The sequence below is a fragment of the Methylobacterium sp. GC_Met_2 genome, assembly GCF_026540795.1.
GTDB lineage: Bacteria > Pseudomonadota > Alphaproteobacteria > Rhizobiales > Beijerinckiaceae > Methylobacterium.
Genome location: NZ_JALNUM010000016.1, coordinates 1 through 57,671 on the forward strand (window position 1 = coordinate 1; position 57,671 = coordinate 57,671).

52 protein-coding genes and 3 pseudogenes (1 of these 55 running past the window's edge) are annotated in these 57,671 nt (G+C 62.4%); 26 read left to right on the forward strand and 29 right to left on the reverse strand.

Features of this window, described 5'->3' with window-relative positions; all coding sequences use genetic code 11:
- Positions 1-385: 385 nt before the first annotated feature.
- The gene (locus OXS49_RS08365) at positions 386-844 is read right to left on the reverse strand and encodes an acyltransferase (RefSeq protein WP_267423437.1); all 459 of its coding nucleotides are present in this window, start codon (positions 842-844) and stop codon (positions 386-388) included.
- A 480-nt stretch (positions 845-1,324) separates the two neighbouring features.
- Here OXS49_RS08365 and OXS49_RS08370 point away from each other — a divergent pair, with 480 nt between their 5' ends.
- Both OXS49_RS08370 and OXS49_RS08375 read left to right on the forward strand, forming a co-directional pair.
- Positions 1,325-1,873: a hypothetical protein gene (locus tag OXS49_RS08370; RefSeq protein ID WP_267423439.1), complete on the forward strand. Its 549-nt coding sequence runs from the start codon at positions 1,325-1,327 to the stop codon at positions 1,871-1,873.
- A gap of 243 nt (positions 1,874-2,116) precedes the next feature.
- Positions 2,117-2,494 carry a hypothetical protein gene (locus tag OXS49_RS08375; protein ID WP_267361498.1) on the forward strand — a complete coding sequence of 126 codons (378 nt, stop codon included), beginning with the start codon at positions 2,117-2,119 and terminating at the stop codon, positions 2,492-2,494.
- 31 nt (positions 2,495-2,525) lie between these two features.
- Here OXS49_RS08375 and OXS49_RS08380 read toward each other — a convergent pair whose 3' ends face one another.
- The gene (locus OXS49_RS08380; protein WP_267423441.1) at positions 2,526-3,977 is read right to left on the reverse strand and encodes a MaoC/PaaZ C-terminal domain-containing protein; all 1,452 of its coding nucleotides are present in this window, start codon (positions 3,975-3,977) and stop codon (positions 2,526-2,528) included.
- A gap of 197 nt (positions 3,978-4,174) precedes the next feature.
- On the opposite strand from OXS49_RS08380, the gene OXS49_RS08385 reads away from it, so the two are divergent.
- The 16 genes and pseudogenes from OXS49_RS08385 to OXS49_RS08460 all read left to right on the forward strand — a co-directional run.
- Positions 4,175-5,782 carry an HAD-IIIC family phosphatase gene (locus OXS49_RS08385; protein WP_267423443.1) on the forward strand — a complete coding sequence of 536 codons (1,608 nt, stop codon included), beginning with the start codon at positions 4,175-4,177 and terminating at the stop codon, positions 5,780-5,782.
- Entirely contained in the window at positions 5,748-6,059 is a 312-nt protein-coding gene (locus OXS49_RS08390; protein ID WP_267423445.1) for a hypothetical protein, read from the forward strand. The genes OXS49_RS08385 and OXS49_RS08390 overlap by 35 nt, the downstream gene beginning before the upstream one ends.
- Positions 6,052-7,089, forward strand: coding sequence for a ketoacyl-ACP synthase III (locus OXS49_RS08395; RefSeq protein ID WP_267423447.1), 1,038 nt, complete (start codon positions 6,052-6,054; stop codon positions 7,087-7,089). The genes OXS49_RS08390 and OXS49_RS08395 overlap by 8 nt, the downstream gene beginning before the upstream one ends.
- Positions 7,089-7,316: a hypothetical protein gene (locus tag OXS49_RS08400; RefSeq protein ID WP_267423449.1), complete on the forward strand. Its 228-nt coding sequence runs from the start codon at positions 7,089-7,091 to the stop codon at positions 7,314-7,316. The genes OXS49_RS08395 and OXS49_RS08400 overlap by 1 nt, the downstream gene beginning before the upstream one ends.
- Positions 7,317-7,325: 9 nt before the next feature.
- Entirely contained in the window at positions 7,326-8,048 is a 723-nt protein-coding gene (locus tag OXS49_RS08405) for an SDR family oxidoreductase (protein ID WP_267423451.1), read from the forward strand.
- Between the two features lie 13 nt (positions 8,049-8,061).
- Positions 8,062-8,709 (forward strand): acetyltransferase, encoded by a 648-nt coding sequence (locus OXS49_RS08410; RefSeq protein ID WP_267423453.1) that lies wholly within the window; start codon positions 8,062-8,064, stop codon positions 8,707-8,709.
- A gap of 677 nt (positions 8,710-9,386) precedes the next feature.
- On the forward strand, positions 9,387-9,977 hold the full coding sequence (locus OXS49_RS08415) for a hypothetical protein (protein ID WP_267423455.1): 591 nt from the start codon (positions 9,387-9,389) through the stop codon (positions 9,975-9,977).
- Entirely contained in the window at positions 9,970-10,347 is a 378-nt protein-coding gene (locus OXS49_RS08420) for a DUF5681 domain-containing protein (protein ID WP_267423457.1), read from the forward strand. Before OXS49_RS08415 ends, OXS49_RS08420 begins: the two co-directional genes overlap by 8 nt.
- Before the next feature lie 2 nt (positions 10,348-10,349).
- Positions 10,350-11,441 carry a hypothetical protein gene (locus OXS49_RS08425; protein ID WP_267423459.1) on the forward strand — a complete coding sequence of 364 codons (1,092 nt, stop codon included), beginning with the start codon at positions 10,350-10,352 and terminating at the stop codon, positions 11,439-11,441.
- A 96-nt stretch (positions 11,442-11,537) separates the two neighbouring features.
- The gene (locus OXS49_RS08430; protein WP_267423548.1) at positions 11,538-12,956 is read left to right on the forward strand and encodes a DNA methyltransferase; all 1,419 of its coding nucleotides are present in this window, start codon (positions 11,538-11,540) and stop codon (positions 12,954-12,956) included.
- Between the two features lie 706 nt (positions 12,957-13,662).
- A complete protein-coding gene (locus tag OXS49_RS08435) occupies positions 13,663-14,106 on the forward strand; it encodes a hypothetical protein (RefSeq protein WP_267423461.1) in 444 nt (147 codons plus the stop codon).
- Complete coding sequence (locus OXS49_RS08440) at positions 14,106-14,486, forward strand: HNH endonuclease signature motif containing protein (RefSeq protein ID WP_267423463.1); 381 nt, start codon at positions 14,106-14,108, stop codon at positions 14,484-14,486. Before OXS49_RS08435 ends, OXS49_RS08440 begins: the two co-directional genes overlap by 1 nt.
- Before the next feature lie 198 nt (positions 14,487-14,684).
- Positions 14,685-15,048, forward strand: a pseudogene (locus OXS49_RS08445) (transposase); the annotation flags it as partial.
- Positions 15,049-15,308: 260 nt separating this feature from the next.
- The gene (locus OXS49_RS08450; protein ID WP_267423465.1) at positions 15,309-16,526 is read left to right on the forward strand and encodes a hypothetical protein; all 1,218 of its coding nucleotides are present in this window, start codon (positions 15,309-15,311) and stop codon (positions 16,524-16,526) included.
- 343 nt (positions 16,527-16,869) lie between these two features.
- Positions 16,870-17,520: a hypothetical protein gene (locus OXS49_RS08455; protein ID WP_267423466.1), complete on the forward strand. Its 651-nt coding sequence runs from the start codon at positions 16,870-16,872 to the stop codon at positions 17,518-17,520.
- Positions 17,521-17,638: 118 nt separating this feature from the next.
- Positions 17,639-18,835, forward strand: a pseudogene (locus tag OXS49_RS08460) (IS66 family transposase); the annotation flags it as partial.
- A 24-nt stretch (positions 18,836-18,859) separates the two neighbouring features.
- Here the strand turns inward: OXS49_RS08460 and OXS49_RS08465 are convergent.
- Positions 18,860-19,056 (reverse strand): annotated as a pseudogene (locus tag OXS49_RS08465) (DUF6429 family protein).
- Here OXS49_RS08465 and OXS49_RS33600 point away from each other — a divergent pair.
- Positions 18,973-19,224, forward strand: a complete 252-nt coding sequence (locus OXS49_RS33600; RefSeq protein ID WP_267423551.1) for a hypothetical protein — start codon at positions 18,973-18,975, stop codon at positions 19,222-19,224. The pseudogene OXS49_RS08465 and the gene OXS49_RS33600 sit on opposite strands and share 84 nt — an antisense overlap.
- Before the next feature lie 12 nt (positions 19,225-19,236).
- Here the strand turns inward: OXS49_RS33600 and OXS49_RS08475 are convergent.
- Positions 19,237-20,198 (reverse strand): IS630 family transposase gene (locus tag OXS49_RS08475; protein WP_267423467.1). Its coding sequence is split into 2 segments (ribosomal slippage): positions 19,237-19,850 and positions 19,850-20,198, totalling 963 coding nucleotides; the frame shifts between segments, so codons are not numbered across the junction.
- A gap of 146 nt (positions 20,199-20,344) precedes the next feature.
- Here OXS49_RS08475 and OXS49_RS08480 point away from each other — a divergent pair.
- On the forward strand, positions 20,345-20,494 hold the full coding sequence (locus OXS49_RS08480) for a hypothetical protein (protein ID WP_267423469.1): 150 nt from the start codon (positions 20,345-20,347) through the stop codon (positions 20,492-20,494).
- Between the two features lie 140 nt (positions 20,495-20,634).
- Here the strand turns inward: OXS49_RS08480 and OXS49_RS08485 are convergent, their stop codons facing one another.
- From OXS49_RS08485 to OXS49_RS08555, 15 genes are all read right to left on the reverse strand, one after another.
- Entirely contained in the window at positions 20,635-21,591 is a 957-nt protein-coding gene (locus OXS49_RS08485) for a glycosyltransferase family A protein (RefSeq protein WP_267423471.1), read from the reverse strand.
- A gap of 90 nt (positions 21,592-21,681) precedes the next feature.
- A complete protein-coding gene (locus OXS49_RS08490; protein WP_267423473.1) occupies positions 21,682-22,797 on the reverse strand; it encodes a putative sugar O-methyltransferase in 1,116 nt (371 codons plus the stop codon).
- Positions 22,798-23,397: 600 nt separating this feature from the next.
- Complete coding sequence (locus OXS49_RS08495) at positions 23,398-23,589, reverse strand: hypothetical protein (protein WP_267423475.1); 192 nt, start codon at positions 23,587-23,589, stop codon at positions 23,398-23,400.
- A 335-nt stretch (positions 23,590-23,924) separates the two neighbouring features.
- Positions 23,925-24,545 carry an NUDIX hydrolase gene (locus OXS49_RS08500; protein ID WP_267423477.1) on the reverse strand — a complete coding sequence of 207 codons (621 nt, stop codon included), beginning with the start codon at positions 24,543-24,545 and terminating at the stop codon, positions 23,925-23,927.
- 78 nt (positions 24,546-24,623) lie between these two features.
- The gene (locus OXS49_RS08505; protein ID WP_267423479.1) at positions 24,624-24,842 is read right to left on the reverse strand and encodes a hypothetical protein; all 219 of its coding nucleotides are present in this window, start codon (positions 24,840-24,842) and stop codon (positions 24,624-24,626) included.
- A gap of 227 nt (positions 24,843-25,069) precedes the next feature.
- Entirely contained in the window at positions 25,070-26,056 is a 987-nt protein-coding gene (locus OXS49_RS08510; protein ID WP_267423481.1) for a GDP-L-fucose synthase, read from the reverse strand.
- A gap of 208 nt (positions 26,057-26,264) precedes the next feature.
- Complete coding sequence (locus OXS49_RS33605; protein ID WP_346016937.1) at positions 26,265-27,368, reverse strand: HAD family hydrolase; 1,104 nt, start codon at positions 27,366-27,368, stop codon at positions 26,265-26,267.
- Positions 27,365-28,468: an S-methyl-5-thioribose-1-phosphate isomerase gene (mtnA, locus tag OXS49_RS08520; RefSeq protein ID WP_267423483.1), complete on the reverse strand. Its 1,104-nt coding sequence runs from the start codon at positions 28,466-28,468 to the stop codon at positions 27,365-27,367. Before mtnA ends, OXS49_RS33605 begins: the two co-directional genes overlap by 4 nt.
- Positions 28,469-28,546: 78 nt before the next feature.
- Complete coding sequence (locus OXS49_RS08525) at positions 28,547-29,245, reverse strand: methyltransferase domain-containing protein (protein ID WP_267423485.1); 699 nt, start codon at positions 29,243-29,245, stop codon at positions 28,547-28,549.
- A gap of 121 nt (positions 29,246-29,366) precedes the next feature.
- Positions 29,367-30,242, reverse strand: a complete 876-nt coding sequence (locus OXS49_RS08530) for an S-methyl-5'-thioadenosine phosphorylase (protein WP_267423488.1) — start codon at positions 30,240-30,242, stop codon at positions 29,367-29,369.
- A gap of 93 nt (positions 30,243-30,335) precedes the next feature.
- Positions 30,336-31,274: an NAD-dependent epimerase/dehydratase gene (locus tag OXS49_RS08535; RefSeq protein WP_267423490.1), complete on the reverse strand. Its 939-nt coding sequence runs from the start codon at positions 31,272-31,274 to the stop codon at positions 30,336-30,338.
- 130 nt (positions 31,275-31,404) lie between these two features.
- On the reverse strand, positions 31,405-32,574 hold the full coding sequence (locus OXS49_RS08540) for a DegT/DnrJ/EryC1/StrS aminotransferase family protein (RefSeq protein WP_267423492.1): 1,170 nt from the start codon (positions 32,572-32,574) through the stop codon (positions 31,405-31,407).
- The gene (locus OXS49_RS08545; protein ID WP_267423494.1) at positions 32,571-33,539 is read right to left on the reverse strand and encodes a transketolase C-terminal domain-containing protein; all 969 of its coding nucleotides are present in this window, start codon (positions 33,537-33,539) and stop codon (positions 32,571-32,573) included. The genes OXS49_RS08540 and OXS49_RS08545 overlap by 4 nt, the downstream gene beginning before the upstream one ends.
- Positions 33,536-34,354: a 1-deoxy-D-xylulose-5-phosphate synthase N-terminal domain-containing protein gene (locus OXS49_RS08550; protein ID WP_267423496.1), complete on the reverse strand. Its 819-nt coding sequence runs from the start codon at positions 34,352-34,354 to the stop codon at positions 33,536-33,538. The genes OXS49_RS08545 and OXS49_RS08550 overlap by 4 nt, the downstream gene beginning before the upstream one ends.
- Positions 34,355-34,515: 161 nt before the next feature.
- A complete protein-coding gene (locus tag OXS49_RS08555; RefSeq protein ID WP_267423498.1) occupies positions 34,516-36,183 on the reverse strand; it encodes a radical SAM protein in 1,668 nt (555 codons plus the stop codon).
- A 291-nt stretch (positions 36,184-36,474) separates the two neighbouring features.
- Here OXS49_RS08555 and OXS49_RS08560 point away from each other — a divergent pair, with 291 nt between their 5' ends.
- The 3 genes from OXS49_RS08560 to OXS49_RS08570 all read left to right on the forward strand — a co-directional run bounded on the left by OXS49_RS08560 (position 36,475) and on the right by OXS49_RS08570 (position 40,285).
- Complete coding sequence (locus OXS49_RS08560) at positions 36,475-37,020, forward strand: adenine phosphoribosyltransferase (protein ID WP_267423500.1); 546 nt, start codon at positions 36,475-36,477, stop codon at positions 37,018-37,020.
- A gap of 113 nt (positions 37,021-37,133) precedes the next feature.
- Positions 37,134-39,305, forward strand: coding sequence for a hypothetical protein (locus OXS49_RS08565; RefSeq protein WP_267423502.1), 2,172 nt, complete (start codon positions 37,134-37,136; stop codon positions 39,303-39,305).
- A gap of 26 nt (positions 39,306-39,331) precedes the next feature.
- Positions 39,332-40,285: a hypothetical protein gene (locus OXS49_RS08570; protein ID WP_267423504.1), complete on the forward strand. Its 954-nt coding sequence runs from the start codon at positions 39,332-39,334 to the stop codon at positions 40,283-40,285.
- 207 nt (positions 40,286-40,492) lie between these two features.
- Here the strand turns inward: OXS49_RS08570 and OXS49_RS08575 are convergent, their stop codons facing one another.
- From OXS49_RS08575 to OXS49_RS08585, 3 genes are all read right to left on the reverse strand, one after another.
- Positions 40,493-41,041, reverse strand: a complete 549-nt coding sequence (locus tag OXS49_RS08575) for an SIS domain-containing protein (protein WP_267423550.1) — start codon at positions 41,039-41,041, stop codon at positions 40,493-40,495.
- A 172-nt stretch (positions 41,042-41,213) separates the two neighbouring features.
- On the reverse strand, positions 41,214-42,239 hold the full coding sequence (locus OXS49_RS08580) for a hypothetical protein (RefSeq protein WP_267423506.1): 1,026 nt from the start codon (positions 42,237-42,239) through the stop codon (positions 41,214-41,216).
- Between the two features lie 30 nt (positions 42,240-42,269).
- Entirely contained in the window at positions 42,270-42,974 is a 705-nt protein-coding gene (locus tag OXS49_RS08585) for a sugar phosphate nucleotidyltransferase (protein ID WP_267423508.1), read from the reverse strand.
- Between the two features lie 690 nt (positions 42,975-43,664).
- On the opposite strand from OXS49_RS08585, the gene OXS49_RS08590 reads away from it, so the two are divergent.
- Together OXS49_RS08590 and OXS49_RS08595 are read left to right on the forward strand one after the other, a co-directional pair.
- A complete protein-coding gene (locus OXS49_RS08590) occupies positions 43,665-44,042 on the forward strand; it encodes a hypothetical protein (protein WP_267423510.1) in 378 nt (125 codons plus the stop codon).
- A 44-nt stretch (positions 44,043-44,086) separates the two neighbouring features.
- Entirely contained in the window at positions 44,087-44,710 is a 624-nt protein-coding gene (locus OXS49_RS08595; protein WP_267423512.1) for a hypothetical protein, read from the forward strand.
- A 521-nt stretch (positions 44,711-45,231) separates the two neighbouring features.
- On the opposite strand, the gene OXS49_RS08600 is transcribed toward OXS49_RS08595, so the two are convergent.
- From OXS49_RS08600 to OXS49_RS08610, 3 genes are all read right to left on the reverse strand, one after another.
- The gene (locus OXS49_RS08600; protein WP_267423514.1) at positions 45,232-46,437 is read right to left on the reverse strand and encodes a hypothetical protein; all 1,206 of its coding nucleotides are present in this window, start codon (positions 46,435-46,437) and stop codon (positions 45,232-45,234) included.
- 249 nt (positions 46,438-46,686) lie between these two features.
- On the reverse strand, positions 46,687-47,448 hold the full coding sequence (locus OXS49_RS08605; protein WP_267423516.1) for a glycosyltransferase family A protein: 762 nt from the start codon (positions 47,446-47,448) through the stop codon (positions 46,687-46,689).
- 15 nt (positions 47,449-47,463) lie between these two features.
- The gene (locus OXS49_RS08610) at positions 47,464-48,900 is read right to left on the reverse strand and encodes a hypothetical protein (protein WP_267423518.1); all 1,437 of its coding nucleotides are present in this window, start codon (positions 48,898-48,900) and stop codon (positions 47,464-47,466) included.
- A 343-nt stretch (positions 48,901-49,243) separates the two neighbouring features.
- Between OXS49_RS08610 and OXS49_RS08615 the strand changes: the two genes are divergently transcribed.
- Positions 49,244-52,783, forward strand: a complete 3,540-nt coding sequence (locus OXS49_RS08615) for a rhamnan synthesis F family protein (protein WP_267423520.1) — start codon at positions 49,244-49,246, stop codon at positions 52,781-52,783.
- Positions 52,784-52,804: 21 nt separating this feature from the next.
- On the opposite strand, the gene OXS49_RS08620 is transcribed toward OXS49_RS08615, so the two are convergent.
- The 4 genes from OXS49_RS08620 to OXS49_RS08635 form a co-directional block, all read right to left on the reverse strand.
- Entirely contained in the window at positions 52,805-54,586 is a 1,782-nt protein-coding gene (locus tag OXS49_RS08620; RefSeq protein ID WP_267423522.1) for a glycosyltransferase family 61 protein, read from the reverse strand.
- 19 nt (positions 54,587-54,605) lie between these two features.
- Positions 54,606-56,378 carry a glycosyltransferase family 61 protein gene (locus OXS49_RS08625; RefSeq protein ID WP_267423524.1) on the reverse strand — a complete coding sequence of 591 codons (1,773 nt, stop codon included), beginning with the start codon at positions 56,376-56,378 and terminating at the stop codon, positions 54,606-54,608.
- 50 nt (positions 56,379-56,428) lie between these two features.
- Entirely contained in the window at positions 56,429-57,538 is a 1,110-nt protein-coding gene (locus tag OXS49_RS08630; RefSeq protein ID WP_267423526.1) for a DegT/DnrJ/EryC1/StrS family aminotransferase, read from the reverse strand.
- Positions 57,539-57,648: 110 nt separating this feature from the next.
- A protein-coding gene (locus tag OXS49_RS08635; RefSeq protein ID WP_267423528.1) for an acetyltransferase crosses the window boundary here: on the reverse strand, positions 57,649-57,671 show its 3' portion. The gene runs 649 nt beyond the window's last position; the window shows 23 of its 672 coding nt (coding positions 650-672); its start codon lies beyond the right edge, outside the window — the gene reads right to left on this strand; its stop codon occupies positions 57,649-57,651.

Here is a 57,671-nt window from a genome sequence, read left to right on the forward strand (position 1 = left end):
CCGAGACCGATCCGCTCTGGTACCAAGCTTTCAGCCGCGTCACAGCACCGGTCCCGCCGCGTGCGACGTCTCAGGTTCGGGATCCCTATGCGCGACTGCAGCGGCCCACTTCGCGCGGGGGCCAGGTCCGGCATCCGATGCGCTCAGCGACGCGGGGGACGCTGGCTCGGCGCAGGGGCGTACGCCGCATTCGTCGAGACTGAGAGCTCGGGTGAGCATGAGGTGGTGCAGGCTGGGTCGAAGGCGGGGCGTCGCGTCGGCGGGCCACCGCCCTATCGGAACGCGCGCGTGGGGTAAACCATCCCGGACGACCGACGCCCGTCCGTGAAGCGCCACGCTCGAAAGCAGCCGATTGCTGCGCACGACCACGGTACCGGTCCGGCGCTCAGATCAGGTCCGCGCGCCACGTCACGTTGTCCCGCACGATGCGCGCCGGGTTGCCGGCGGCCACGCAATGGGCCGGCACCGTCCCGGTAACGACCGCATGTGCGCCGATGATCGCGTTGTCGCCGATCAACGAACCCTTGAGGAGGGAGGCCTGATTGGCGATCCAGACATGATTGCCGACGCGGACCGGCTTGGCCGCGTTCAGCCGAGCCCCGGTTTCCAGACTGATGATCGAGTGGAAATCGCTCGTCGTCATCCAGACGCCCGATGCGATCGAGCAGTCCGTGCCGATCTCGATGGCCTTGGCCTCGATCAGGTTGAGATGGACCAAGCCGGTGAAACCCGTCCTGTCGCCGATGCGGAGCACCGAACTCGGACCGACATAGATGTTGGCCATCGCGAGCCGCACATCCTCGCCGATGTCGAACCGGCAATTCGACTCGATGACGATGTGCATGTCCTTATCCGACACGCACCCGCGCCCTATCCGAACATAATTATTGTCGCCTTTAATATATATTTTCCCCGCATGATTTTGCTGATCACGGGAGTCAATATCGATAACATTATTCTCTCCCGTATCAAATATGTTCAGTTTCATTCTATGCTCTGCGGCGTCCGTTGCATGCTTGGCTGCTCATGCGGCCGGCGGAGCCGCTGCGCGCCGAGCCCGTGACCGGGCGTCCGTGGTCTCTCATGGCAGCTGCGGCATCGGCATGGCCGGATTCACGGGTGCGGAGGGGGCGGATGGCCTGGAATTCGGCCGACAACTGCCGCGATGTTTTTAGGACATAGAGCGCGGGCCTTACAACCGAACTGCCGTTCCACAAGCATCACTTTATTCGCGGCGCGCGTCCGCCTGTGCCCTGTTGACGCCGCGAAAGGCCTGTGACGTATGGCCTGCATCGAGAGCGACAACAGACTATGAGGCTGTCCGGTGACCGAGGACAACACGCTGACGAAAGCGCTGGCCGACGTCCGGGCGCGCCGGGCCGCCCTTCAGAACGACTATGACCGGCTTGCTGCGGAATTGACGAAGCTCCGCACGGCCGAAGCCGCACTGACCGCGATCGTGGAAGGCGTCCCGCTGGAGGATATTGCCGTCCTTCCAGCTTCGGAGGGTTCGCGGCCGGCCGCCGGGGAGCGCGGCGCGTCCCAACAGGGCGGCCGACGCGGGGCCCGCGGTCCGCGGGCGAACTCGGCCAAGGGCCGCCTCAAGGCCCTCCTCGGCACGGCGGGGCCGCAGGGCCTGTCGCATGCCGAGATCGCCGAGCGGCTATCCGATGTCGCGCCGAACACGCTCAACACCTACCTGAGCATGATGGTGACCGGCGGCGAGGCGGTCCGGAAGGGCGATTTCTTCTCGGCCGCTGCAGACCGGGATCCCGCGGCCGATCCGGTCGAAGAGGATACCGGCGACGAGGATGCCGGCGACGAGGATACCGGCAACGAGGCCGATCACCCGGACACGGCCGCGGCGGAGTGACGAGGAGCGGCCGTTTATGAGGCGCGCAGCATTGAGGCCTCGTCCCAAAGAACGGGAATCCGGTTTTCCGGAAACGACGATGTCCGACCGAACGGCGGTCGGTATCGGTCCGGTTCTGAATTTCCGAACGAGTCTCTGAGGTCGCGTTTGTCGTGCCGGCGGCCCCACCTCGCAACCGGTTCGCGAGCCTGTTACCCTAGTGTCGCCGCCGTGTTTGCGCGGCTTCACCAGAGGCGATCCGCTATGCGGTCGATATTGCGGTCGACGATCCTGCTCTGCGCCGTCCTGTTGCCGACCCAGACCTGGGCAGCCTGCCGGTGCGCCTGCGTCAAGGGCGTGATGCGACCGATCTGTCAGCAGACCGACTTGGTTGAGCCGATCTGCCAGGGCCTGTGCGAGGACTCCATCCGCCCCAGCAGGCTCGTAGTCCCGTTCGGCGGCGGCTTGCAGGCGAACAATCCGGTTCAGCCCTTCGATCCCGCGCCCGGCGGTCTCATCCAGCAGGATCCCAATCTCAATACCGACACGCGCGGCAACCCGCTCGGCACCGCCGGCGTCCAGGGTGGCAACGACGCCCTGTCCAGTTCCGTGGGCGCGGCGGGGGCGGCGACGGCACGCTGATCCTGGCGCGACTCCCTATCGCCGGCTCCCGTTAGGGGAGCGACGACATCCGCTGAATGATCGGCAGCATCAGGGCGCTCGGGGCCGCGGCCGGGACCGGGAAGATCGTCGCGGTCTGATCCGTACGCACCCGCGGCAAGCGCTCGATCACGGTCGTCAGGTTCGGGATCGTCCGCGCCATCGTCGCCGCGAGCGTCTCGCCGGCCGTCTTCGCCATCACGTATTCCAAGGTGTCGCGGGGCGCCTCGTCGATGGCCGTGGTCGAGGGATAGAAGGCGGCCAGCGTGTTCCGGCGCTCAAGGCAGAACAGGCACAACGCGTAGAAGGCGTAATTGTAGATCCGCATCATCTCTTCGAGGCAGGCCGGCTCGAAGGGGGCGCGCTTCTGGCGGAAGATGCGGGGTGTCGCGAAATGGTAGAGCTGGGACGGGTCGATCTCCAGGGACCCGAGCTGCTCGGCGACCGGCCGCGCGGCGTCGTACCGGAGAACCTGGCAGCGCCCGCCACCGTTCCGGATCTCGCGGGCCACCGCCTCCGCTTCACCCGCGCCAGATGCGTACGTGATGCAGACGGCGCCGCCCCCCGCGGCGATCAGCTTGGCCGTCGTTGCGCCGAGGCCCCGCGAACCGCCGACGATGAGGGCGGAGACATCGGAGAACGCGCCCGGTTGCACCAGCGCCGCGAGATCACGCAGGGTCTCCTGCTCGACCGGGCGCGGGCGGACGAAGCCCTCGACCCGGGCCGCGAGGCCAGGGCCGTCGGCCTCGAGCGTCACCGATTGGAGCATCGGCTGGAACCGCTTCACCGCATAGGCGAGGCTCGATCCTTCGGCCTGGCCTGTCAGCGTCGCGTCGATCTTCGAGAGGATCGAGTGCAGCCCCGGCACGAACATGCCGACCAGGGTGGAGAGGCTGCCCAAAGCCGCCACCCTTTCCGACCCGATGGCGCGGGCGAGACGCGGTGCCAGGGCGACGATCGCCCCCGGATCGGGCAGCGCGAACGCCCCGGTCAGAGCGGCGATCGCCGCCGGATCGACGACGACCGGCCCAGCCGGGATCGCCGCATCTGCGGCCTTGGCCGGCTTGGCCGGCTTGGCCGGCTTGGCCGGCGGCCGCTCCGCGGCGAACGCGGCCTGGATCGTCATGGCGCGGACGCCATCCACCGATAGGGATAGGCGCATCTGCTGCGCGCCCGCCTCATGGATCGTCACCTCGGTGCGGTCTCCAACCAGCACGAAGCGCTCGAACCGCATCTGCAGCGTTGCGAGTCGGTTCAGCGGGTGCCGGGCCGCGCAAGTCTCGAGTGCCCAGAGCGCCGCGTGGACACCGTGGACGACTCGCTCGCCCGCCAGCGTCCGCCGGGCCACCCGCGCATCCATGTGCATCGGGTTCACGTCGCCGGTGGCGCGGGCGAACGCGATCTGGTGCGCCTCGGTCCAGACGCGCACCAGCGCGGGACCGGTGTCCGGGGTGGCATGGTCCATCCGCGAAGCTCCTCGTCGAGCGCCCTGCCCCGGGTGGCCGCGACCGGATCACCGGCCCAGTCAGGCGCCATGCTGCCGGGCCCCTTGCTTTATGGCAGGGGATCTCGCAAGAGGACGGCGCTTACACGCATAGGAAGGGGCCGGTCGTTCGCCGGAGGGCAGGTATCCCCGGGATACCTCACGGACCGGTATCGAGGATGACCACGGCTCGCGCCCTCTCGATCGGCTTCGTCGGAAACGTCGTCACCAATCCGTTCGGGAAGGTGGCGAGCCGACTCGTGGATCTCGCGACCGTCTCAGTCGAGCACTTCCCGATCGGACAGATCGAGCAGGTCCTGACCGGGCCCGCCTCCGTCGACGTCCTCGTCATCCATCTCGACCATCGATGGTTCTTCGACGTCGCCCCCGACGAGGCGTCCGTCGCCCGCGCGCGCGGGCTCGCCGAGCTGGTCGCGGCCCGATTGGCGCGGACGCCCGGCACGATCATCCTCAACACCGTGCCGTTCGTGCCGGTCTCCTCGGTGGAGAGCGACCTCCACGATCAGCTGGAGACCCTGGCCCGGATCAACGCAGTGCTGTTCGACCTCGCCCGGTCGCAGGAGCGGGTCAGCGTCATCGACGCGGCCGGCACCCTCGCGAACCTCGGCTTCGCCAACGCCCTGCGCGAGCGCAACCGGTACATGTACCAGATGCCCTACGCCCCGGCCGCCGTGGACGCGCTGGTCGAGCGCTACGCCGACGCCGTCGCGGCCCGGCTGCGGGCGCGCCGCAAGGTGGTGGTGGTCGATGCCGACAACACCCTCTGGGGCGGTGTCGTCGGCGAGGACGGGGTGGAGAACCTGGAGGTCGACAGCGACTATCCGGGGATCGTCCACACGCAGCTCCAGCGCCAGCTGCTGCGCCTCAAGGGCCTCGGGATCCTGCTCTGCGCCGTGACCAAGAACAACGAGGAGGATTTTCAGGCCGTCTTCGCGCAGCGCGCGATGCCGCTCCGCCTCGAAGACTTCGTCGCCTACCGCAGCAACTGGTCCGAGAAGAGCGAGAACATCCGCGACCTCGCGGCCACGCTGAACCTCGGCCTCGACAGCTTCATCTTCCTCGACGACAACCCGTTCGAGATCGAGGAGGTCCGCGCCCGGCTCCCCGGGGTCGAGTGCCACCTGTTCGACCGGACGCGGCCCGAGCTGGCCATGGCCCTGCTCGACGGCATCGCCTCCCTGCGGGCCCGGAACGTGACCGCGGAGGATCTCGCCAAGACCGAGCAGTACCGCGGCGAGGCGCAGCGGCAGGAGCTGCAGCGCTCGACCGCCTCGATGGACGAATACCTCGCCTCCCTGGAGATCCGCGTTCACATCGCCCGCAACAATCCGGGCGCCCTGCGGCGGGTCACGCAGCTGATCAACAAGACCAACCAGTTCAATCTCGCCACCCGGCGCTACACCGAGGACGAGGTCGCCACCGCCATGCGGGAGGGCAGCGTCTATGCGGCCCGGGTGGTCGACCGCTTCGGCGACATGGGCATCGTCGGCGTCGCCATCGTCCGGAACGGCGCGCTCGAGACCTTCCTGATGAGCTGCCGGGCGCTGGGGCGCCGCATTGAGAGCCAAGTTCTGCGCTATGTCTGCCAGCAGGAGGCCGATCCGGAGCTGCGGGCCCATTTTCGCCCGAGCGCGAAGAACCGGATGGTCGAAACCTTCCTGGACGAGAACGGATTCGCGCTCATCGGCTCTGGCCCCGAGGGCAAGGACTATCGACTAACCCGAGGACCGGATGACACCGCCTACATCCACATCGTCGCGGAGTGAGGGCGCGGCCGCCGCGGCCCGCACCACCCTGGACCGCCTGATCGAGACCTGGGGCCGCCCGGAGCTGAGCGCGCTCGGCCCCGAGGACGACCTGTTCGACAAGATCGATTCCTTCGCGGTGGTGGAACTGCTACTCGAGACCGAATCCGAGGTCGAGAAGACCGTGGGCCGTTACGTGCCGCTCGCCGACGAGAGCATCCTCGACAGCACCCGCTCGCCGCTGCGGCGGCTGCAGGGTTGGTTCGATTACGTGGCCGACGCGGTCGCCCGTGGCTGAGCTGCGCTTCCGGAATGCCGGCCTCGCCGGCCTCGTCACCACGGTCGGCGGCCGGACCCTCGCCTTCGACGCGGAGGCGGCCGGTCTCGGCATGGCGCCGGAGGAGGCCGAGCGGCTCAAGCGCGCGATGGGCTTCAGCACGCGCCACGTGGTCGTGCGCGCCGATACGACGACGGCCGATCTCTGCCTGCACTCCGCCCAAAACCTCCTCGCCGGCCTCGACCTGCGGCCGGAGGATCTCGACGGGCTGATCCTGGTCACGCAGACGCCCGACTACAGCTCGCCCTCGACCGCGATCAGCCTGCAGCACCGGCTCGGCATGCGCACCGACACGCTGTGCTTCGACATGCGGCTCGGGTGCAGCGGCTTCGTATACGGGCTCTCGGTGGCCTACAGCCTCGTGGAATCGGGCCTGAACCGGATTCTGCTCTGCGTCGGCGACGTGGCGAGCCGGATGGTCGCCAAGGACGATCGCTCCATCACGCCGATCATGGGCGATGCCGGCGCCGCCATCCTGGTCGAGCGGCGCGTGACGGAGAGCGTCTTCCAACTCCACAGCGACGGATCGGGCGAGAAGGCCCTGTTCATCCCGCATAGCGGGCTGCGCACGGATGCCGAGGATCAGGACAAGCCCGCCACCATGCACATGGACGGCGCGCAGGTGTTCAACTTCTCCCTCAAGCGCGTGCCGGGGCTGATCACCGACATCCTGGCGGCCGCGGGACTGAAACCGGAGGATCCGGATTTTTACGTCCTGCACCAGCCGAACAAGTACATCCTGAAGAACCTGCAGCGGCGCCTGGGCCTCGGTGACGGCAAGCTTCCCTCGGGCACGCAATCCGTCTACGGGAACCAGAACTCCGCCTCGATCCCGGGCACCATTTCCGGGTTCCTGACGGAGGATTTCGCGCACCGCCCGCTGCGTGCGGTGCTGGCGGGATTCGGAGTGGGTTTGAGCTGGGGCGCCTGCGCGCTCACCACCGACCGGATCTACGCCCCGCCCGTCCTGAAGTTCGAGGAGATCGCGTGATGACCGAGGCTGGGTTCCTGGATGAGCTCGGCGCGATCCTGGATCAGCCGGGGCCGCTGGCGCGCGGCCAGGCGCTCGGCGAGATCGAGACCTTCGATTCCCTCGGCATCCTCAACATCATGGCGTTGTTCGATACGCTGGGTCTCGAGGTCGAGCCGGCACGGATCGCGGAAGCGGCGACCACCGACGACCTCCTGGCCATGGCCAGCACGAAGCTGGCTGCCTGAGGCCGGGCGATGGCGGAACCCGCGGGACACATCCTCGTCGTCGGAGCCAGCAGCGGCATCGGCCGGGCCGTCGCGGAGCATTTCGTTAGACAGGGCTCGGTCACCGCCCTCGCCCGTCGGGCGGACAAGCTGGCGGATCTCGCCGATGCGGGGATCGCGACGGTCGCGGCGGACGTGACCGACCTGGCGGCGATCGGCGGCGTTCTGCAGGCTGCGGTCGCCGAGCGCGGCCTGCTGACGGGCCTCGTGTACTGCGCGGGCATGCAGGTCATCAAACCCATGCGCAGCCTCGGCGTGGACGAGGTCGAGCGTCTCTACAAGACGAACCTCGTCGCCCCGACCCTGTTCGCCGCCGCGTTCGGCAGTGCCCGGATCTCCACGCGGGACGCGGTGTTCTGCGCGATATCGTCGGTCGCGGCCCAGCGCCCGGAGCCGGCGATCGTTCCCTACGCGGCCTCGAAGGCGGGTCTCGACGCGCTGATCCGCGGTCTCGCCCGGGAACTCGCGCCGCGTCGCGCGGTCGGCGTCGCGCCGGGCTGGCTCGACACCGAGATGACCCAGGCCCATGCGCGCCTCTACGGCGACGACTTCAAGGCCGCGCTGGAGAAGCGGAGCCCGGCGGGGGTGGCGACGGTGGACTCGGTGGTCGATGCCATCGCGTTCCTGATGTCGCCGCAGGCGCGGCACGTGACCGGCGAGATCCTTCGGGTCGACGGCGGGGCGACGCTGTGATGGATGGCTGCCGGTGACGTCCGAGACCAAGCGCCTGGCCCTGATCGGCGGCGGCGGCTTCTCCAAGGAGATCGCCGAGGTCGCGCAACTGTGCGGCTACACCGTGGAGGCGACCTATTCGAGCCAGCCGAGCGCGCAGGTGGGAACCTATCGGGGCTATCTCGACGAATTGCTGGCCGACCGCGCGGAGTTTGCGGGTGTCGCCCTCGCGGTCGGCGGGGTGAGCCGGGCTGCAATCCAGGCGCGCGCCGAGATCATCGCGTGGCTCGACCGGCACGCCCTGCCCTGCCCGCCGCTCGTGTCACCGCACGCGATCGTCAGCCAGGGCGTGGTTCTGGGTGCAGGCGCATTCGTGGCCCATGGCGTGATCGTCAATGTCGATGCGCGGCTCGGGCGTTTCAGCGTCGTGAATACCGGCGCCATCATCGGGCACGACGCGGAGATCGGCGACAACACGACGATCTCGCCGGCAGCCTTCATCGGCGGACGCTGCAGGATCGGCGCGGACGGTCTGGTCGGTCCGCTCGCGAAGGTGTTGCAGGGCCTCAAGGTCGGCGCACGCGCCATGATCGGCATGGGCTGCACCGTGCTGCGCGCGGTGCCCGACGACGCCGCGGTTTGGCCGAGGCCTGACAATCCCATCGCGGCGGATCGCGGTTGAACTGATCCGCATCCAGACGAGCTGCGTATCCGCTCGCCGACCGAAGGTATGCCTGCTCAGAGCTTCTGCGCCGTGTTGTGGGGCACTGCCGCTCGCACTTCGAGCTGGCTCGCCCGGTCATCGCTCCACCAACAAACCCGCTCGGTCGATTAAACCACCCGTGCCCATCCAATCGTGCTCTGCACGCGATGAGCCGCGGTCGTTCATGCCTTCACGCTTCGAGCCCTGAGTATTCAGTACCCAAGGGTGATGCGATCGGGCTGAGGCAGGCCTGATTATCAGGGAATTGAACGTTCATACGTCGTTTTTTGGCAGCGCTCGCCAAAAATTGTGCCAGTCGATCAAGCATTTAGCTGCAAAATTCCCGTCGTTTTGGAACAGGAAATCATCGGGCCGTTACAGGGATTAAACCACGCGCCACCGCATGACCGCCGTCCGAAAAACGTACACGGGTATTATTGAAGCCGCGATCGGTGTTTCTAAATGGGGCTTTCATGACCGTGACCCGCCAGCAAGCCATCCAGCTCATCTATGCGCTCATGTACGGGGCGTCGGACACAGCTCGGCTACGCCTAGACAAACCGGTCCCCTCGCGTCTTGCCGCCAGCGTGAGACGGCTCCTGGACGAGGACGTCTCCCAGGCCCGAGCCAGCCAAAGTGGGAATGCGGCATCTACCTTGGCGTTCTACGACGAGTTGCCGGCTGGGACTGGGCATGAGGTTCGGTACACACCTCACAGCGTATTCAATCTCGCTGTGGCGCATGAGCTGACCCGCTTTGGCTTTAAACAGGGAGAGGTGGTCGAGCTTATCACTATGATTCAAGACAAGCTCAAGGACGCCTTCGGCAAAGCGAATCATAGCCTTCAGACGTGGGGGCGCACGAGCTCCACCCAACCTGACGAGTCCGATTTTAGATCGTCACCAAGTGAGAGACGCGAGCGAATCAAAATCTTTCTCGTTCTGCGGCGCGTAGAGGCGACGGAACACGCAGTCCAATATTATGGATCATCGGTCGAAGAAGGGGAGCGGCTCAATTATATCGAAATTTTCGATGGGCCGGAAAAACTCGCTACATTCCTCTCCGATGAGCTGACCGGAGGCCTCTTTAGTGCCTTCGTGATCGAGCTATCCGAGCTGGCCGTCCGCATCAACGAACTTATCCATCAAGCACCGGTGCGCAAGCGTGGGCGTCAGCCATCTGAGCCGCCCGCAAACTGGGGCGATGTCGTCTCCCAATTCCGTGTTCGGGATCGCGATCATGAATGATGATTACAAGGTCGGCTACCGCAAGCCACCACGCCATACCCAGTTCAAGCCTGAAACCTCCGGTAATCACCGTGGGCGCCCACGTCGTTTGAAAAGCTTCTACGCGCTGCTGGAACAGCAGCTTGATCAACTCGTCCCTGTGACGCGAAACGGCCGAAAAGTTCGCATCAGGGCGCGCGAGATAATCATGATGAATGCAGTTAAGTCAGCGGCCAAGGGCGATGCCCGTGCCCGAGATTTACTATTTCGACTAATGCGCGAAAGTGACAACCCAGATTCATTCGGTTTCAAGCCTTATGACGACGAAATCTTAGCCGAACTTGCTGGCACGCTGCTGCCTATTGATGACGACGATAAATCGGAGGCGTGATCATGCCAAGCTCGCTTCATGAGCGCCTTTATCGCGCCGACCTTACGTCCTTCACGAAGCTGGCATTTTACGAGTTGTCTCCGCAACATGAGCTCGGCACTACCTGGCACATCGACGTCATGGCTGATGCGCTGGAAGGCTGCCTCAATCGCGGCGCCACTCGCCTGATCCTCAACGCCCCACCGCGCAGCCTCAAATCGCATTGCGCTACGGTCGCGATGGTAGTCTTCGCCCTCGGCCGAGATCCGACGCGCAAGATCATCGTTGTCGCCGGCACGCGTACCTTGGCCGCGGAGCTGCAACGCCGCGTCGTCACGTTGATGCGCACTCCGCGGTGTCGGGTCCTTTTTCCGCATCTGCGGCCGACCGTGACACCGGGCGAGATCATCCTGCCGCATGGCGGCGGCATTCTGTATCGGGCTGTTGGCCAGAGTCTGATCGGGCGCGGAGCCGACCTCATCGTCATCGACGATCCGATCGCGCCGCATCGGGCGCAGGACGAGGGCGCGCGTGGCTTCGTCCACGCTTGGTACGATGCCGAGATCGTCCCTCGGCTGAACGACAAGGCGGGAGGCGCGATCGTCTTGGTAATGCAGCGTGTGCATGAGGATGATCTGACTGCCTACGTCCGCAAACGCGGGGTGTGGACTGAGGTGCTGCTGCCGGCTGTCGCTCTCAAAAACGAGGCCTGGAGGCTCCATCGGCGGCGGACTGTCATGCGGCAAAAGGGCGAGCCATTGCTGCCGGATCGCGAAGGGAAGGACACCCTGATCGCGGTCCTGCGCGAGATCGGCGCCTACAACTTTTGGGCGCAGTACCTGCAGCAGCCATCGAAAGCGCTGGGGCTCGAGCGCGTGGGTTGGTTCTGCGCGCCGCGGCCGTTCGACTCGCAGTCCGGGATGCCGATCGTTGGTGCATTCCGCAAGGTCCGCGAGATTGACGCTATCCTGTTCGAGGTCTTCGGCGTCGGCCAACCGCCGCCGTACGCGAGCCAGGCGCCTTACAGCGACGCTGAATGGGAGGCGAGAGCGATCATTCAGCAGCAGCGGCTCCTGGCTGAAGCCCAGGCCGATCGGCACCGGCACGAAGCGTAGAATTGATGATCTTCGACACTTTCGCGGTCGGGTTGGCCGGAGGCCGGAAGGTCGTCTGATTAGTGAACGGTGAAGCGCGCTAAAGGGAGAGCAATCATGGGACGTGCGACGCGAGACCGCTTGGGTGGCGCTGACCTGTTGGTCGACTCTCTTCATAGCAAGAGCCGTCGGCGCCGGACTGCCCTCGACCGACCCGCTCCTGCGGCAGGCCGTGTGCGCAACGACTTGGCTCCGAACCTCACCTTGGTTCAGCGCTCACCAGGGTCACTCACGGCGCCGGCCCGTGCGGTGCGTACGCGCGACATTGCTCAGGTGGAACGCGTGGCCGCCTCGATCCGCACCCTCGGCTTCTGCGATCCGGTGCTGATCGACGGACAGGACGGCATCCTCGACGGAGTATCGCGCGTCGAGGCGGCCAAGCTCGTGGGTTTGAGCGTCATTCCTTGCATCGTCGCGGGCCACCTCACGCCGGGCGAGCAGCGCGCGTTGCGGCTGGCGCTCAACCGGTTGCAGGAGCGCGGCGGATGGGACTTGGACGAGCTGAAGCTGGAGTTCGAGGAACTCGCATTCGAAGAGGGCGCGCTCGATGTGACGGGCTTCACGGATGGCGAGATCGATCAGGTCCTCTTGGACGATGAGCCCGATACCGTCGAGCCCGGCCCGCTGACACCGTCGGCGGATGCGGCAGCCGTGGCGCGGCCGGGTGACGTGTTCGTGCTTGGCCGGCACCGAGTGGTCTGCGGGGATGCTCGCGATCCAGCCGTGCTGGCCAAGCTCATGGAAGCGGAGCGTGCGCGCCTGCTCCTGACCGATGAACCTTACAACGTGCCGATCCGCGGGCACGTGACCGGCGGTGAGCATCGCGAGTTCGCGATGGCCAGCGGTGAGATGACCGAGTCGGAATTCCAGACGTTCAACTTGGAGTGGATCGGGACCGCCCTGTCCCATCTTGTCGAAGGCGGCGTGTTCGGCACCTTCATAGACTGGCGCGGGCTGCACGTGGTTCAGCATGCGGCAGCTGAGCTGGCTTTGACACCGCTGAACTTGATCGTGTGGGCGAAGACCAACGCCGGCATGGGCAGTTTGTACCGCTCGCAGCACGAGCTGCTCCCTCTGTTCAAGAAAGGTGTGGACGCGCACGTCAACAATGTCGGCCTGGGTCGAGGCGGCCGCTGGCGCTCGAACCTCTGGACCTATCCCGGCGCCTCGTCGCTCGGATCCGGCTCGCGGAAGGGCCTGCAGGACCACCCAACGGTCAAGCCGGTCGCGCTGCTCGCGGACGCGTTGCTGGATCTCACGGGGCGAGATGAGATCGTCCTCGACCCGTTTCTGGGCTCGGGCTCAACGCTGATCGCGGCCGAGCAAACGGGGCGACGGTGCTACGGGGTCGAGATCGACCCGCGTTACGTCGACTTGATCGTGAGGCGGTACGAGGAGGTGACGGGCGGTCGAGCCATCCGTGAGACTGAAGGATCGCACCATGGTCCAGCGGATTGGATTGTTCCAGCACCGTGATGCCGATCTAACCTATTCGGAATGCCTTCGGATTGTGATGGCCTCGTCAGCCGAAGCTCGGCCCGCCTCTAAATACGCTCCGGGTGCGTAAATATCACTGCCTACTTTGGCCGGACTGTAGATTACGATACACTTTTAAACTATGGCGCGCAGGTCGTGCATGATGTTCTGCGTCGAAAAATAACAGCTGACGTCGATCTCGACTGGACTGTTGCGGCCAGTGGAGCGTTAATGCTCGCAGAGCGACGCATTCATAATTGAAGTAATGGACCCGATGACTCAGAAATTCAAGCTGCTAAACGCTGAGCTGAGCCTCATCATCAAGCATCGGGGCGCAATGAACGTCCACGGCAGTAAGTCGATCACGTGCGAGCTAGTGGCCGTGACCGGTGTCAGGGGCTGCTTCATGCTGTCGTACTGTCGCTAGCAGTCAGCACGCCTGAGGACAGCGGCGTGCGTGCCTCAACCCCGTCGGTCCCACGGGCCGACAGCGGGGTCGGGTTGGTGGCGGGGCAGATCCCGCCGACGACTCGGAGCACAGCATGCCTTCCTCTACTCAGGGCCACATTCAGACCCTCTCCTCGGTCCCAGCGGCCTTTCAGCCGGCCCCCTGCCCAGCTGGATCCCCCTCAACCTTGCATTTGCACTCGCGGCCGTTTGACGAGCCGTGTGTCGCCCTCTTCCCGCTCAGCGCGTGAGGGTGGCGATGTCGAACCGCACCATCTCCTGGGCTGCTGCCCTACGCGAGTTAAAGGCTGACCGCTCCGTGCGGTCTTCGATACGCGAGGAGCGCTTGCGCACGAACGCTGGCCTGCGCGGCGAGCCTGCTCTCGCCATGAGCGTTTGGCGCGGGCGCTCCGGCCGGCGCTACGTCGTGGTTGTCCAGCCGCTCGACGCCCCCGATCAGGTCGCCGAACACGCAGCGGTCATCCTCGCAGTTGCTCGCGATGAGCAAGGGCACGCGTCGATTGTTGCGGCCCGCGCCTGCGATGCTGGCGATCCTGGTTTCCTCGGCTGGCTCGCCGCCTGTGCCGCGCTCGATGCGCGCGAATTGCACGCCTACCGTTTGGCTGAGACCCGGTCTGAGCGCGCCGAGATCGCGGCTGACCTGGGCGGGCCGACCGCGGGCACTGTTGCGGGGGTGGCGTGATGGCGCGGCGGGAGTTCAGCAAGGCGGTGCTGCGCGCCGCCCTCGCCCGCGCTGACGGGCGGTGCGAGGGTTTACTCACGGACGGCAGCCGCTGTCCGTGCGCACTTCAGGTCGGGCGCTTCCACTACGACCACATCGTTCCGGCTGCGCTGACGGAGGACGCCTCCTTGAAGAACTGTCAGGTGCTGTGCCGACCCTGTCACGCGGCCAAAACGGTGGTCGACGTTGGCGTGATCGCACGGGTGCGGAGAGTGCGCGATCGGCACGCGGGCATCGCGAACCCGTATCGGCGCCCTTTGCCAGGCGGCAAGGCGAGTCCGTACAAGCGCCTTATTGATGGCCGAGTCATCCGACGCCATCCGGGTGAACAAAAAGAGTGACGCGGCTTGTGTCCGCCGTGAAAGGGGTTTGACAGCTCGGCGTTCATTTTCAATAGCACTGCAGCCGCACCCCAGATTGGCTGATCTCGCGGGCCGTCGTCGTCGGCTGCGGGCCACTTAGAGCCGCTCCCGGGCTGATTGCGACGAGTTAACGGGTGGCGGGTTGACGGGTGAAGGAGCATGCCGATGCCTTCATCTCTGGACGGTCCGACGAACGGCAGGCGCTTCCGCAGTTACGTCACCGAGACCCTGATCCCGGTGCGGCACCCTGGCGACATCGTCGTTATGGACAACCTGCCAGCCCACAGGGTCGCCGGCGTGCGTGAGGCGATCGAGGCCGCAAGGAGTGCGACTGCTTTACCTTCCGTCTTACAGACCTGGTTTTAACGCGATTGAACAGGCCTTCGCAAAGCTGAAGGCGCTGTTGCGCAGCGCGGCTACCCGCACGATCCCGAATCTGTGGGCGGCGATCCAACAGGCCTTCACGCGCTTCACGCCGCAGGAGTGCCGCAACTACCTCGCCGCAGCCGGCTACGAGAACGACTTGGCTTTCGCTACCTGACCGGTCCAGCTTTAATGCAATACGATAATCATTGTCTTCTAGCAATACCCGAAAGGCAAAAGAGGATGCAATATCTTCGTAAATTGACGCCATGTGACGCGCAGATTAAATACGCAATTTAATTTGTTGTTGACCGGTGACGCAAATTTCCTCAACAGTTCAGGCTAGCGAAGCGGTTTCATTTGAGAGGGTTCGTCGCGATTGATCATCAAAAATGATAAGGCCGCGGGTCATTCCCTACAGCATCAGAAGAGGCGAACATGCATTTTCATTTTTCTCATATAAATCATAATATCGTTGGCGCGTCGACTCTAAACGATATGTACGACTGGTTTTATGCAGGTCTTACCTCTCTTGGACATCAGGTCACCCGAAATGCAGCATTAGATAGAAGAGCTATCAACATACTGTGGGAGAATTTCCGACCGGGAATGGGCGCCTCATTGGCGGCGGAGAATATCAAATACGGGATCATCGCTACTGAAATACCAGACTCTCACGGTGGCTTTAATTGGAGATCGGATGACCCTTGGCCGTTAAGATTTTCGTCGTTTGCAGAAACTGCAAGCGGCGCATTGTTTATTTGGTCTATGATCGAAGACTCTTGTGCCTACTACTCGCAATTTGCGCCGTGCGTGTTCGTGGAGTTAGGCTTCTCGGAGTCGTTGTTGCCAAAGAAAAGTATCATTAATAGAAAGCCGACCCACGATTTTGGATTTTTTGGTTTACACACGCCGTACCGCGATAAACTTGTAGAAGATTTATCGAGGAATTGCAAAGTTATATGGCCAGAATATATGTCATCGACTTCTGATATAATTGATTTCATATCGACAACGCGGATCGGACTCAATTTTCGGCAATCAGAAGTTTGGCCAATTCCATCTCCTACTCGCTTAGGGCGCTATCTGCATTCGAAACGACTGCTTGTGTCGGAAAGAACTAAGACACCCACTCGGCAAGGACTTCTTGTCGAGATGGCGCCGCCTGAAGCCGACTACAGAGAATTTTGCTTGTCTGCACTCGAATTCGATTGGAGGCAGAAAGCTGACGATGCCCTTCATAAGTACAGTGTTGATATGCCGATGCATCGAATCATGCAGCAGGCATTAGATTTAACACTTATTGATCGATCTCATGCATGGGGTAGATCTTCGGAGCGACCGAGGCATACCGTAATTGAGCGCGTTGGTGCCTCATTGTCGGCCAGTGGCCGGAAAATCGCGGACCTATTTCAGCCTAGAAACGAAAGAAGCGTTTCATGCACCGTATCATTCGAAGACAACCAAATCTGGCACCAGCCGCTGCATGTCGGTTCAGTCGGCGACTTTGAGTTGATTGATTATTCTGGACTCTGCTATTGTTTGAATAAATCAAAACACCAGGTCGATTTTACTGACAAAAAGCAGAGACAAGGTATTGTCTCATTTCAAAGTATAGACGAGGCGCGCGCATACGCTATACGTTCTATAGTATAGCGATTGACGCAGCGCATTAATAAAACCTACTTTGAGGAGCTTTGCTTTGCCCAGTAATAGGACAGCTAACCGTTTTTGCATCTCGATGACGTCGGGTGGGCAACCAGGCGAATTCGCGCGTATTTGGCGACTGTGTCGTTATTCCAATGATATTGCTTGTGCTGCCTACGGTCTAGACTTCCTAAGAATTGTTGAGAATTCGAAGGAAAATCTGGTAGATTTAGATCTAAGATCTCTTGAAGTTGACGGCCGATATATACCAATACTTCATAGTGGCTACAACAATTATAACTTTTTATCATCACATAAGCTTCGTCTTACAAATGCTATCTCTTCGGGGATAGTGTTCGATGCGATGTTAATTGTTCCGGAACCTCGCAGAATTATTGAGCGGCCCGATTCAACTGTTGGTTTGGGAAGCGCCCTATCGAGTTATCAAGGACAGGAGCGCCGGGCAATGATCGATCCTTTGGCGGCGCTCACTATTCGACAAAATAGGCTCGATGAGTTGCGGGCTTTCGACTCGCATCCCGGTAGCGGTACCTACTGTCAGATAATTCGACAACTAATTGATCAGCTCCGGCTTCCTCAGCCAAATTACGAACTTGAATTCGAATTCACGTCATTTACATGTGATCTCGCGGCGCGTTTTGCACAGCGAAGTATCGAAACACTGATGGTTTCGAACCAATACATGGTACAAGATCTCTCCAAAATCAGTCGACAAAATACTGGTATTCATCGCCTGTTCAAAAATGAAAAAGCGCCCATCAAATCAAGCGTTATTTTGTTGGGTGACTCGCACTCCAATTCCGCTATAGCACCACATCTATCACATATCTTCGAGCAGGTCAGATTTATTTGGGCATCACGACGGGACGCGTACGAACCATTTAGTGAGGAAATACTTGGCTATGGGAAAGAGGCAGATTATATTGTGGAGGAGATCGCGGAGCGTTTTTTCCTCAATAATTTTTGCTTGCCGATTGAATGACTTTATGGCGTCGAATACCTGTTGATGCCTTGGGTCATCACGGGAACGAGGCTCACTGGAAATCGTTTCGAAGCATTGTAACAGAGGAATTTCGCTTCGCCGTTGCTATGAGGCACCAAGCACCGTTCCATGCTGCTCGGGTGCCTCGCACCGGATCGGTGAGCACGTGTCTGAGCGCCTCGACGTGATGCCGGCGCAGTTCCGGCGCTGGTGATCCGCCGCTCGCGCTACGCTTGCCGCGTCTGCGGGGACGCGATCGTGCAGGCACCCGCGCCCGCGCAGCTTATCGAGGGCGGCCTACCGACCGACGCTCTCGTCGCGCAGGTGCTCGTCTCCAAATAAGCCGATCATCTGCCGCTGTATCGACAGGCGCAGATTTTCGCCCGCCAGGACGTCAGCCTGGATCGCTCGACGCTGGCCGACTAGGTCGGGCGCGCCGCCTTCCTCCTCCGGCCCGTGCACGCGCGGCTGTTGGAGACGCTCAAGCGCTCGGGCAAGCTGTTTGCCGAGGAGACCACGGCACCGGTGCTCGATCCGGGCCGCGGTCGCACCAAGAGCGGCCAGCTTTGGGCGTATGCGCGCGACGACCGGCCCTGGGCGGGACGGATCCGACCGCGTCGCCTACGTCTACGCCCCCGACCGCACGGCTGGACGACCGATCGCGCATCTCTCCGGGTTTGCAGGCGTGCTGCGGGTCGACGGCTATGCGGCCTACGAGAGCTTGGCTAAGGGCGGTGCGGTGCGGCTGGCCTACTGCTGAAACCATGTGCGTCGGCAATTCTATGACCTCGCCGCGGCCTCGCCGATCGCCACGGAGGCGCTGTCGCGCATCGCCGCGCTCTACCGGATCGAGACCGAGATCCGCGGTCGCACGGCCGAAGAGCGACGGGCGGCCCGTCAGGCGCGAAGCCGGCCAGTGGTCGAGGCGCTGAAGGTTTGGCTACGGGAGAAGCTCGGTCTCCTGAGCCGCAAGAGCAACCTGGCGGAGGCGATCCGCTACGCCCTGAGCCGCTGGGCGGGGTTGAGCCTGTACCTGGATGACGGCCGCCTCGAGATCGACTCCAAGACCGTCGAGCGCGCGATCCGGCCATTGGCATTAAATCAGAAGAACGCCCTATTTGCAGGTTCCGACGGCGGGGGCGAGCACTGAGTGGTGGTCGCCTCGTTGATCGAGACCTGCCAGCTCGTCGGCGTCGAGCCGCAGGCCTACCTGGCCGACGTCATCACCCGCATCGTCGACGGCCATCCGCAGCGGCACCTCGGCGAGCTTCTGCCCTGGGCCTACGCGAGCAAACCCACGCTCCGAGCCGTGGCCTGGGAACGCTGCAGCCCTGGCGCATCAGTCAGGACGTGTGAACAGGGTCCGGAACAACGCCGCGGATTGGCACAATTCCTCGTCCGTGAGCACCAGCGGCTTGGGGCGTCCGACTAGATCGACGATGAGCCCTTGCCGTGGAGACGGCCAAGCACAGCCCAATCAAAGCCCTTCCAGGCCCGACGCTCGTCGTCGAGCGTCAGCCACAGAAGGGCGAGCACTGCCTCGTCGATGCGCTTCTCGTCGACCGCCATTCAAACAGATTAGCACGCTGCGCGCAGACCGGGCGTGGTCCTGGCCGATCGGTTACGCTGTTCCTGTTCTTGGTCGGCAAGGGCATCGACTGGATCGTCGGGAAGCTCCGCACCGCCACGAAGGAGGCGATCTAGAGCTGTTCCCGGTCAGGTAGCGACGGCCAAGTCGTTCTCGTAGCCGGCTGCGGCGATGTAGTTGCGGCACTCCTGCAGAGTAAAGCGCGTGAAGGCTTGGCGGATCGCCGCCCAGAGATCCGGGATCGTGCGGGCTGCCGCGCTGCGTAGCAGCGCCTTCAGCTTCGCGAAGGCCTGTTCAATCGGGTTGAAATCAGGGCTGTAGGACGGAAGGTAGAGCAGCCGCGCTCCTGCGGCCTCGATCGCGTCCTGTACGCCGGCGACTTTGTGGGCTGGCAGGTTATCCATGACGACGATGTCGCCCGGCTGCAGCACCGGGACCAAGGTCTCGGTGACGTAGCTGCAAAAGCGCCTGCCGTTCGTGGGACCGTCCAATAGCGCGGTGGCGCACAGCCCACTGGTGCGCGGGGCGGCGGTGATGGTGGTGGTTTTGTAGTGGCCCAACGGGGCTGCGAGCCGGCAGCGCTCACCGCGCGGAGCCCAACCATAGCGGCGCGCCATGTTGGTGGCAGCCGCCGTCTCATCCAGGAACACCAGCCGATCCGGATCGAGCTCGGGCTGCGCCTCGAACCAGGCCTCGCGGGCCGCCCTTACTTCCGCACGCTCCTGCTCAGCTGCGAACGTTGCCCCTTTTTCCAGCTGATCCCGTGGCGGGCAAAGAAGCGTGACAGGCCGCTCGTGCTGGTCTGGACGCCCTGCTCAGCCAGCCGGTCGCGCACCTCGCGCAGGAAAAGACGCGGCTCCTGCCTGGAAATCCTCAGGATCAGCGCGGCATGCGCCTCTATGCGCTTCGAGGTGTGATCGCCGCCCATCGGCTTGGAGGCGAGTTGGCCCTCGTGGCGGAAGCGCTCCGACCAGCGGCTGGCGCTCGACACGCTGACCCCGAAGCGGGCTGAGGCGCGATGGCAGGAGGCACCCGCCACCACGGCAGCCACGACACGCTCGCGCAGGTCCACAGACAGGGGTGAAGGCATGAGCAAGCTCCTTCACCTACCAACGCGCTACCCGCTAACCCGTCTCAAGCGGCGCGGGACCGGCTCTAGCCACTCACAATCGACATGGCCGCGGCCAAGATCGAGATCCGGGGGCTCGAAGAGAAGCTGAGCGCCTTCAAGTCGAGGTGGCGCAGACCTACGTGACCGGCAACGTGATCACCCGCCTCGAACGACGCATCGACGAAATTGCCAAGTTCGTGCGGGACTACATGAACGAGATGCGGGGCGTTATGCTGAAGCCCTTCATGCGACGGCCCGACCGGCCACCGCTTTAAACACTACTTCACACTATTTAAGACGCCCAGGCTTCGGCCGGGGCGTCTTTCGTCTTTTCACAGCCATTTGCCAAGGCCGGCCTTTTGCTTAGAAATTTTTTGGAGCGCCGCTCGGGCGGCACCGGCTTGTTGCTTGAGACCTATAGGTTTGATCTACGTATTGCATCCCTAATGAACTCCTCAGCCGCCGGTATATTTGTGAAGCTCATGCCGCCGAGTTCCGACAGTCTTTCTTCCTCTTTCTCGAAATCAAGGGGGCCAACTGACTGGTGAATTGCAAACGCTTTGTGACGAAACCAAACCAAGTTCCATCCACCAGTACTGCTGATCAAATGAGGGGGCGATATACAACTCATCTTATACACGGATTCAGGATCATTGCAGAAGACTGTATTATCTGAGACAAATTCTGGATGCACAGTTGGGTCAAAATCGACAATTATGGAGCGCATATGTGATTTTTCCATTCTGAGACCATACTTTTCTCCCCAGCTATTTACAAATAAATCTAAATCTTCAGGAAGACAGTTTTCGCCGGCTTTTCGAGCATCTAGAGCGGTGATCTCGACGATTTTCTTGCTGGTAAATTCACACCTGCCGCCCACCGACCATAGCCTCAAGCCAAAATCTGGGTCAGTAAAATCCTTTTTGTACCGGCTGTCGAAGTAACCAAAATTCCTAGCATCAGTCGTTTTCATGAATGAGAAGGCTGGAAAATATATTCCGAAGGCTGTGCCAACATATCCATGATGTAGTCCGAGGCAAAACATGCCTGAGGTATGCGGTGCACGCTTGTGATATGTATCGAGAGCGTGCTCATCCCATCCCTCCAAATAATCACAATCGTCAGCGGTGGGTGTGATGAAGTCGCCCGTCGCTATTTGCGCTGCCGTAGCATGGGCAGCCGCGCAGCCCCGTTTTGCTTTTTCTTGCACCCATATAATCGTCTGATTCGGCTTCATCTCAAAGTCAAACGGCTCGATATTTGGTGTGACTACAATTACCTCGACGGGATTTATAGTCGTATCGCGTATATTTGCGAGCAGCCTGCGAAGATCATCTTGATATATAGAGGGCAACGTAATCGAAATTTTCATAACTGAGCTCTCAGTTGGTTATGACGCGATCGCGATTGGCGTGTGGCGCAATTCACAAGATAACTTGCGCCTCAAATGATCAGAATGGAATTAATTTAGCGGCATATTCGACCATAGATCCGCCAAGCCATGCACAACCGGGAACGGCGACGCAATGTTCTTCCTGTAATTCAATATATCTTTAATATAATCTTTTGCATAAATCATACCGACAACAGTGTTGTCCTGATTTTGTTCATAGAAAATGCCTTCCTTTCCAATAAGATGTTTGATGCCGCGCGCGTAGCGTCGAACCTGATGTTCTGACATTTCGGACATCGAAAGCGTATTGATAACAAGATCAAACTGTACGGCGGACTGATCGCATAGATCGAAAAGATAGTTCGGAAGCAGCGAGAACGATGACGATGGCGAAAATTCGTCCTCGCCATTATATACATCCGGGATGAGGCCGGTCGTTGCTGTAAGATATAGTCCTGAGAAAACCAGAGACTCGGGAAGGTCGCATATTACATACCGAGATTGTGGGTAATGGGCATGGATCGCGCGAGCTAACGCGCCATATCCACCGCCGATCTCCAATATTTGGGGAGGGCGGCCCAACTTCGCGAGCCGGGCGAATACCCCTCCCTCTTCCATCAAGGACAAACGCTCTTGATAGGCGCATGTGTCATGGCTGACGACAACACCTTCCACATCCCAGCCGATCTCGCCGAGCATTCGTGGCGGCGAAAATATATGCTTTGGTCTGTAGGACATGAGGGAGTGCCAATGATGGCACCAATTGTCAGGCGAGCTGCGGTTATCACTCAACCACTTATCATAAGGCTCCGGGACGGGTTCGACGGAATGCGTCCCCGCGCCGTCTTGTAATCGCATGATCTTATATCCGGTAAAACATTGAGACCAAAACCGGAGGGTGTTTATAATTTTGTAGTCACCGGCCTGGACATATTTTGAAGCATGAAAAAAATCTGCCGATCCATCAGAAATCCAGTTTGAGTCGCCGATGCAGAATTTCTCATCAAGCCCTAATTTATGTATTGTCTCTGTCCGACGCTCTATTGTGGAAATAATTCTTTCTCTTAGTAATAGCATTCGTTCGAAAATATATACTGGCAGATCGGCGTTTCGTGAAAGATCTACTAACGTGTATGCCATAATGATATCCTCCGAGATGAGCTTATTTTTTGGGAAGATCGTCATCGCATGTTGTCCAATAATATGACATTGGCAGCTAGCTATTGCTGACTGATGAGATAACATTCGAAACGGCTAGACATTCGACTTCGCATATAGCGTCCCGCGCCAGCCGGATTTTAGTCAAATGCAATCGATGCGGTGTTATTCCTTGTGCCGTAGATTCATATTACTTAGCATTCTCAATGATTACTTTCATGGATCCAATCCTTCGTTTAGCGGTCTAATCGGCATATTGCTAATTTGGCATCGTCGTCTCGTCCTTGCTGATGCATATCCCCTCCTCATTGAATGCCGTGGTTAGTATCGACACTCGGTTCAACCATGTCTCGTATGCTGCTTTTTTGCGGCAATCAGCAGGGCGAGGTAGGTAACGACCGACTTGTGGATCTGCACAGCGCGTTGGTGGCTGAACGCTTGCTTGACTTCTTAATGGTGCAATGAGCGTATGTTGAGCAGCGAGTGCAAATAGCCCTTCTGCTTTTCACTCTCAAGACAGACTGTTCGCGTATAATTTAGACTTGGCTCTGCTTCCTTCCGCTTTGACCCGCCCTGACCGGTTGAGTAGGCTTTATCGAATTCGACTCTTCGGCTCATCGCAAGATGTCAGGCCAGCGCGGACCTCGGTGTTGTGGACGCGCTCCGAAATGCGGGCAAAAATGCTGCCAATGGCTCGGCTAGGACAGGCTGGCTCCGATCCTCGCGGCGATTCATCACCTCGTAGATCCAGCCAGTCATGGCAAACCCCAGTTTGCCGGCCTGTTCGGTGACTTCAGAACGAGTGATTTCCTCGCCCATAGAATTCTCCGTCCGCATTGATCTGCCTCTCTTTACGCCACTTGCTGACCTTTAGCTAAGAGCCTCTCGCAAAACTCCCGCTGCCCTGTTGCGGCCAGAGGGAGACCTCCCGGTGCCCCGGAGTTTTGTGAGGAGCTCTAAATTGCATCAGCCGGCGCGCCGAAGCCGCGTTGCGGGTCGCCTCATCGCTGGTGAGATTGGACGCTCCCCAGCCCGGTACGCAGATCGGGGGCGGGGCCGGGCGAGTGCGGCGCTTGGGGCGTTTTCAAACTCTACTTCATAACGCCCTCAGCGCCCTGGCTTCGACCGATTCGCCACACGAGAGTCCGTCGTACTCAGGTTCTCGGTGTGGCGCCAGCGGTGGTACCCTTGTGAGCCTTGATGCTGCCGGGGCGCTTGTCCCTTCCCCCTGACGCCTCGGCTCGCAGCAGTGCCAGCAGGATCATCCCGAGATGGGCCGCGGTGACGAGGTCGCCCCGGCAAGCGAGCGCCCGCAGTTCATCACGCGGGATCAACACGATCTCGATCTCTTCCGATGGATCTGGAGCTGCTTTTCCTGGGATGACGCCATGGGCCACCACGAAGTGAGTCCGGTTGGCGATACGCGGTGGATCAACGGACAAGATGGCAGCGGCCTCGAAAGTCCCACCGCCGTAGCCAGTCTCCTCGCGTAACTCGCGCGCGGCCGCCATCAGCGGATCTGTCTCGCCGGGGTCTATGCGACCACCGGGCAGTTCGAGAGTCAGTCCACCGTAGGGATGACGGTACTGGCGAACGAGGATCGCTCGGTCGGTCTCGTCGAAAGCTAAGACATGCACCGCGTTGGAGGATTCGATGACATAGTAGGGTGCGACAACCGTGCCGCTCGGCGTGCGACAATCATCAGCGCGCACGCTGATCCAACGATCTTTCAAGACGTAGCGTGAGGCTGTGACGGTCCAGGATCGATCAGTCACGGCGTCCTCATTGCACGATCGATGCCAAGAGAGGATATGCCAAGAGAGGAATAGACCGGCGCAGCGGGCTCTTCGGGCTCAGCCTCTAGGCGCAGCATCAACTGTAATGCCGGCTCGGGCTTCTATGCTGTTGAGACGCTCACGGACCGCAGCGAGGAACGCCGTTACCGTCTCGACTGGGGCGGCCTGGTTCCAATCCTCGCGGCGGCTCATCACGTCGTAGATCCAGCCAGTCATGGCAAACCCCAGTTTGCCTGCCTCTTCGGCAAGTTCGGCACGCGTGATCGTGTCGCTCATCGGATCCTCCATCCGCGCTGATCCACCTTCCTTACGCCACTTGCCAACTGCCGGCTAACCTGGGTCAGCCGGCGCAAATCGAAGCGGAGGATCGAGTACGCTGAGATGATGAAGTGGTTGGGCAGGGCAGCATGGCGGCGTCTCCTGGCGGGACACCACAGCTCAACCATCACACCCGCTTCGTCACCTCGCTGCCCTCGACGCCTCCCGATGAATCAAAGTCGAGCTTAGCTCGCGCGTAGGGTTATAGAGTTCTCCAGGAACCAGCCGTAGGTCTGGCGCAGACCATCCTCCAGGCTAATCTCGGGGCGCCAGCCCATAGCATTGAGCCGGGAGACGTCCATCAGCTTGCGCGGCGCACCTTCGGGCTTCGACGCATCGAACTCCAATCGCCCCTCGTAGCCGATCACCCGCGCCAGCGTGTGCACTAGTTCGCCGATCGTGCAGTCCTGACCCGTACCGACGTTGATGTGCGACAGCGTCGGCCGTGTGTTGTTTGCGTAGACCGCATCGTCCATCCGCATGACGAACACGCTGGCGCGCGCCATGTCGTCCACGTGGAGGAATTCGCGCATCGCCCGGCCCGTGCCCCAGACCGCAACGCTGTCCCGGCCCGCCGCCTTCGCCTCGTGCAGGCGGCGCATCAGCGCGGGGAGCACATGCGCGTTGTCGGGGTGGAAGTTGTCGTTGGGCCCGTACAGGTTGGTCGGCATCACGCTGCGGTAGCGCCGCCCGTACTGGCGGTTGTAGCTCTCGCACATCTTGATGCCGGCGATTTTGGCGATCGCGTAGGGCTCGTTGGTCGGCTCCAGCACGCCGGTCAGCAGCGCGTCTTCGCGCATCGGCTGCTCGGCGAGCTTGGGATAGATGCAGGACGAGCCCAGGAACAGCAACCGGTCGACGCCGCTCGTATGGGCGGCGTGGATGATGTTGGTCTGGATGACGAGGTTGTCGTGGATGAACTCGGCCGGGTAGGTGTTGTTGGCGTGGATGCCGCCGACCTTGGCAGCGGCTAGATAGACTTGGTTGATTCTATTGTCGGCGAAGAACTGGCGCACCGCGGCCTGATCGGTCAGGTCGAGGCTCTGCCGGTTGGCGGTGAGGATGCGCCCGCAGCCCTGTGCCTCCAAGCACCGCACGATCGCCGAGCCTACCATGCCCCGGTGGCCCGCCACGAAGATGGTCTGATCACGATCATTCCTCAGATCATCCATCACGGATCCTTATTCTTATGGCCAGCTATCCAGCATGGCCTTGCTGCGTTCGTTTCAATAGGCTTCTCGCCGAATCACGCGTTTTCTGAGGCGAATGAGGTTGGCAAGGCGTACTGATCGGCGTCGTCGGGTCGGTGCTGCATACCCTCATCCACGGTTCAATGTCTCCGCAAATGCGGGGGCGATCTTTCGAGGCTACGAGACCCCGTTACCATACATAGTGGTGTTGAACTGGGGCCCGATTGAGCACGGTCTCGACGAAGGTCCGCAAGCAGCCGCCCTCGAAGAGAACTCCGTCCACGCCCGCGCTCGCGCCGGCAAGGAGGTCTGTCTGCTTGTCGCCGATGATAAAACTGCGGCCGATATCGACGTTCCACTGCCGGATGAGGTCCAGCAGCATTCCAGGCCGCGGCTTCCTCCAATCGGAATCGCGGCGGTAATTAGCGATCCCAGAAGTCGGATGGTAGGGGCAATAGCGGAACGCGTCGATGAACGCGCCTGTCTCTGCCAGTTCGGATTGCATCCATCGATGCAAGGCGATCACGTCATCTTCGGCGTAGTAGCCGCGTGCGACGCCAGCCTGATTGGTGACGACGAACACGAAATACCCATTCGCATTCAAGAGACGGACCGCCTCCTGTGCGCCCTCAATCCACGCGAACCGATCTCGAGAGCCCACATGGCCAAGATCCTCGTTTAGAACCCCGTCGCGATCGAGGAAGGCTGCTCCCTGGTGAAGGGTCCGCCGCAGTCGCAGGGGGGGGAGGAGCGAGCTACCGGTCGCACCTGCGCCACCTGCAAATGCTCCATCCGCATCGCCGCCGCGTACGAACACGCGAATGACGTGCGGAAGGGACGTTCTTGGATCTCGAATCCGTTGCCGAACGGCTCGCAAAGTCTCCACCAAGTTGACCGAATCCAACGGAACCGCGGAGACCAGGCACAGCGCGCATCTGAACTGGTCCATGAGCAGAGCTGCCAAGTCGGCATCGATTCGGCCTCGGGCCAGAAGCTGATAGCGGACCTGAAAATCTGGGGTGGGCGAGGCTGATCTTACTGTTGTGGGGAAAGCTGATGACCCCGGCGCTTTCACGTCCGTGGCCCGAGTCAGCAGCGCACAGGCTTCAAATCCCTGCCGGGCGACCGCGAGCAGCTGGCGTTCGAGTCCGCCGGCTTCCGGCGTCACTTCTGCAACCCAGAGCGTGTTGGCCTTGAGTTCGGCGATCGGGAGATCGAAAGGGTTCACGCTGCTAAACCAGGACCTGTCGGCGGTGCGGGGCCGGATCATAAGTTCAGGAGAGAAGCGGCTCACGCCGCCTTCCGGCGCTCCGGATAGAGTCCGTACAGCCCCTCGGCGCTCGCGTCACACACGCCGCGCTCGGTGATGATGCCGGTCACCAGCCGGGCCGGCGTCACATCGAAGGCCGGGTTGGCCACTGGGCTGCCCGGCGAGACCACCTCGATCGTGGCGAAGCCGCCATCGGCCAGCCGGCCGGTCATGTGGGTGACCTCGCGCCCGTCGCGCTCCTCGATTGGGATCTCCTTCACGCCGTCCTGCAGCGTCCAGTCGATCGTCGAGAAGGGCAGCGCCGCGTAGAACGGCACGCCGGTGTCGTGGGCGGCCAGCGCCTTCAGGTAGGTGCCGATCTTGTTGCAGACGTCGCCCGAGGCGGTGGTCCGGTCCGAGCCGACGATGCACAGGTCGACCTGCCCGTGCTGCATCAGGTGGCCGCCGGCATTGTCGGCGATCACCGTGTGGGGCACGCCGTGGCCGTGCAGCTCGAAGGCGGTCAGCGCCGCGCCCTGGCTGCGCGGGCGGGTCTCGTCGACCAGCACGTGGACCGGCACGCCCTGTTCGTGGGCGGCGTAGATCGGGGCCAGCGCCGTGCCCCAATCCACCGTGGCCAGCCAGCCGGCGTTGCAGTGGGTCAGCACGGTGACGGGCCTGTCGTCACCCTTGGCCCTGTGCAGGTCGGCGATGATCCGGCCGCCATGGGCGCCAATCGCACGGCAGCTCGCGACATCTTCCTCGGCGATGCGACCGGCTTCCGCGAAGGCGCGGGCGAAGCGCGCGTCGGGCGCCACCTGCCGCAGGTTGGCGGCGACCCGGTCCAGCGCCCAGCGCAGGTTGATCGCGGTCGGCCGCGTGGCGGCGAGCGTGGCCACCGCCCGGTCGAGCCCGTCCGGGGAGGCATCCGCCCGCATGGCGAGTGCCAGCCCGTAGGCCGCGGTGACGCCGATCAGCGGCGCGCCGCGCACCACCATGGTGCGGATCGCCACGGCGGCGTCGTCCAGCGTGGCGAGGCGCTTCAGCTCGAACGCGAAGGGCAGACGCGTCTGGTCGATCACCTGGACGCCCACCCCATCGGGGTCCGGGAAGATCGTGCGGTAGGGTTGGCCGTCGATGTTCAACGCTGTTGCCTCGCTCTCATCGCTCCGTCGACCCGCAGCGTTGCAGGCGTCGTGTTGGGATACGCACCGGACGCGGTCTTACTTCTTGCGCGCGAAGATCATCTGAGTGCATTGCGGAATATTTGTGATCTTCTGGGCGGTCACTCTGAGGTATTGCGATACGAACTTGTGAAATTCGTCGGTTGTCCATTCGCGGATGTGGCTCGGATTGGCCGGCGGCCCGAGGCGTGGAGACATCTTGCGCTCGGCCAGCAATTCCAGGGCCGGTGTCGAGATGACGAAGAACTCGGCTGGCGAATCCGCGAAGGCCTGAAGGAGCGCGCCCGGGTCGGGCAGATGCTCGATGACATCCGACGTGATGATCATTTCTGCGTCTCGGAGGCTATGGACCAATTCCTCGCCGCTCCGCCACTCGCGATCCGGGTACTGCGCGCGAACGTGCGAGAGCGACGGTTCGATCTCGATTCCGATGGTGGTCGGCGCGGGGAAATACTTGACCAGCTTGAAGCCGGAGCCGCACCCGAAATCCGTGATGCGTCGATAGCCCCGGTCCCGGAAGTGGGCGTAGGCCTCCGCATAAACCTCGTTCTGCCACTCGTCCCGAAAGGTGCGATCATCGAAATGCGTCGGCTCGCTTTGGGCGGTGTACTCAGCGAGCGTGCCGTATTCGGTGTAGGTGGGTTCTGACATCAATGGTCTCTCTCTCGTCGCGCGCGCCGGAGCGCGCAGGCGTGATGGCGGCCCCTGCGCGATCCAGTCAAAGCCCCGGATTGTCATGATACGCCTGGCGATGTCGGGCGTTCGGCCAGGCTGGGCCCTGTTGCCGGGAGGGGGCGCCTCGGCCGGGAGGCGGTGCGTCGGCTCGCGGCGCCACACCTGCTCCCTGAAGGTTCGGCCTTCACGAGCCGAGCACCCGCCCCGCGACGGCGTCGAGCTTGGCGAGCAGCGCGGCGTCGCGGACGGCGGGCGCCGTCATGATCGCCCCGTCGAGCGCCCGGTGCGAGCCGGCCGGACAGGGCTCGCGCTCCGCCGGGAAATCCCGGGCGAACCGCGCTACGAGCCGGGCCGCCTTGTCGGCGTTGGCCCGCGCTACCGCCACCACGGCCGCCACGTCCACGGCGTCGTGGCCGGGGTGCCAGCAATCGTAGTCGGTCACCATGGCGATCGTCGCGTAGGTGATCTCGGCCTCGCGGGCGAGCTTGGCCTCGGGCATGTTCGTCATGCCGATCACGTCGAAACCCTGCGCCTTGTAGGCCCGGGATTCGGCGAGCGAGGAGAATTGAGGCCCGTCCATGCAGACGTAGGTGCCGCCGCGATGGACCGGGATGTCCTCTGACCTCGCCGCGGCGGCGATCCGCGCCTGGAGGCCGGGCCCGACCGGATGGGCCACCGACACATGCGCGACGCAGCCGTCGCCGAAGAACGATGAAGCGCGCCCATGGGTGCGGTCGACGAACTGATCGACCAGCACGAACAGACCGGGGGGCAGCTCCTCGCGGAACGAGCCGCAGGCGGAGAGCGAGACCAGATCGGTGACGCCGGCGCGCTTCATTGCGTCGATATTGGCGCGGTAGTTAATGCCGGCGGGCAAGAAGCGGTGGCCGCGGCCGTGGCGGGCCAGGAACACGATCTTGGTGTCGCCGATCCGCCCGATGCGCAAGGCATCCGAGGGTTCGCCCCAGGGGGAGGCGACGCGTTCCTCGCGGACATCCTCGAGCCCCGGCAGGTCGTAGATGCCGGAGCCACCCATCACACCCAGTACCGCTGCCGTCACCACCGCTCCTTCCGTCGTTCCTTCTGTCGTACCATCGACCCGCTGCGAGCCTCGGCTCGCAGCGGCGTCCTGGCCGGTGCGCTCGGGGCTGTCTCAGACGTTGCCGTGGACCGTGTTCTTCAACATGGTGAAGCCCTTGATCAACTCGGTGATCCCGGCATCCATGCTGACCGACGGCGCGTAGCCCGTGGCCTCGAGCTTCGCATTCGAGACGATGTAGTTGCGCTGATCGGGATCCTTGCCGACGTTCGCCTCGACGAAGTAGAAATCCTCGATCTGCTTCTTGATCAGGCTGCACAGTTCGAGCTTGGAGAGATTGGCTTCCGAGAGGCCGACATTGAAAATCTGCCCGCGCATGGCGTCGAAATTGTCGAGCGCATGCAGGAAGGCGCGGGACACGTCACGGACGTGGATGTAGTTCCGCTTGAAGTGCCCCTCGAACAGGACGATGAACCGGTCGTTGAAGGCCCGGTACGTGAAATCGTTGACGAGCAGATCGAGGCGCATGCGCGGCGACATGCCGAACACCGTCGCGAGGCGATAGCTGACGGCGTTGCCACGCTCCATCAGCCGGCTCTCGATCTCGACCTTGTCGATCGCGTATTTCGAGATCGGCCGAAGCGGAGACTCCTCCGTGCACTCGTTGCGCTCGTCGCCGGTCCCGTAGGCGCTGTTCGTCGTCGGCATCAGCACCGTCTGCTCGGCCGAGAGCATCTCGAGCATCATGACGATCGCGTCGCGGTTGATCGTCTGCGCGCCGATCGGATCGGCCTTGCACATCGGTGCCCCGACATAGGCGGCCAGGGGAATGATGACGTCGGCCTTCTTGAGGAGCGGTGCCATCGTGTCCCGGAGGCGGATATCGCCCCGGACCACGTGAAACTTCGGATGATGACAGACGTGGTGGAGCGAGGCCTGCCGGAACATGAAATTGTCCAGCACCGTCACGGTGTGGCCGGCGTCGAGCAGCATCGGGACCAAGGTGGATCCGATATAGCCCGCCCCACCGGTGACCAGGATGTTGTGAGACATCGTACTTCCCAATCGATAACGATCTAGAGCGCTCTCCGCCGAAGTGCATACCGGTTCGGCGGATGAGAGCGCGTTAAAGCGAAGGTTTAGAGCCGTGCCCGATTGCAACGCGATCGGGCACGGCTCGAGATCAGATTGCGTTGATCAGCCCGACGATCTCGGTCACTTCCTCGGGCTTCAGGTCCGGGAAGTTGCCGAGATAGTAGCCGAAGAAGTGAACGTGCTCGGTTTCGGGGTATTCGAGCCAGCTCCCCTCGGGCACGATGGTCCGCAGATACGGTTGCCGGACCTGATTGCCGCCGCCCGCGCTTCCACGGCGGAACTCGATGCCCTGCGCGCGCATCCCGCTCATGAGGCGGTTGGCATAGTCACGGTCCGGCTCGCGCTGGATCAGGTTGAACGCGTAGTTCGAGCTGCCCTCGGTCTTGAAGTCCGTGCGGAACCGGGCTGCATCGATGCCGTCGAGGAAGCGCAGGAAATTGTCTGTGCGGCGCGCGTTGTTGGCATCGAGACGCCGCAGCTGGTGACGCCCGAGGATGCCGCCAATCTCGGTGTTGCGGGTGTTGTAGGCCGCGAACATGAAGATGAAATCGGGGTTCAGCTCCGGATTGCTCGCGATGACCGACTGCCGGTAATCGTCGTCGCCCACCTCCCGCAGCATGCCGTGCGAGCGCAGCATCCGGGCCGCCCGATGCACCTCGATGTCGTTGGTGCAGATCATCCCCCCTTCGATCGTGCTCATGTGGTGCGCGTAGTAGAAGGAGAAGTTCGAGATCCAGCCGTAGCTGCCGAGCCGCCGGCCGGCATGGGTGGCGCCGTGCGACTCGCAGACATCCTCGATCAACGGGATGTCCCGCTGCGCGAGTTCGTCGATCAGCCGGTCGGTCAGGCCGTCGAAGCCCTGCGCGTGCGTGATGAAGACGGCCCGGGTCCGGTCGGTCAGCTTGGCCAGAACCGCGTCGGTGCTCATCGAGAGCGTGCGTGGATCGATGTCGACGAAGACCGGCGTGAAGCCGTTCTGCAGCACCGACGCGATGTCGGAGATCCACGTCAGGGTCGGGACGATCACCTCACCGCCGTCCGGGTGGCGGTTCTTGAGGATTGCCATGGTCAGGAGGTTCGCCGAGGCGCCCGAATTGACGAAGGTGCTGTACCGCACCCCGACCCATTCCGACCACTCGTCCTCGAAGGTGCGGACCTCGGGGCCGTGGGTCAGCTTCGGATCGTCCTGCTGCAGGTGCGCGATGACGGCGTCGAGATCGGCGCGGCTGAAGTTGTTGCGCATCAGCGGGTATTTCACCGGGTCGCTCCTGTCTTTTCCATCACCGCGCTCACGATCGCCCGAATGCAGGATTCGTCGTCGAGGCCCGCCTCGCGGTGCAATTCCGCCCGCGATCCAAGCTCGAACCCGTAGGCCGGCGGCACGCCCATGGGGAGGTACGGGCTCGCGATGGCCCGCTCCCGCAGCAGGCCCTGCATGACGGCATCGAGCCCGCCCCGGCCGGTGAAGCCCTCTTCCAGCGAGACGATGACGTCCCGGTCCCGGAGATGGGCCGCAAGGTGATCCTGGTCGAAGCGGGAGAGGTCCCACAAATCGTCGACCGTGCAGCTGATACCCCGTTCCTCCAAGCCCCGGGCGACGGCGATCGCCGTGTGGGACATGAAGCCCGTCGACACCAGGGCGACCCGGCCGGCCTCGCCGTGCAGCCGCCGCAGGCCCGTCCCGTCCAGGTGCCCCTCGGCGAGCACCGGCAGAACCTGCGCATCGAGGCGCAGATAGCGTATGCCCGGCTCATGGCAGAGCTCGAACAGATCGCCGGCGGAGACATGGTCGGATGGCGAGAGCACGCGCACGTTGGGGAGCGTGCGCATGATCGAGATATCTTCGTAGCATTGATGGGTCGGGCCGGAGACCACGTAGCTGTAGCCGGCCCCGACACCCACGAGGCTGACGCTCATCGGACGGACCTGCGAGAGGAGACACAGGTTGACCCGGGTCTGCTCGAAGCAGCGCATCGTGATGAACGGCGCGATCGCGTAGGCGAAGACGTTGAAGCCCTCGAGGGCCAGTCCGGCCGAGACGTTGATCAGGCCCTGTTCGGCGATGCCCACGTTGATGAAACGGCTGCCGTGCCGCGACCGGATCGCGTCGATCACGGGCGAGCCGAAATCGGCGGTCACGAGGAAGAGCGACGGGTCGCTGTCCATCCGGCCCAGCAGGCGGGTCAGGAACGCGTCTCGCATCGCGAGAGGCTTGCTGGTCATAGCTCCTCCAGGAGTTGGGACAGGATCTCCGGCTTGAGCGCCATGACGTGGCTGAGGGAGGCGTTCTCGATCCCCGGCATGCCCCGGCCCTTGATCGTCCGGGCGATGGCCGCCTTGGGCCGCCCCGCGTGACGGTCCTTCATTGCCGCCAGCACGCCGTACACCGCGTTTACGTCGTGCCCGTCCTCGATGACCTCCGCGTCCCACCCGAAGGCCCGGAGGCGGGCCGCGAGATCGCCGTGCCCAATGATGTTGCGCGTGTGATCGAGCATCGCGGTGGCGTTGTCGTCGATCACGAGGTTCAGGTTGTCGAGGCCGTGATGGCCCGCGAACATGACGGCTTCCCAGTTCGAGCCCTCATGCATCTCGCCGTCGCCGCAGATCACGAAGACGTTGCGCGACTGTCCGGCACGGACGCTCCCGATCGCCATGCCCGAACCGACACCGAGCCCGTGGCCAAGCGAGCCGTTGACCGTCTCGTAGCCAGGGATGACCGGATCCGGGATGCCGCCGAGGAAGCCACCCCGATGGCAGACCCGCATCAGTTCCTCCGCCGGGAAGAAGCCGAGATCCGCGAGGATCGGATACATGCAGATGGAGCCGTGGCCCTTGCTAATAATGCACCGGTCGCGCTCCGGGGCATAAGGATTCTCGGGATCGAACTTCAGGATGCCGCCATAGTAGAGGGCTACGAAGATCTCGATCGGCGACAGGGACGATGCGATCCGCGTCTCGGGCGCCCTCTGATGGATCGCGAGCGTTTCACGCCAGACCCAGCGCGCCCTCTCGCGCAATGCAGCGAGATCGTTCTGCATGTGCAATCAGCCTTCCTACGTGCGTGAAACGGGGTGACTCACTGACGGAGCGCGGTGTGCCGCTCTCCGCGATGCCGTTGGGGGTTTGAGCCTCTCGGAGCCGGCGGTGCCCACCGCCCGGGCCAGCACAACCCGCAACGGCTGATCGCCTCGGCCCTGCTTCAATCGCCAAGCAGCTTCCGGCGCAGCTTCACTTGGCTCATGTCCTCGACATTGCGACGCTGCTCGGGCCCGAAACGGTTTCCGACGAGGGCCAGATAATCCGGGTTCGTGAAGTACGTCTGCCAAGCGGCATCGCGGAACTTCAGCACGTCGGCGGCGCTGCAGTACTTCGTCGCCAGCGGCTCGGATTCGTAGGACAGGAACGCGTAGGCTTCGTAGCTCGACGGAAGCTCCCAGCCGAGCTTGCGCGCCTGAGAGTAGAGCGGGCTCCCCGGCAGCGCCTGGCACGGATACATGTTAGCCATCTCTGTGTTGAGTTCCAGCGCCAGATCCAGCGTCTCCTGCATAGTTTCGTGCGTATCTTCAGGAAATCCGAAGATATAATTACTTATTATGTTGATGTCGGAGTCTCGGACCGTTTTGCAGACGTCGCGAATGTTGATGTCCTGGAACGATCCCTTCGAGACTTCCTGCCGAACGGTCTGGTTTCCGGCCTCGACACCGAGGGCCAGCCAGTTGATGCCGGCCCGCTTGAACAGATCCAGGCGATCCTGCCGGACGGTGTCGATGCGGGAATACGCCCACATGTTGAGCTTGATTCCGCGGTCGATGATGCCTTCGAGCAGCGGGTTGTAGTAACGACGGTTCAGGAAGAACATCTCATCGCTGAGCCGGAGCGTTTCCACCCCCATCTTCGCCAGCTTCTCGATCTCCCCCAGCATGAAGTCTGCGCTCCAGAAGCGCATACCCCGGGAGGAGGACGCATCCGAGTCCTCGGAGCCGTCCATGCGATTGACGACGTTGATCATGCAGAAGTTGCACGCAAACTGGCAGCCCAGCGACGTGTAGATCGCCGCGAAGGGGGTGCGCTGCGCGTGGTCGAAGCCCGCGTGCCAGAAATGCGCGCGGTAGAGATCGAGCGGCTGCTCCCTGTAGGGCAGGAGATCCCAGGCATAACCCGGAAGATCGTGATCCATCCGTTCCGACGGGACGGTGGCGTGCGGCGGGGTCATTAGCCCCTTCCCCCCCTCCGGCTTGTAGCCAATGCCGCGCACGCGCGGCAGATCGTCGGAGAGATTCGAGCGCAGCAGATCGCGTAGCGCGTAGACACCCTCACCGAGCAGCACGATATCGACGAAGGGAAGCGCCAGGACCTCATAGGGAAGCGCACTGGTGTGGGAACCCACGAAGGCGATCGGACGGGTCGGGGCATCGGTCTTGGCCGCGGCCGCGAGCCGGCCCGCGCCGATCATGCTCGTGGTCCCCGAGTTCGGGTTCTGGCCGTATACGCAGAACAGCAGCAGGCGCGGATCGGCGTCTTCGATTCGGCGTAACGATTCCTCCAAGGTCAGGCGTTCAGCGTCGCAATCCAAGATGCCGACGCCGAATCCGGCGCTCCGGCACGATTGCGCCAACAGCAGAGCCCAGGTCGGCGGCTCAACCGCAGAATAAACGTGAGCGAGATCCTGATAGGCCTGCGCCGAGGAGTCCGGATTGACAATAAGAACATCTAAACGCCGGGGCATTGCATCGCTCTGATCTTGCCGTCGTTTCAATGAGGAGTCGTAGCGGCTGCGCAACTCGTGCCGCGGAGGTTGTGGTTGGCAGCCTCTTGTGGTTTGAATGTGGCGGCCGCAACTGCCCACCGGCCTCGTCGGGCTGGTCATGTGCGGTTGCCCGGGGGGGGGGGCGTCCGGCGTCGGTTCGAGATCGGCCTCGATCCGTTCCTCGTGCCGGGTCTTGGACGCAAAAGCCGATTGACCGGTCCGGAGCGGTACTCTTGTGCTCGTAACGGGCCACGTATAGCAATTTCGATATCAGCCGGCGCGGAATACAGGTGGATCGAACCAGCGGTCAGGCCGCATTCCGACGACAACTGCGCGGCGCGGATCGAATCCTTCGGAAAGCGACGCGGCCGCCCCTCCCCTACATCATACCATCACGGAAGTCTGGCACGCATGGAAGCCCGCCGCCACGTCGCGCTGAAGGAGTCGATCCGCTCGATTCCCGATTATCCGAAGCCCGGCATCGTCTTCCGCGACATCACCACCCTGCTGAGCGACCCGCGGGCGTTCCGGCGGGCGGTGGACGCGCTGGTCCACCCCTACGCGGGCGGGCAGATCCAGCAGGTCGCCGGCATCGAGGCGCGGGGCTTCATCCTGGGCGGCGCCATCGCGCACCAGCTGTCCTCGGGCTTCGTGCCGATCCGCAAGAAGGGCAAGCTCCCGCACAAGACCGTCTCGATCGCCTACGCGCTGGAATACGGCACCGACGAGATCGAGATCCACGTCGATGCCGTGAAGCCCGGCGACAAGGTGCTGCTGGTCGACGACCTGATCGCCACCGGCGGCACGGCCACCGCGGCCGTGAACCTGCTGCAGAAGATCGGCGCCGAGATCGTGGCGGCCTGCTTCGTGATCGACCTGCCTGAGATCGGCGGCGCACAACGCCTGCGCGACATGGGCGTCGAGGTGCGCACGCTCATGCAATTCGAGGGTCATTGAGAAAGGTCGCGACCGGCGCCCGACGCAGTCCTGAAATTACCTTGCCGCCTGCCTTCGTCTAGCCGTGTGACAGCGTCTCCGACTTCGAAAAATCTGACCGGGGAACCCCATCCTTGCGACGCACCCTCGTACCCTGGAACACAGATTCGTACCGCCGCGTCGGCGGCTTCGATCCCGCCTTTCGCAGATGGATGCTGAGCCAACGCGAGCTGCAGTTCTTCAAACCCGACTTGCCCGACGCCAGGGCTTCAGATGCGATTGCCGCACAGGGGCCGAGTGGCAGCCCGTTCTTTCCGCTGTCCCGCACAGACCTCAATGTCATCGCCGATCACGCAGCGGATCTGGAACTGCACCATAGCGTTCTGTTAGCCAGCTTCGAACGCCCCTTCATCCTGCTATTGGACAACATTACGCGGACCTTCGAATGTCTTCTCGGCAGGCCTCCAGCGCTCAACGACCTGGAAAATCTAACACACCGCATCAATGATATTCTGATGCTGCCAATATGCGAGGCGATCCATATCCGATCCCACGCCCTGGCGAACGATTTCCTCAGAATATTCACACACCGCAACATCGAGTCGAAGCTCCATGTTTGGGACACGTTCATTCCGCGGCAGATGGCAAGCCGGCATCGGAAAGAAGGGGCGGAAAAAATCATCGTTTTCGATCGGCGAACCGATCCGTCAAGGCTGGACAGTTCCGGTCTGAGCATACCAGAGCGACTGGCCTTCGATTTCATCAGAGAAGTGCAACGCACGAACGGAGATTGTCAGGTCTATTGGGCTCGACCGAGCGGATTTGTCGGTCCGTCGATGCTTCAGGCTGTGCCCGATATTCGGGGATTGCGGATGTTGAAGCCGCGCATCGGGCCAGCAGAACTGCAGAATCTATTCGCCATCGGCCACGTTTTCCTCCATCTCACGGCCGAAATTGATGATTTCGTCTGTGAAGAAGCCGTCAATCACGGGTGCCGCGTCGTCCATCTGGATGGACCCTGGGCGGCCGGAATGAAAGCCTTCTGGGGTGTTCCCCTCCCAATCGCGGCACACTTCATTCAAGCGTCTGACGAACTCGGACGCCTACCCGCCATCTATGAGCCAGCGAAATTGGCCGACCTGTCCAGCGCTGTCCAAGGCTCGGCCGTCGACGCATTCACACAATGTTCGGCGATCTTCATGGACGACGCCAGGGTGCCTCAAGGACTGGACTTCGCCGGGGCGGTCGTTTCCGGCCCCCGTATGACATTTCCCCAGCCGGCCGGGGGGCACCTCCCCAACGGGACTGCCGTGGTTGCGGCGGATTTCAAGTTTCTCGGCGATTGGGTGGAGGAACACCGCGTTGCGGCAAAACTCCTGTGTTCCAACGGTGCAAGCATCGCGCTGTCGGACGCCAATTCGGCCCCGTCGAAAGGCACGGATCTCGCCGCTCGAAGCTTGTTGTTCAGCGACGTCAGTGCAGCCCTGACCAATGCTTTTGCGCCGGAACGGGCGCAACGTACACTGTCTCAGCAGCAACTGACGGATTTCTTGCCGTCGTTAGGAATTGAACGGCTCAACGTCTACGACGTCGCGTTTCCATCGGGAACGACGCTATTGGCCGAAGCCGCGATGGAACGAGGATTCTATCAATTCGAAATTGATGTCTTGGTCAATGATGTGAATCTCGAACGTGGTTTGCTCCACGAAAGAGTCTCATCCAGCCCTGGGGACAGATCTGAAGCGGTCGTGAGGCCGGAATTGATCTTCACGTTGAATGATCAAATGGTTCAGGCCCAACGGCTTGAGGCATCGTCGATCGGCCGTAGCTGTTACACTCTGACGGTGCCAGCGGCCTCGAAGCTCGCCGTTTATGTCTCCACGCCTCGCCGTGCGCGGATTTTCATGTCCTACCCGCGCCTTTTCAGTCCCGAAGACATCATTATTCCAAAGCTTAACTGCGAGCTTCCCTATCACAGATCCACAGCCTGGCGATTTGTGCCCTCTTCTCCCGCGGTACATGGGCGACTGCGAACATCGATCAACATGATGAATGACAATATCAATGTCGAATTCATGCATTACCGCGTCGAAGGCCTCGGCGGCGCGCCGTGCATGTCGGCAAGAAGGCGCTTCTTATCGTTTGATCGACGGCGGACCGAGACCCGGGCCTCCATCGAGATCCGTCTGCAAGGATCATCTTGGCATTTGATCTGCGGTGTCGTGGCGAGCCAGTCGCGAGCGGCAAGCGCCATGCTGCCGCAAGGCAAGCGGGACTTCGGCGACTTTCGTCCGCAGGGGCTGTGATGCGGATGATGGGGGATTCGCCGATAATGTATTCGGTTCATTTGGTGACATTCCATCAATCGATCATGGGGATCAACGATCAGATCTTGTTTTTGCGGCTGCTATTCGCGTACAAAAAAGTCCCATTCTCAATTGGCGGCGAGTTTCGTTCGGATGCTCTCAACCTGATGATCGAGGCGTTTGATCCCAAAGTCTGCGAGAGGATCGGGGAATTTCATGCGCGAACAGGAAAGCGGATTGCGATCATTGCCACGGAGCATCTCGATTACCGAAATGGAACGCCGTTTCTTTACAATGAGAATCTCTGGGCTGGGGAAACGGTCGGTGATTACATAGATCAGTCCACATCCATCGGGCGATTTGCCGGCCTGCTCGAGGCTTCAAAGTATGCGACCGCGCTGATAGCGCTCGGGGATTTGCCCCGGCTGAACGGCGTTCAGTCGCTGTTGCCAAGGCAGCATATCGTTCATCTGCCCTTTCCACCGCTCAAGATCGACCAAGCTTTGGCTCGATCACGGATCCCGGCACGATGTGATGCGATCTTTACAGGGTCTATCACGCAGCTGCGGCGCGATGTGCTGGCGGTCCTGGAGAAGGAGATTTCGATCAGGGTTATTGGGCTAGCGAACAATCAGTTGTCACGCGCTAAATCCTACCTCTCTGCAAGCCTTGCTTTAAATATACCGCAATATTCCAACTGGATCTGGTCAAGCCCGATGCGTATCTTGTATGGGTTGTCATTGGGCCGGCTGACTATGTCGGTTCTGTTGGAGCCGGGCAGTGCGATTGACGCTTACTCGATCATCAATCAAAGTTTCTCCCTGAAGGCGATCAAGCTTATCTTGGAAGACAATTTCGCGATGAGAACGGCGTCGACGATCGAGACTTATCAGGCTTTCGCTGAATCGCAGATCCGTACGGTTCCCGATGAGTTTTTTGCGTCTTGGGCTGAGCTTGAGCGTGTCGGCTCGCGCGCATGATGCATCATCGTCAAGCCGTGATGCGGAGTTTTCGACGGCATGGCGGTGGGTGTATACCTGACTCCCGCGGGCCCGAACGCGAACAGGATCGAGCCTCGGCCGACCCGCCTATCCCGCGACCAGGGCGCCCTCGAGCGTCGGGCCGGTTCATAACCTCCCGGCAGCGCTTCCATTCAACCAGCGGCCAGGGATCGATCCCGGCAACGGTCATTCGCTAAAGGCGATCTGCTCAATTCTCTCGCATAGGTAGTGATAGTAGCAGATATGAACCTGCTGGATGATCGGGGTCGAGGCCGCGGGAACATCGAGAAGGACGTCCGAGACGGCTGCGATCTTTCCGCCTCCGCGACCGGTCAAGCCAATGGTCGTCATGCCCATCTCGCGCGCCACCTCGAACGCGCGGATGACATTCGCTGAATTGCCGCTCGTGCTCAGTCCAAGCAGGACGCCGCCTGCTTGCCCATATGCCTCCACCTGCCGTGAGAAGACCGTTTCAAAGCTGTAATCGTTGGACCATGCCGTGAGAACCGCGGGATTGCTGGACAGGCAAATCGCACGCAGGGCGCGCCGCTCCTTCAGGAAACGTCCGACCAACTCCCCGGTGATGTGCATGGCGTCGGACGCCGATCCACCGTTGCCGCAGATCAGGAAGGAGTGGCCTGTCTGGAGGCTCTCGGCAACCGTCGCCGCCGCCCGCTCGAACAAGGCTGGATCGACGTGGGACGCTGCCCGTTCGAGAGCCTGGGCCCCTGTCATCAGCGAAGACCTGATATCGCCGGCCATCGGTTCCTCGGTTCGTTGCATCGCGCTCTCTACTCGCTCGACTCAAGAATTGTTTTACCCCGCCGCGCCGTACCGACAGCGACAGAACCGATCCTCGGAGGGATGTAGCCCTGTGCGACGATTGTCAGCGCCTCTGACGCATCCGTCAGGCGGCCCAGCTGCGCCCCTTGACGCGTGACCGGAATCCATCGGGTTCGAACAACATGACGCGGCTACCATCGAAGTCGACATCGATATCGACTTCGATGAGGTTGCTCAGCCGGGCGCGCAACGCCTCGCGCTTCTCAGGCTCAACGAAGAACAGCAGGAATCCACCCCCTCCCGCTCCGAGCAGCTTGCCTCCGATGGCCCCCGCATCGCGCCCGGCGGCATAGATGTCATCGATGGCCGGCGTGGCAACGGACGCCGAGAGGCTGCGCTTGAGCTTCCAGCCCTCATGAAGAAGATGGCCGACTTCGCTGATCGGGGTGTTCAGATTGCAGATGATACTTTGCGCCTCGGATACCATCTCGTACATCGTCGACAATTCTTGATGCTTCGACGGGATCGCTCGTATGCTCTCCTTAGCAACGTCTGATGAGAAGCGGCTGAAGCCCGTGAAGTAGAGCACAAGATGGCTCATCAGGTTTTCGAGGCGGGCGCGTGGCACGATCAGGGGCATCACGGTGAAGCGATCCGCGCCGAATTCGATCCGATTGAAGCCGCCATGGGCGGCCCAGACCTGGTCTTGGAGGCCCACGTTTTCCGCCAGCAACCGTTGCTCGACATGAATGGCTTCCTTGGCGAGCTGATCCTTCGTGCATGACTGCCCACGGAGCGCGTGCAGCGCGTTGAGAAGGCCTACGGTAAACGATGAACTCGAACCGAGACCCGATCGCGCAGGTAGATCGCCGTCATGATGGATTTCCAAGCCTTCCCGGAAGTCGAACTCTCCGAGCGCCGCCCGTACGACCGGGTGCCCGATCTCGCTGGCATCCTGAACCGTTTCGATGCGGGAGTAGACGACGCGATGCTTGTACTCAAAGAACGGCGGTAGATGACGCAGAGTGATGTAGCAGTAGCGATCGATGGCAAAGCCGAGGACTGCCCCGCCATGCTCGTTGCACCAAGCGGGGTAATCGGTGCCCCCTCCGAAGAGCGAGACCCGAAACGGCGTTCGCGTGATGATCATCTGGTTACCTCAGGTCAGGTGCATCTGATATCAAGAAACTTGTGAGTAAGCTTCCGGTATTCCGAAGTCGAAAAACGTGTCTTTCAGAATGAATGGTCTGACACGATGATCGAAGGCTCTGGGCATGAAATCGCTTTCCAATGACATCGCGTCTGTATCGACCAAAGCTCGCAACGCTTCTTTGGAAAACATGTACAATCCCGCATTCACTAGCGATGTGGTCGCAGTGGTGCTTTTCTCGTGGAAGGTTTTGATAGATCCGTCGGAATCGAGCAGGATGGATCCAAACCTGTCGGTCCGCTCGACATGCGCGCAGGCGACCGTGATGTAGGCGTTCTCTCGGCGATGCTGAATCAGCATGGCGTCGAGATCTGCATCGCAGATCGTGTCGCCGTTCATGACCAGTACAGGATCGCTCTGGAAATGTGCCGCCGCATGACGGAGTGCGCCGGCCGTGCCCAGCGGATGGGGCTCTATGACCGTCTCAATCTGGAGATTGATCCGTCCCGCGCCGTTGAGATGCGCCTTGACGGCTTCGGCGCCGACACCCAGGCCGAGAATGATGCGGTGCAATCCCTGTGCCTGTAAGCGCAGGAGGAGAAGATCCAGAAAGGGTGTGCCGCGAATAGGTGCCAGGATTTTCGGGATGTCACCCAGGACCGACTTGATGCGTGTTCCCCTTCCGCCGGCCAATACGTACGCGTCAACGCTGGATATTGCATCGGCCATCTGCATGTCTCATCGTACGGTTCCAGGTCACACGAATTTGATGCGTGAATGCAGCCTGCCCTCGTGCCGTCACGGACGGCGGATCGCGGCTTGCAAGCGTGGGATCCTCAGAGTCGGGGCGGCGGCCTTCGTCGAATCGTCCTAAGGGGCAAGCAGCGCGGAATACAACGTCAGGAGGTGTCATTTCTGAGGCCGTCGCGCACCGCGCGATGAACGACGCTCCGGCCGGCGGCTCCTCCCTCGGAGGCCATCTCAGCAGCGAGGTGGCCCGGCAGATCGCACGGCCGGGAAGGTCGGGCGGGACGTGCTGCCTGTGCAGGCCGACCCGGGCGCCGTATCGCAGCGCATGCACCCCAGATGAGACCGCGCTTCGGAGGTCAGCCCATTGCGTGCGAACCGGCTCCGACAAGGGCTCGGTTCGGGCGGTGGGGCGGACACGAAGGCGCCGACTGACGAGGCTTGCCGCTCCGGGCCTTTCGCGTCAGTCTCGCGCGTGCCCCGTTAACGAGGCCTTGGCATTCTGGTGGCCCCAGCCCTATGAGCGAAACCCGCCTGCCGGCCTCTCGGAGAGAGTCCTGCACCGGAACAGCGTGCGACGGGGGAGCGATCCGGGCGACGCTCGGATGGCTTGGGCCGGGAAAGCCTTCGCGGCCCGTCGACAAATGAAAGCACCCTATGACTTGCCCGTCCGATAGAGTGCTGGAAGATTATGTATCGCTGCTGGGTTTGCCGGAGATCTGCGGGCGTTCGATGACCCGTCATCGTCGACGGTACCGCGCGCGAAGGATGTTCGCGCCCGTCCTGAATAGGATCGAAGCCCTCAACGATTTGACGGTCGTGCGGCTTCCGGAACACCAAGTCATCTGGCGGTGGTCTGAGGCAGGCCACGACAACGCACCCTTGCGGTTCGTAGTGATCTACTACAAGCCTGCGGTGGTCGAAGCCTATGCCGAGTTCGAAATCGCGGAGAATCGCCTGCGCCTCGTCGACGAGCGGGGCTTTCCGTCCCGGCCACCCGAGGAGCCGCGCGTGGTCAGCCGGGGAACAGAGCGGTCTGCTCAGGCGCTTGGCTGAACAGGACGCCGCCTACTTTCGCGCAGCCTCGGACACGTGACCGAATGGAAAACGCCCCATCACATTTCTGGACGACGACCGAAGTTCCGGGGTTCGATGCGGATTATTATATTGCCCGCAATCCACAATTTCAGGGTGATGTCCGAGGCGCGATCGAGCATTTCATGACCATCGGATGGCGCGCGGGTCAGGATCCCAGCCAGGGGTTCAGCACCAGCGCATATCTGTTGGCGAACCCTGATGTTGCGTCCGCCGACATCAACCCGCTTCTCCACTACCTGAACTACGGCCTCGCTGAAGGTCGTTCATTGAAAGTACGGCTGGATTCAGTTCAGGAGGCGTCCCCGAAGCCGGCCCTGTATCACGTTCCCGGCTTCGATGAAGAGTTCTATAGACGCACCAATCCTGATCTCGACGACGTTCAAGATCTGTGGACGCATTTTCTCGAGATCGGATGGAAGGAGGGGCGTGATCCGAGCGAGGGATTTGATATGCGCCTCTACCTTGAGGTCCATACGGATGTTGCGGAAGCGGGCGTCAATCCCTTATTGCACTACCTGAACTACGGTCTTACGGAGGGCCGCCACCGAAATGCAGGGTGGAAGGGAAGAGGCCGAACGCTTGTCTATGACGGCGAGGATATGAGCATTACGATTGCAGTCAGCTGATCGACAATGGATTACCGTTTCGATTGGCGAAAGGGCTATTGATGCTTGTTTATTGATACGACCTGCATGAGTCCGGAACAGCAAGCGGCATGCAATATTCTCGGCGATGCCCGATCGCGTGCGATCGCATCCGATGACGCGGCTCTTCCGCAGGCGTGACGGCTCAGCCCGGGCCGTGCCCGCTTTGAACGGAGGCGCTCTGGCTGTCGATGCGACGGGCGAGGGCCGGGTCAGCACAATGGACCCAGCAGGGAACCCACGCGATATTCGCACGCAACCGATGTATCACCGCGACTGTCGCGCCAATGGCCTTGCTCTCGGACCGTGCGTACACGTTCAAGGGTCCATCGGGCGTGGCGATCGGGATCGAGATGCTCGGCATCGAAACAGCTTCCGGCTTCGCTGTGTGCGCTGACCAAGCGTCCAAATGCCCTTCCGGTTCCGAATCGCGCTTCGGGGGACCGTAGCCTCGATTGCCGTTCCGTCTTGGAGCCTGTCGATTTGCGCGATCCGTCTCAACTTTAAAGTCGCCGCCGGCGGAAGATCGTACTCACCGGCCAGAACGCCTCCCTGCACGTGAAGCGGCCGGGTCGCGTTCCTGATTGAACCCAGAGCAAGATGGACCTGATTTGAACTTCCGCAGAGATGAACGTCCTGAGGGCCGTGCTGGCGTTCCGGACCTTCTGGGCGGCAGCTTCGCGATCATTCCGGATCCGTAAGGCCTGACGATTCAGGTCGCCTGCCGTGTCGGGATCGTAATAGAAGACGTTTTCCTCATCGAGGGGATCGCCCGCCAACCGTTCGTGTACCGGGTCAGCCTTCGGAAGCAGGGCCGGTGTCGAGGCGGCGATGATGTCAATGATGCGGCCGGTCACACCCTTATAGAAAGCCGGAAGTGCCACGCCCGCATAGCCTTGCCGGTACATGGCAATCATCAGTTTTTGTACTTCAAGCCGAAGGGACCAGATCTCGGTCACGTACTCCACCGTTTGCTCGGCGCAGGCACCGGATTTCTCCATACGGTCTTTGTACTGCCTCGATATGTCATCGAACCGTTGAGGCAGGTCCGTCTGTCGTTCCGGCGGTTCGGCCAAGGCGAGCTCGGGGGCGGGGCCACAGGAGTTCAGAAACGAAGCCCGTTTTCCGTAGATCGTCCCGAGGAAGAGCGCCTTGGATCCTTCCGGAGGCGGAGCATCGAGGAACAACCGTTCCGGCAGCATGGGCATATAGTACTTCGTCGGCAGTCCGAGCTCGCTCTCGATCATCGCGACGTCGGCATGATCACCGCTAATGACATGCGTGAATTCGGCGAGTTCCCGAAAGACCCTAGCCTTCCTATCCGCGAGAGCCGGTATTTCGGCGATTTCCTCCGCGCTATACGTCAGGCTCTCCATCAGAACACCCACGCGGACTGGCGCAATGGACTTGAGCCACTCATTGAAGCCGGGTTTATAGTGGCTGTGTGTCACCCAAACCCAAACTTGATCGAATGTCTTGTTGCCGATGATCGTATCGCGCGCATCGACCCATGGATTGTACTCAGGGCTCTGCGGCACGTAGAGGGAAGGGATGACCGTGAGATCGCAGTTTTCCGCCCGCAGGCCATCAAGGAGGGCGTAGGAACTGGCATAAGCCCATTTGCTGCCCATCGCCCAGGTTTCGAATTCCAAAAGTATTGCCAGGATCCGCGGCCGAGCCTGGCGGGACTTGAATGGGGCGAGCTTCATAGAAACACGATATCCTGTGCCTCGGCGTGCCGAGTGGTTCGATGCCGAGCGGAGCATACTGATGGTTGTACCGGCTCGGTGATCATGAGAAGCCGGTCCTGTCAGGCATGGCCGGGAAGTGGCGCCCCAAGCTAGTGTACCACACGTAATCCGCCTCCCGAGCCGCAGCGGCCGGACCAGCCCGCCTGAGGTGACTGCGAATCGGTTGCCAGGACGAAGATCCTCTCGGTGATGAGGCGACGATTCGGGTTACGCCTGCTCCGACTGGAGCACTTTCGATAGTGACTGCTTGAATGCGGCAAAATCCTTGAGCTGATAAAGATTTGGTATCGATTGACGGGCATTCGTGGCAGCGAGCAAGCTACCCTCTCCCTTTCGCCTGATGAAGTGACAGGTCTTCGGACAGGACATATGCTCAAATCCTTCTAGAAGCGTCTGAATATTCCAAAGCCAGTCTTCGTACCCGAAACCCTGATCGATTTCGTTCGGAACATAGGGGAAAGCCTCGTAAATCTCGCGGGCCGCGAAACTAAGCGCTGTCCATTTGTTGGCGACAAAGATATCCGCCAGATCTATTTCGTTGGTCAAAACATTAGGGTGTATCCATAAAGAGGGTGGCGTGTGATTGCCGAAAAATACGTTCATTTGTGGATGTATGATCAGCTTGGAATTTTGTCTCGAATGGGCCAATTGCAGGCATCTGGCGATCCATTGATTGCCCCATAGATCATCGCCATCGATAAATGTGATGAATTTGCCTTTGCAAACCGAGACGCCGAAATTTCTAGCTTTGCTCAAATCTCTGAAGGCGCATTCATGGATGCGGACTATATCCTTGTACCGATCGACGGCATCCAATGTGGCTCGATTGCCGTTGTCGATGATGCATAAAATTTCTGTACTGATGCTGAGATTTTCCCCGAGTCGAGCGGCCTCGATGACGCTTTCTAACGTTCCCTGGCAAAGACGCCCTTCGTGGTGAAGATTTATTATGACGGATACATCAATCATCTGCGAGAACTTTCGTCACGGAACGAAATCGACTGGCTGCGTGCAGATTGTCGGCACGTCATCTTCCGTGAGACGCCGTTGACTGCGCGTGGATGAGGCCAGCTGCTGGAAAGTAACGAATTTCTCCTGTTCTTCGCCGGTAAGACGCAGGTCCTCCGAGAGTCTCTGCGCCATGATAACGCTGTCGACGATCACGCTGGCCAGGAATGGCAGGCAATCGCGGAGATGGGTCCAGGCGTATCCTGATCGGCGCCCGTATTGATCATGATCATAGGGAGCGGCGAAGCCGTGCAGCTGCGTATGCCGGCTTAGGACGGCTCCGTAGTGTTTGCAGAGATCCCACCCGACTCGAGAATTGAGAAAAATAATAGTCTGGCATTGCGACGTTGCGAGTGCCATAGCGAGAAGTCTGAGCACGGCATCGAGATGCAAAGTGTCAACCGAATCAGCGATCTTGTCGATATTGATCGCTGTCACGTCGAATGTGCGTCGGACGTGATCGGTAATCTGCGTCGAATGACAGTCCGTGATTATGATTCTCGGCTGTGCATTGGTGTCGCTCGAAATTTGTGCATCAAGGAGCTTTTCCAGTGTACTTATGATATCCTGGCTGTCGATGTCGGACACGAAATAGATGATGCCTGGCTTTGGCTCGGCGAACAGCGCATTTATTTGACGCAGCATGGGCTTAAGACCATTTGACGCGGTCTTTGAATAAGAGAACGGCAAGTCATAAAGATCTGTATGCAGCGGTACCACATTCGGCTCGATATGATTGATTCGGTTCATTTGCTCTTCGATGCCGACAAGGCTGGCCGATTCATCGAAGATCCAGCGATTTTCTTTCTCGCCGTACCGTACGTAGTGATACAGCGCGTTCAAAGTGCGTGACGCCTGTCTCAGGTCTGGATACGCAGTCATATATCGACGTGTATCGAAGGCCTGCGATGGATTGATATCATCGCGATTCAGTTCGAGAAAGCTGATCAGCACATTCTCAACGTCGATGCCGATTTCGCGGAACTGGTGGAGGACATAATTTTCATCCACAAGGGGGTGCGGATCAATCGTTCCGGGCGGCGACTGCATATAAAATACGAGAGGATTGATCGATTTGCTGGTTATCTGGTCTGTGGCAAACTGTGTATTGAAGAGCGGATGCGGATTTCTCAGCTCGCGCCACCCGTATTCCAAGAAATGGAAGAGTGCGCTCATGTCGCTCTCGGCGACGTCGCGATTGATTTCGTAATAGTAATGCGTATCAAAAAGCTTGCTGGGTGATAGACGATGCGCATCGCCGACGTTGACATAATGATTGATGACGCTCTCAATATCTCGCCGATCGATATCTTCGCTTGCAAGATCAAATTCGCAATTTTTTACTTGATCAAGATAGTGTTCGCTATCGAAAATCTCGCTTTCTATTATAACTTTGGTTTGGTCAGCATGCATTAAAATTTGTGCCTTTCAATTCCGCTGTTCGTTTGTTGTGTCCGTATACGTGCACGATGTGGCAAATGCCGAATGTCCTACATTTGGATCCGTAAAATTTCGAGTTGCGCTGACAATTTCTTGCTTCTGCGCAACTTGCATCCCGGCGCTCGGTCTGCTGGTAGGGTATGGTGTGGCGCCGGATGTAACCGCTGGCGCTCCGTCTCACGCGTGACAGCGTAAGTGCAGCGGCCGGCATTTGCGGACCTGTCTGCCCTTGCTGTACGAGCGTCCCCGGGGTGCCCGCGGATGCAGGGATGGGCATCCGGGCATGACGCTTAAAACTACACCATAAAGTTTTCATATGGCCATCTACAATACGCTCCGACGAATGCTGCGCAAGCCCGTCGGTGCTGACGGCGATGCCGTGTCCGTAAAGAGGCTTGAAGATTCGGAGTTCTTCGATGCGGATTGGTATCGGACAGCCCAGGCGCCCGGCGTGCCGTCCGATCGGGCTGCCTGGCATTACCTGAAAGAGGGCGCCGCGCGTGGGCTGAGCCCAGGTCCTCTGTTCGATGGGCCGTGGTACCTCGCCAACAACGTCGACGTCGCCGCTGCCGGGCAGAATCCCCTCCTGCATTTTCTCGACAATGGACGCGCCGAAGGGCGTTTGACGCGTCCGTGCGTCGACCCGGAGGCGGTGGCCCGCATCGCGCGGTCTGATCTCTTCGACGCAACGTGGTATCGGGAGACCCAGGCGCCCGGCGTGGCCGTGGATCAAGCCGCGCGCCATTACCTGCAGGAGGGTGCCGCGCGCGGGCTGAGCCCCAGCCCTCTGTTCGATGGGCCGTGGTACCTCGCCAGCAACGCCGACGTCGCCGCGGCAGGCCGGAATCCCCTCCTGCATTACCTGAATGACGGGCGCTCGGAGGGCCGGCCGATTTGCCCGTTCGTCGACCCGGCGGCGCTGGCGCCGATCGAAGGCTCCGGGCTGTTCGACGCGGACTGGTACCGGACCACGCAGGCCCCCGATCTCTCACCGAACCGGGCCGCGCGACACTACCTCCGTGAGGGCGCCGCGCGCGGGCTCAATCCCGGCCCGCTGTTCGATGGTGGCTGGTATCTCGGCAACAATCCCGATGTGGCCGAGGCCGGCCTGAACCCGCTGCTGCATTACCTGAAGAGCGGACGCGCGGAGGGGCGCCCCATCCGCATCGCCTGCACTCGCGACGCCCAGGCGCGCATGATCGAGACCCGCCCCATCGTGCTGCACGAGAGTCCATCTGCCCGCATCGTCGTGGTCGTCCATGCTTTCTACGTCGATGTGTTCGAGGAACTCTTGCCCCACCTCGTGCGGGCGATCCCGCACTTCGACCTATTGGTCTCGACCGATGAGCCGACGAAGAAGCACGCGATCGAGGCGGCTGCGGCCCGAGCCGGGCTCGCCGAACGCTGCCGTGTCGTGCTGGCGGAGAACCGCGGCCGCAACTTCGGGCCGCTCTTCACCGTGCTCGCGCCCGAGATTCTGCGCTACGACCTCGTGCTCCACGTCCACACCAAGAAGTCGCTGTTCAGCGGCGCCGAGCAGACGCGCTGGCGCGACGAGATCTATCGCACGCTGTTCGCGAACGCGGCCTGTGCCGCCCTCGCCCTGTCGCTGTTCGAGGACGACAGCCGGATCGGCCTGTTCTTCCCGGAGACCAGCACGCACATCGTCTATTGGGCGCACACATGGCTCGCCAACATCGGCACCGGGTACGGCCTGCTCGCCCGCCTCGGCCTGTCCTACGACGGGTTCGACGAATACCTCGACTATCCCGTCGGCGGCATGTTCTGGGCGCGGGTTGATGCCCTGCGCCCGCTCCTGACGGCCGGATTGACCCCCCAGGACTTTCCCGACGAGCACGGCCAGACCGATGGCACGCTCGCCCACGCGATCGAGCGGGTGATTCCGATCGTGAGCCGGGCACAGGGCTACAGTGCGATCTGCTTCGATTATGACCGGGGGCTGGCCCGCACCAACAGCAGCGCCCGCAACTGGCAGCAGTACAGCGCCCGTTCGCAGGATCAGGCGCTGCGGGCGCTGCAGAATGTCGACCTCGTCTCGTTCGACCTGTTCGACACCCTCGTGAGCCGCCCCGCCCGGCGCCCGGATGCGGTGCTGAAGCTCGTCGAGCACCGCATCGCCACGGAGGAAGGCCGCCCTATCCCGCTCTTCACGGAGCGCCGTGCCGCCGAGAACCGGGTCCGCGCCCGCAAGCACCATCAGGGCGACGTCAACCTGTCGGAGATCTACGCGGAGCTCGCCGCCTCCGGGACGATTCCCGGCGATGTCGTCGCGCGGGCGCACGCCCTTGAGAAGCGGATCGACCTCGGCGCCCTGCTCCCGCGGCCGGAGGTGATCGAAATCCTCAAGGCGGCGCATGAAGGCGGCAAGCGCATCGTTCTGATGACCGATACCTACTATGAGGAGGCCGACATCCGCGGCATCCTCCAGGCGATCGGCGTCGCCGACCTGTTCGCGGCGCTCTACGTGTCGAACGCGGTCGGCGCCCGCAAGGACCGGGGCGACCTGTGGCGCCACGTCGAGGCGGCCGAAGGCGTGCCGCGCGCCTGCTGGCTGCACGTCGGCGACAACGAGCATTCCGACATCCAGGCGGCCTGCGATCGACGGATCCCCTACCTGCACGTCGCGCACCCGGCCAAGATCCTGGCGCAAAGCGGGTTCGTGCGGGACGACGGCGATCTCGCGCGGACCTGGGCGTCCGATCTGGTCATCGGCCACGCCATGCTGGCGCTTTGCCGGAACCCGTTCCTCGACCGGGCCGGTCCGCCCTACCTGTCGCTCAGCTCGGCCCGCGCGGTCGGCTCCGTCGTGTTCGGGCCGCTGATGCTGCTGTTCATGTCCTGGCTGATCCGGCACGAGGCCCTGGGCCGGGTCGAGCGGCTGTACTTCCTCGCGCGCGAGGGCGACTTCCTGGTCAAGGTCTACCAGCTGATCCGGGAGCGCTACGGCCTGCGCCACCTGCCCGAGGGCCGGTACTTTCACGTGTCCCGGCAGGTAGCGATCGGCGCGGCCCTCGGCACGGGGTTCCGCCCGGATCTGGTGATCGGGGCCGGCCGCTACGTGGGCAGCCTCCAGGGGCTTCTCTGGAACCGGGCGAGCTTCACGGCCCCGGCGCACCACGAACTGGACCGGTTCGACGTGCGGCTTCCGGCCGATGCCGCGGTGGTCGAGGGCGTCATGACCACCCTCGAGCCGGAGATCACCGCCCATGGCGCGGACATGAACGCGCGGTTCCGTGCCTATGCCCGGCAGGAGGGTCTCGATGCCGACGGCCTCCACGCGGTGGTCGATGTCGGCTACTCGGCCACGATCCAGAAGATGATGCAGCGGGCGCTCGGCCAGCCGCTGACCGGCTTCTACATGACGACCTTCGACACGGCGCAGGCCGTCGAGGCGGATGGCGGCGCGGCCTTCAGCTGCTTCCGTGCGGGCACCGAGAATCCCGAAACGTCATCGCTCCCCGTCCTGGCCTACGGCCTCGCCGTCGAGGCGTTCCTGACCGCCCCCCACGGGCAGGTCGTGGGCTACGAGAATGCGGGCGAACGGATCGCGCCTTTGTTCAAGGCAGATCCCCGGACTCCCGCCGAGCACGCCGTCCTCGCCGAGCTCCATGCCGGCGCCGAGCAGTACGTCATCGACACGCTGGATCTGTACGGGGTGGAACTGCTCCAGGCCGAGATCCCGTCGAAGGGACCGCAGGAATTCCTGCGCCTGCTGATGCAGGGGCAGATCGCCACCCCGTCCGAACCGATGCGGACGCTCGGTGTCGAGGACGATTTCTGCGGTCTGCCCATCCACAAGGTGTACGCGGCGGCGGGAAGCCCGGCGTCCGGCTGACGCGCCGGCAGCGTCCGCGGATCAGCGGCCTGCCATGACCGCCTCCAGGGCGCGCCGCATCGTCGCCGGCGTGACCCTATAGTTCGCATGCATCGGGTGGATGCCCTCCGCCTGCAGCGTGGTCCCCCGCACGAACAGCAGGTGCGCGCCGCTGGACTCGACGAAGCTGGTGAAGCCGCGGAAGTAGAATTCCGGGCTCTCGTGGGCGAGCGCCACGACCCGGGCGCCCGGCCGGCAGAAGATGCAATTGATCAGGGCGGAACTGGCCGATCCGACGATGATGTCGGCGCCGTGGTACATCTGAACCTGCTCGGCGAAGGTAAGATGCTCGGGCTGGACGATCTCGAACCCGTGAGGCTGCAACGTCTCGACGATCTCGGCCTCGTTGACGAGCTGGCGCTGCGTGAACCCCCGCCGGGACAGGATGATGCGCCGTCCGGTCCGTCGCAGGTCGACCCCATCGGCGGCGAGCCGTTGGAGGATCCTGTCCCGCACGGCGGCGAGGATGTCCTGCGGCCAGATCGCGTCGTAGATCGGAAGCCCCGGCCGGGTATCGAACGGGAAGAAGGCCGGCACCGGCGCGAGGCCGAGTTCGCGAAAGCGTGTCGCGACCGGGGGCAGCGTCACGATCGGCCGGTCGCGGGTGTCCATCAGCGCGATGATCTGATGGTGCGATTCGGGCATCCCGTCATCGACGCAGAGCGGAAATCCAGAGGGACAGGCGGGATCGTTGAAGCACAGCATGCGGGGGACGAATTCGAGTAGCCAGTGCCCGTATTGTCGGCTCTGAAGCCCGAACAGCATCAGGCCGGCGTCGATCTCGCGCGTCTCCGATGGCGCCTCGACCAAGGCGCGTTCGGGCCCCCAGACGGCCGTCATGATCTGACCTGGATTGACCCCGTCCTTGATGTCGGCGACCCCGCTCAGGGGATGGGCCGCGAGGTCGTAGATCAGGCGCTCCCCGCGGAGCACGACGTTGCTGCGGGGGAAGGTGAGGCAGTCTTGGAAGAAAGCCACGTATTGTGGCGGTGCGTCGAGGGTTCCAGACTGGGAGGTCAGCGGGATCGGGCCGTCGAGGAATGTCACGGCCGGGTCGGCGATCCTGCGGCCGGGCCGAAGTTCATGATAGCGCCCGTCCCCCTCCACGGCTTCCCGCCGGGCCGAGACGATACCGTAGATGCCGACGGGGCCGAGGCCGACGATTGACCGCGTGCTCTCGTGCAGCATGACGGCCTCCTCGTGCCGGCCCGCCTCCGCCAGGGCGTTCATCTGCAGGATGCGCAGGTTCCGGATCTTCTGGCTGAGGCTGTCGCCGTCCACGGTCGCGAGGCCGGCATCGCCGCCGTTGAGGCCGTAGGCGAGACGGTAGCACTGGACGGCGGGCTCCGCCCGGCCGCGGCACTCGTGGTCCCAGCCGAGCGGCAGCAGCGTCCGGGCGGCCGCTTGAAGAGAAGATCCCGCCCCGTCCCGGCTCCGGAGTTCCACGACAAACGCCGTCGCCTCATGCCAGCTTTCCTGTTCGATGAAGCCGCGCAGGCGCGCCACGATGGCGACTTGGCGCCAGCGCTGAGGATCGTGCGGGTCGATCGCGGCGGCGAGTTCGTAGGCGCGTGCCGCATCCCCGAACCGGGCGCCGCCTTCGAGCCGGAAGCCGAGGGCTTCGAGGTGCCGCAGGGTCGCGGCCGCGCGCGATCCCAACGGCGGCTCCGCGGTGAGCAAAGCGGTCAGAGTCGCCAGCCGGGTCGGGGCGTTGCCGCTGTCGATCGATCGGACAAGGTCGAGAAAGGTCGCCGTCGGCCGCATGTCGCTGCGTCTCCGACCGCTACGGGCCGACGCCGACGCGCTCCAGGCCGCGCAGCACCTGCGCGGGCGCGACCGTATAATTGGCGTGGAACGGATGCGTCTTCTCACCCGGCACCGTCGAGCCCCGGATGAACAGGACCTGCGCGCCGCTCGATTCGATCATGCTGGTATAGCCGCGGAAGTTGAACGACCGGTTCTCGTGGATCAGCGCGACGACACGGGCCCTGTCGTTGCAGAAGATGGTGTTCGTCATGGCCGAGCTCGCGGAGCCGACGATCACGTCGGCCGAATGATAGAGGGCGATCTGCTCGATGAAGGACAGCTTCTCCGGGTAGACGACCTCGAAGCCGTAGCGCGCCAGGGCGTTGATGATCTCGGCCTCGTTGACGAGCTGGCGCTGGGTAAAACCCTTCCGCGACAGGACGATCCGCCGACCGGTGGGACGCAGGTCCACACCGCGTGCGGCGAGCCGGTCGAGCACGGCGCGCCGCATGGCGCCGAGGACGTCCTTCGGCCAGACCGAGTCGTAGACCGGCACGTCCGGCCGGGCGTCGAACGGGAAAAAGGTCGGGACCGGGACGACCCCGAGTTCGCCGAAGCGGACCGCCTGCGCCGGAAGCGGGAGGATCTCCCGTCCGCGCGTATCGAGCAGCTCCACGATCTGGCGGTGCGTCGCCGGCATGTGGTCGTCGATGCAGATCGGGAAGCCCGCGGGGCAGGCGGGGTCGTTGAACCACAGCATCCGCGGCACGAACTCGAGCAGCCAGTGGCCGTAGTTCTTGCTCTGGAGCCCGAACAGCATCAGGCCGGAGTCCAGGGTCCGGATCTCGGCCGGCTCCTCCACCAGGGCGCGCCCGGCTCCGTAGACGGCCGTCATGATCTGATCGGTGTTCTTGCCGTCCTTGATGTCGGCGATGCCGCTGTCGGGGTGTGCGGCGAGGTCGTAGATCAGGCGGCTTCCCTGGAGCACGATGTTGCTGCGCGGGAAGGTCAGGCAATCCTTGAACCGGGCAACGTATTGCGGCGGAGCGTCCAGGGTGCCGCACACGGAGGTCAACGCCACGGGGCCTTCGAGGAAGCGGATCTCCGGCTCCGCGATCCGGCGGGGCGGGACCAGCTCGCGGTAGTCGCCCTCCCCTTGCGTGGCAGCCTGCCGCGCGGAGACGATGTCGTAGATCCGCGCCGGTCCGAGCCCGAGGGTCGTGCGCGTCCGCTCGTGCAGCGCCTGCGCCTCCGCGTGACGGCCCGCCTCGGCGAGCGCGGTCATCTGCAGGCTGCGCAGGTTGCGGATCTTGCGCTCGAGCGTGTCGCCATCGACCGTGAGGGCCTGCCCGCCCAGGGTGTCGCGTGCGACCCGCGCCAGCAGGTAGCAGCGCACCGCGCTCTCGGCGTCCCCGGCGAGCTCGTAGTCCCAGGCGATCTGGACCAGCGACGGGTCGTCCGGCCCGCGGTCTCCGGCCGCCGCCTTGGCCCGGTGCAGCGCCTCCAGGAGATTCTCGACGCCGTCGAAGGCCTGCCGCCGGCAGCGGTCGACGATGCCCGTCCGGATCGCGGCGAGGTGATAGAGCGCGGTCCGCGCGCGCGAGGCCTGGGCGGCGAGCCCGTAGGCGCGGGCGGCCAGATCGAAGCTGTCCTCGCCCTGATACCGGAAGGCGAGGGTCGCGAGGTGCTGCGCGGCGGTCTCGGCGCGAGCCTCCGTCAGGGCCGCGAGGGCGCCTTCGATCGTGTCGAGGGTGGCGGCGCCGTTCGTCCGGTTGGCCTGCGAAAAGATCCGCCGAAAGTCGTCCCGCATCGATCCCGACCGTTCCTCTCACGCGATCCGCAGCGCCGTCCCGGGCCGCCTCAGCGCGACGCCAGGGCCCGCTCCACGCAGGCACAGACCTCACCGATCTGATCCCGGGTGATCGCCGGGAAGAACGGCACGCCGATGGCACCCGCGGAGGCCGCCGGGGTCCGTGCGAGGCCGTCATGTCGGCAGGTCGCGAAGGCGGGGTGCGCCTGACAGCCGATCCCGTACCAGCGCCGCCACTGGATGCCGGCCGCGTCGAACGCCGCCGTCACCGCGTCGGCGGCTTCGGGCTCGAACAGCGCGTTGACCGTCATGGTCAGCCATGCCGTGCCGAAGCCCGGCTGCATGCGCACGCCGATCCGCTCGAAGCCCTCGACATAGGCGAGCGAGGCCTCCCGCAACTGCCGGATGCGCGCCTCAAGGCTGTCGAAGGCCGCCAAGCCGACGGCGGCCGCGTATTCGGAGATGCGGAAATTGCCGCCGCGCACCTCCGAGACCCGGCTGCTCGCCGAGAAGCCGAAGCCGGTCATCGCTGTGGTCTGCGCCACCAGATCGGTATCGGTCGTGAGGATCGCGCCCCCCTCCCCGATCCCGAGCGCCTTGGTGGCGTGCAGGCTCACGCAGACCGGCTGCGCGCCGACCCGGGTGAGGTTCAGCGTCGCGGCGGCGGCGTCGAACACGACCGGGATCCCGTGCGCCGCCTCGAACGCCTCCCAGGCGGGGATGTCGATCGGCGCCCCGAACGGGCTGACCACCACCACGGCGGCGACATCGTCTCCGGCCACCGACAGCGCCCGCTCGGCGATGGCCGGCGTCAGCGACAGCGTCTCGGGATCCACGTCGGCGAAGAACGGCTCCAGGCCGACATTCACCGCCGCGTGTGCGGTGGCGATGAAGGTGTAGCCGGGCATCAGGCAGAGCCCGCCGCGCCGGCCGGCGATGCGGTAGCGCAGGGCGAGTTCGATCGCACTGGTGCCGTTGCCGGTGATCGTCGCGGCGACCGGCGCGCCCTGGGCGCGCTCCGAGACGAAGCCGCAGAGCTTGGCCGTGAATTCCCGGGAGAGCGGGCCGTAGTTGCTGTAGATGTGCGATTGATCGATCCGGCGCAGGTACGGGACGATGGCGTCCGTCTCCGGCAGGCTTGGAATGAGCACGGGGATCATCGTCGAGACACGTCCTGGCTGTCGGCCGCCACCATCCTCATCCGCATGCTCCGGTGACGCGGCCCGCTATACATGCCGGGGCAGCGCCACGGAAGGCGCCGGCACGCTCCTCAGGCCGTCGGCGGGGTCTGCG

Excerpts from the sequence above, each read along its gene's own strand:
- OXS49_RS08505 (WP_267423479.1), bottom strand. The coding sequence starts at position 24,842 with ATGAGCGACACGATCACGCGTGCCGAACTTGCCGAAGAGGCAGGCAAA.
- OXS49_RS08580 (WP_267423506.1), bottom strand. The coding sequence starts at position 42,239 with ATGATCATCACGCGAACGCCGTTTCGGGTCTCGCTCTTCGGAGGGGGC.
- OXS49_RS08375 (WP_267361498.1), top strand. The coding sequence starts at position 2,117 with ATGCGGTCGATATTGCGGTCGACGATCCTGCTCTGCGCCGTCCTGTTG.
- OXS49_RS08595 (WP_267423512.1), top strand. The coding sequence starts at position 44,087 with ATGGAAAACGCCCCATCACATTTCTGGACGACGACCGAAGTTCCGGGG.
- OXS49_RS08585 (WP_267423508.1), bottom strand. The coding sequence starts at position 42,974 with ATGCAGATGGCCGATGCAATATCCAGCGTTGACGCGTACGTATTGGCC.
- OXS49_RS08440 (WP_267423463.1), top strand. The coding sequence starts at position 14,106 with ATGGCGCGGCGGGAGTTCAGCAAGGCGGTGCTGCGCGCCGCCCTCGCC.
- OXS49_RS08615 (WP_267423520.1), top strand. The coding sequence starts at position 49,244 with ATGGCCATCTACAATACGCTCCGACGAATGCTGCGCAAGCCCGTCGGT.
- OXS49_RS08425 (WP_267423459.1), top strand. The coding sequence starts at position 10,350 with ATGCCAAGCTCGCTTCATGAGCGCCTTTATCGCGCCGACCTTACGTCC.
- OXS49_RS08535 (WP_267423490.1), bottom strand. The coding sequence starts at position 31,274 with ATGTCTCACAACATCCTGGTCACCGGTGGGGCGGGCTATATCGGATCC.
- OXS49_RS08485 (WP_267423471.1), bottom strand. The coding sequence starts at position 21,591 with ATGAAAATTTCGATTACGTTGCCCTCTATATATCAAGATGATCTTCGC.
- OXS49_RS08570 (WP_267423504.1), top strand. The coding sequence starts at position 39,332 with ATGTATTCGGTTCATTTGGTGACATTCCATCAATCGATCATGGGGATC.
- OXS49_RS08600 (WP_267423514.1), bottom strand. The coding sequence starts at position 46,437 with ATGAAGCTCGCCCCATTCAAGTCCCGCCAGGCTCGGCCGCGGATCCTG.
- OXS49_RS08390 (WP_267423445.1), top strand. The coding sequence starts at position 5,748 with ATGACACCGCCTACATCCACATCGTCGCGGAGTGAGGGCGCGGCCGCC.
- OXS49_RS08380 (WP_267423441.1), bottom strand. The coding sequence starts at position 3,977 with ATGGACCATGCCACCCCGGACACCGGTCCCGCGCTGGTGCGCGTCTGG.
- OXS49_RS08400 (WP_267423449.1), top strand. The coding sequence starts at position 7,089 with ATGACCGAGGCTGGGTTCCTGGATGAGCTCGGCGCGATCCTGGATCAG.
- OXS49_RS08545 (WP_267423494.1), bottom strand. The coding sequence starts at position 33,539 with ATGACCAGCAAGCCTCTCGCGATGCGAGACGCGTTCCTGACCCGCCTG.
- OXS49_RS08420 (WP_267423457.1), top strand. The coding sequence starts at position 9,970 with ATGAATGATGATTACAAGGTCGGCTACCGCAAGCCACCACGCCATACC.
- OXS49_RS08525 (WP_267423485.1), bottom strand. The coding sequence starts at position 29,245 with ATGACAATCCGGGGCTTTGACTGGATCGCGCAGGGGCCGCCATCACGC.
- OXS49_RS08385 (WP_267423443.1), top strand. The coding sequence starts at position 4,175 with ATGACCACGGCTCGCGCCCTCTCGATCGGCTTCGTCGGAAACGTCGTC.
- OXS49_RS08510 (WP_267423481.1), bottom strand. The coding sequence starts at position 26,056 with ATGGATGATCTGAGGAATGATCGTGATCAGACCATCTTCGTGGCGGGC.
- OXS49_RS08555 (WP_267423498.1), bottom strand. The coding sequence starts at position 36,183 with ATGACCAGCCCGACGAGGCCGGTGGGCAGTTGCGGCCGCCACATTCAA.
- OXS49_RS08490 (WP_267423473.1), bottom strand. The coding sequence starts at position 22,797 with ATGACGATCTTCCCAAAAAATAAGCTCATCTCGGAGGATATCATTATG.
- OXS49_RS08625 (WP_267423524.1), bottom strand. The coding sequence starts at position 56,378 with ATGCGGGACGACTTTCGGCGGATCTTTTCGCAGGCCAACCGGACGAAC.
- OXS49_RS08450 (WP_267423465.1), top strand. The coding sequence starts at position 15,309 with ATGCATTTTCATTTTTCTCATATAAATCATAATATCGTTGGCGCGTCG.
- OXS49_RS08550 (WP_267423496.1), bottom strand. The coding sequence starts at position 34,354 with ATGCAGAACGATCTCGCTGCATTGCGCGAGAGGGCGCGCTGGGTCTGG.
- OXS49_RS08610 (WP_267423518.1), bottom strand. The coding sequence starts at position 48,900 with ATGCATGCTGACCAAACCAAAGTTATAATAGAAAGCGAGATTTTCGAT.
- OXS49_RS08560 (WP_267423500.1), top strand. The coding sequence starts at position 36,475 with ATGGAAGCCCGCCGCCACGTCGCGCTGAAGGAGTCGATCCGCTCGATT.
- OXS49_RS08605 (WP_267423516.1), bottom strand. The coding sequence starts at position 47,448 with ATGATTGATGTATCCGTCATAATAAATCTTCACCACGAAGGGCGTCTT.
- OXS49_RS08435 (WP_267423461.1), top strand. The coding sequence starts at position 13,663 with ATGTCGAACCGCACCATCTCCTGGGCTGCTGCCCTACGCGAGTTAAAG.
- OXS49_RS08365 (WP_267423437.1), bottom strand. The coding sequence starts at position 844 with ATGCACATCGTCATCGAGTCGAATTGCCGGTTCGACATCGGCGAGGAT.
- OXS49_RS08620 (WP_267423522.1), bottom strand. The coding sequence starts at position 54,586 with ATGCGGCCGACGGCGACCTTTCTCGACCTTGTCCGATCGATCGACAGC.
- OXS49_RS08575 (WP_267423550.1), bottom strand. The coding sequence starts at position 41,041 with ATGACAGGGGCCCAGGCTCTCGAACGGGCAGCGTCCCACGTCGATCCA.
- OXS49_RS08430 (WP_267423548.1), top strand. The coding sequence starts at position 11,538 with ATGGGACGTGCGACGCGAGACCGCTTGGGTGGCGCTGACCTGTTGGTC.
- OXS49_RS08405 (WP_267423451.1), top strand. The coding sequence starts at position 7,326 with ATGGCGGAACCCGCGGGACACATCCTCGTCGTCGGAGCCAGCAGCGGC.
- OXS49_RS08495 (WP_267423475.1), bottom strand. The coding sequence starts at position 23,589 with ATGGGCGAGGAAATCACTCGTTCTGAAGTCACCGAACAGGCCGGCAAA.
- OXS49_RS08630 (WP_267423526.1), bottom strand. The coding sequence starts at position 57,538 with ATGATCCCCGTGCTCATTCCAAGCCTGCCGGAGACGGACGCCATCGTC.